This is a genomic window from Roseimarinus sediminis (assembly GCF_050433125.1).
GTDB classification, from domain to species: domain Bacteria; phylum Bacteroidota; class Bacteroidia; order Bacteroidales; family Prolixibacteraceae; genus Roseimarinus; species Roseimarinus sediminis.
The window spans coordinates 1-57,671 of the sequence record NZ_JBNPXV010000010.1; the positions used below are offsets into that span (position 1 = coordinate 1).

Consider the following 57,671-nt stretch of genomic DNA (forward strand, 5'->3'; position numbering starts at 1 on the left):
AAAGAACCTCAGGCTCATAATTGTCCGATAGTAATATGACCTGAAATGAATAAGATTAATAACAAAAAAGGTCAACTCTATTTAGGGAAGTACATCCATCTTCCATCTTTTGTCTTTTATCTTTTGTCTTTTATCTTTTGTCTTTTTGTCTTATCTATAGTCTATTGTCTAACATCTTTTTTCAGTTTTTTGTCACAAACAGCTACTTTCACACGACTAAGAAATAAAACCAGTTTTTTGGACCCATTCAACGACCTATACCATCAGCACTATCGCCTGCTGTTTAATGTAGCATTTAAAATGTGCGGCAATCGGGATGAAGCTGCCGATGCAGTACAGGAAGTATTTGTGGCGCTGTTTCAAAAGCAGCAGCAGGGTCAAGCGATCAGTTATCCAAAAAGCTGGCTGTACCGCGTAACGCTCAACAAATGCTCTGACAACAGCCGTTACCAAAGTCGCTTCGTAGAAATGGATCGGCTTGCCGAAACGGGTGAAGAAGTGCTTGAAACGGATGATGATAAGAAGGTTCCACTGCGTCTGCAACGCTTCAAACTTGAATAAACTAAAAGCAGCACTATAAATGTTGTCCTTTTATTGTTATAAAAAACTTCCTGTTTCAACTAACAGGAAGTTTTTTTTTGAATAGAATTATTTGATCCGCTGCATTATTACCGCGGTACGAAAATTAGTGTAGTGAATGTAGCGGTCGACCGAATTCCACAAAACAATGGTTTCCTTTGCATAGTTTTTCACTGCATAAGGTCTTATCTGATCGTTGCTGCTGTTTTGGGTCAGTGGTTCAATGTTCCATTCGCTGGCCCCTTTGTTCAGGCTAAACTTTTCGATTTCGAATACCCCGTTCACTTCGCGCGATACATACAGGGTATGTGCCTTGTTGGGATCGATGGTGAGTCCGCCCGAATAATGAGGCTCCCGTTCGCGTCTTCCTTCATGAGTTTCGGGGAACCATTTTCCCGAATTGATCACTGCTCGGTCGTTCCATTTTTCACCATCAAACCAGGCATAGTGGTACAGATGTTCTTCTTCGGTGGGATATCGGGCATAGGCAACAGCAGGCTGACCTTTCTCATCGGCAAACAAATCATACACCCAGGCGCGGTGCCCCGTTTCGCGTGCATCATAAATCAGCGTTGCTTCTTTGGGCTCAAAGGGAAGCTGCTCCATGGTGGCAATGATGCTTCCATCGGCCCGGTGAAAAGCGCCCTCGTAATAACAGGCGTAATACACCGAATTGAAAGGCTCATCGCGCGGGTGCCCATCGGTAAAAACCAGGTGGATTTTACCCAGTCCGTCGCTGTAATATTTCACATAAGGACGTTGACCCCAGCTAAAAGGTTTCGGTGAAACCACCACGCGGCCATCGGCCCAGGTTTTACCGCCGTCGTCGCTCCAGGTCATGTTGGGCTTAAAGCCAATCCAGCGGCCAAACATGTAGATGCGATTGTTTTCATTCTTTAGCACAAAGGGGTTGGCATACGTGTACTTGTCGTCACCAAAACGCTCAAGATCGACAGCCCCATTGGGATTGATGCTAATTGCCTCACTCCAGCCTGCTGTTTCGCTTTCGGCTGAGAGGCGGTTCATGTATAAATCGCGGTTGTGGTGTCTGGTATAGAAAGCCAGTAAGCTTCCATCGCTCAGCTCGGCAAAAGCCGGATTGTTATGGTCATCCACTTCCAGTTTTTCATTCAGCATTGCTTGCTGAAAATTACCGCTTTTCAAATCATATTGAAGTGCTTTCACACTTCCGTCTTCAGTAACAAAACCGGTCACCAGTTCATCGCCTGCCACAATGGCTCTTGGGTCGGAAAACCAGCACCAGGTGCCATCGTTGCTAAGCACAAGCGGTTCGGATGTGTGCTTGCATGCATTGCTTGTAGCTGCAATAACGAGGGTTGAAATTGCCAGCGTTAATTTGAATTTGCTTTTGAGCCTGTGAAACTTCATTGCTTACGTTTTTTATTGATTCAATTCAGAACATAAAGATGTCACACTTTGAAAGTATTCTCTGTCATTTATTGAAAAAATGGTAGCAGAAAACATGCAGTATTTTACCTTCACCCAAAATAAAAACTAAAAGAACACATTGACTATTAACAAGATATTAATATCTTTCGGAACCAACATTAAAATAAATTTTATGGAAAAAAATGTACAGGCACAAGGTCCGTCAGGCGCAATCTATGGTCTCGGACTCATTGGTGCAGCCATTTATTACATTGGAGCAGCCACCAGTTTCTGGCTGGGTGTACTCGGTTTTCTGAAGGCGCTGGTATGGCCCGTATTTATGGTGTATGAACTATTGAAATATGTAGGCGCTTAGCGTTTCATATTCACTTCGAGCACTGCTACTGTTTGTGGCGGAAGCTGAACAGCTGTTTCGCCCTGTCCCTGACCAACATTTTGGTGATAGAGGTGCAGTTGTTGTGCTTCTTCCCACAAACGGCCATCGATCGATGGTTCCCAGCGCCCCAGTGACTCCTGACTAAGTACCTTCATCGACCACTCCATACTGCCAGTTTCGGCGCTTGAGATGCAGGCACGATTGTTTTGTTCTTCATCACGGTAAATTACGTGAATGTAAGTACTTTTTCCGCCCTTTGAAATCACCAGTTGCGGACGACTGATGGGAATGCTGCGCGAGCCCATGCCACCCAAAGGAAAATCCTGTGTGCGTTGCGTCACGGTTGAATGCAACCATTCTCCTTTGTTTTGATAGATCAGGTGAAACTGGGTGCAATTTTCACCCGGGGCTTTGTAATAAGTAGCAATGTAGGCATTGCCCTGCTCGTCGGACGACATGGAAGTTTGATTGATGAGGTTACTGTTTTGGGGGATCTCCCACACCACCTCGGCATTGGCTTGCTTAATTGGAAGCGCATACTGCTGTTCTTTCGAATTCATCCAGGTAAACCCGCCATCGTTCGAAACAGCATAACACATGTCGTGGTTCGAAGCCACATCGGGCGATTCGCGCCACACCCAGCTGACCATGATCCGGTCGCTTTCATCGATGTGCAGCTGCCAGTAAGCGTTGCGTTTGCCTTCTCCATCAATCAGGTTCGTCTGCAATCGTTTCCAATGCCCCGTTACCAGGTCATAACGGTTCAGCACCAGGTTGCCGTTGCCCGAACCTCCGTCACGGTAAGCAAATAATAAGTCGCCATTAGCAAAGCGATAAAATTCGGGATACGAAACTACGTTTTCTTCTGTGCCGATCATGGCTTCCTTTTCACCCATTTCGGTGCCATAGGGTTGCAGCGATTTGCAATAATTAAGCCGGTTGTTGTGATGATCCCAGCTCATGTGCACATAACCATCGCCGTCAATCATGATGCTGATGATGTTGTGAGCGTCGTATACATTGCCTTTGTACTGCGTTGGATGCAGCGTCCAATTGCTACTGTCCAGCTCGCGTTTTGCCAATACCACCCTTCCGGTTGAATCGTAGTAAGCAACCAACTGCTTACCATGGTCCGAAACGATGGAATTCTTTCTGAAGATGGTTGCATTTACACTGGTTTTCGACCATCCCGGCCCTATTTCCGATAGCTGGCTATTAATGGTCAACTGCGAATCGGCACACGAAGCTACTGAGAACAAAACAGCCAGGAGACTGCTCAGTATGATTGATTTTTTCAACAACATGTCAGCATTATTTTTTATTGCGAATTTTTTGATAACGAAGCAGGGCTTCCACAAAATAATAATCGGCATAAGTTAACGGAACATCCACCTCGGAGCCATGGGGCTTGTGCCCTACGCCGTGTTTTAAAATGAAATGATGATTTTCGCCTGCTGCTGCCAGGTAAGCTGGCGAGCAAAGTGTAGTCAATTGTTGTTGGGCCACTTTGAAATAGGTATCCGATTTTTCTGCTTCAACATACTGATACAATTCCAGCAGGGCTGAACAGATAATGGCGCCGGCTGAGGCATCGCGTAAAGCTTCGGGAATATCGGGAGCATCAAAATCCCAGTAAGGAATCTTGTCTTCGGGCAGGCGGGGATGATTCACAATGAAATCAGCAATGACTTCGGCCTGTTTCAGATAGCTTGAATCGCCTGTTTCACGAAACATCATGGTGTAGCCATACAAGCCCCAGGCCTGTCCGCGCGCCCATGCCGACGAATGACTGTAGCCCTGGGCGGTATGCAAGGCATGTGGCTTACCACTGATGGTGTCGTACGAAACGACATGGTACGAGCTTCCATCGGGCCTGAAATGGTATTTCATGGTGGTATTGGCGTGCTGGCGGGCAATTGAACTAAAAAGTGTTTCGTCAAACTTTTTAGCCGACCATTCCAGCAACTCAAGATTCATCATGTTATCGATGATTACAGCATATTGCCATTGTTGGTTCCACCGAGAGGTATCCCATGAACGAATGGCGCCTGTAGTTTGGCTAAAACGGGTTGAAAGTGAGCGGGCTGCATTTTCGATAATGGGAAGATATTCTTCGTTTCCGGTAATCCGGTAGGCATTACCGTAACTGCAAAAGATCATAAAGCCAACATCGTGGTTGTCGGTAGTGTATTGTTGATCGGCTACTCTGCTGCTGTATGCAATGGCTTCATTCATCAATTGTTCGTCGCCAAAATATTCGTACAAATACCATAGCTGTCCGGGAAAAAAACCGCTCACCCACCAGTCAGAACTGCAGGTTTCGAGGGTTCCGTCGGGAGCAATGGTTTTAGGCAGTTGCCCCGGCTGATCGTGCAGGTTTTCAGCCATTGCCATACTTTGTTGACGTGCAAGATCCAGTGCAATATCTACCCGGGCATCTAATGGTTCTTTTCGATGGGTACAAGAAAAGACAATTACGCTAAGTGAAAAAAGCAGCAAGAAACCTTTCATGATGTAATTAATATCAATTTCTTGCCGAAAATAACGATTTCAAATCATTATTCCTTTTTTTTCATCTTTTCAATATCTTCTTTCATTTTATAAACCATCGACGAGAGCTTGTCGATGGTCAAAGGTTCAGGTTCGGGCAGTTCAAAACTCAGGAAGCCAATGGCCTGCCATAGCTCCAGAACGGTGTTGGCCCGAATTGAATAAGGATCGTACACTTCGTTATCTGACTTGAGCAGAAGGGTGCCATCGTTATCGAGCTGATTGAAAACCCTTTTGTATACAATCCCTTCATCGGCGGTAATCACGATGTAGGGTTTCCCATCGCGAATTCCTGAGAAGGATTCAACAAAGCTGCAAAACACATAAGCTCCCGGCGGAACCGGCAACATGCTGTCGCCCTTGATCTGAAATACCCGGTAAGTACTGCCCTGCGAGAGTTCGGCCACAGGAAGTGCAAAATGCGGTAGTTCGGCTACATATTCCGGATCGGCCAGTCCGTTAAGGTAACCTGCCGAAGCTTTTACGGGAACAATCGAAATGCGCTCCTCGTTCTGCGCATTCACCACTGTTGTTAAAATGCGCAAAGGCTTTTGCAATTCATCCGCTTGAGCTTCACTCAGGTTTTTTCCAATCAAATCATCAGCTGTAAGGTTAAAGAGCATCGACAATTGTTGAATGACCAGCAAACGAGGTACGGCCCTGCCCTCTTCATACGCACCAAGCAGTGAACGCTTGATTCCCAGCTTTTCGGACATTTCCTTTTGAGTCAGTCCCAGCTGCCTGCGTAAATAGCGAATATTTTCAGTCAGATAAATCATTTGTTACATATTTTCCCATTGCTTATGCTCGGCACTCTTAAAAATAGCGTCAATTACTTTCATGTTATTCAGCGCATCGCTCAGCGGTGTAGGTACCGGAGTATCGTTAAGCACCGCGGCTGCAAAGGCTTCAGCCTGTAAAGCATACTGGTCAACGGCCTCAAAACTCATGCGCTCTGAACGTTGCGGAGTATTCAGGTAAATCTTGACCGAACGATCGGGCGGTGCATTTACCGGGATTTCAATTTCAATGCGGCCATTGATACCAACAATCTGAATGCGCTGATAAGGCATCAGCTGGGTTGAACAGGTAAAGGTTGAAACCCTTCCTTCGCCAAAATCGAGCATGGCCGAAGTAATCCGGTCGATTTTCATTTCTGGGTCACGATCAATTAGTCCCACTGCGCGAAGCGGCTCGGCCCCGAGAATAAAGCGTGGAAATGAAATGCAGTAACAGCCGATGTCCATCAGCGCACCACCGCCAATGTCGGCCTGATTACGGATATTTTTTGGATCGGGGTTATTATAAGAGAAAAACGACTGTATGGCTTTCACTTCACCCACTGCTCCCTCCTTAATGAGTTCGATGGTTTTTATCCAGTGCGGGTGAAAGCGATACATGAAAGCTTCCATCACCTTTAGTTTTGGAAAATCGGCTGCCCGCTCAAGCAGTTCTTCAGCTTCAGCTGTATTGAGCCCGATGGGCTTTTCGCACAACACATGCTTACCGGCTTCGAGGGCTTTAATGGTATAAGCCACATGCAGGTGATTGGGCAACGGATTGTAGATGATGTCGATATCGGGATCATCCAATAACGCCTCGTAGGTGCCGTAGGCCTTTTCGATGCCTAATGTTGAAGCATGCTCCTGTGCCTTGTCTGCATCACGCGACGCAATGGCAGTTACTTCGCAGTTGTAAGCTTTCTGAATGGCGGGGATCACCTTCTGCGTACCAATTTTGGCAGTACTTAATATTCCCCATCTGCTTTTGTTCATAAGTCCAAACTTAACCATCGTTTTGCTGAGTTGCAACTTTTCTGCTCAAAATTTTAGCAAGCACCTGTTTGCAGCGATACAGGCATAAAAAATCCCGGTCAAACTTTCGCTTGCCGGGATGCTGGTGATCGTCCACCAACTCGTTTGCTTGATTTCATGGGCCAGGTTTTTCAATTAATACCTCCAGTATCGATCATCAACCATCCAGCGCTCGATACGTAACGGAGCTTCTTTTTCAGCCTTCGAGAAACTGATCATCAGGTACACGTTGCCGGCATCGTCGGTGAAAGTGGTCATCCGGTCTTTTCCTTCTACTTCTTTTCCTTCCTTTTCCCACAACTGTTCGTCGGTCATCCATTCTTCGATTTCCAGTTCGGCTTCATCGCTTACTTCTTCTGCTGAAAAATGAACTGCTGCTTCAACTTCCCAAAGATTTTCATTGGTCATCCAGTTTTCAATTTCCAGAGTTTCTTCATTATCGATTCCATTTTCGAAGGTGTATAGCACTTCGGCAGGAACAGCCATATTCATATTTGAAGTGGCAACCGGGTTGATGGCAAAACTTTTTACAGTTACTAAAAAGAACATTGCAAATGCGAGAGTAAAGATTTGAGTTTTCATGACTTTATTTTTTAATGTTTTCTGTTTGAATAAATTGATGACTCAAAGATACGTCACGAACAAGGTACCGGGCAATGCATAATAGTGTGTATGACCTAAGATTGTCGGCGAATGGCAGATATCAGTCTGTCTGTAAAAGGCCCCGAGATCTTTCCGCTTTTACCGGTAAAAACCGCGCTTTGATCAAGGGTTAAAACCGATGTATTTCTACTTTTGTCTCTAAAAGGAAATAAGAAAATGAACACGGACAAGAACAGGCATAAAAAATCCCGGTCAAACTTTCGCTTGCCGGGATGCTGGTGATCGTCCACCAACTCGTTTGCTTGATTTAATGGGCCAGGTTTTTCAATTAATACCTCCAGTAACGATCATCAACCATCCAGCGCTCGATACGTAACGGAGCTTCTTTTTCAGCCTTCGAGAAACCGATCATCAGGTACACGTTGCCGGCATCGTCGGTGAAAGTGGTCATCCGGTCTTTTCCTTCTACTTCTTTTCCTTCCTTTTCCCACAACTGTTCGTCGGTCATCCATTCTTCGATTTCCAGTTCGGCTTCATCGCTTACTTCTTCTGCTGAAAATTCAACTGCTGCTTCAACTTCCCAAAGATTTTCATTGGTCATCCAGTTTTCAATTTCCAGAGTTTCTTCATTATCGATTCCATTTTCGAAGGTGTATAGCACTTCGGCCAGAACAGCCATATTCATATTTGAAGTAGCAACCGGGTTGCTGGCAAAACTTTTTACTGTTACTAAAAAGAACATTGCAAATGCGAGAGTAAAGATTTGAGTTTTCATGACTTTATTTTTTAATGTTTTCTGTTTGAATAAATTGATGACTCAAAGATACGTCACGAACAAGGTACCGGGCAATGCATAATAGTGTGTATGACCTAAGATTGTCGGCGAATGGCAGATATCTGTCTGTCTGTAAAAGGCCCCGTAATCCTTCCGCTTTTACCGGTAAAAACCGCGCTTTGATCAAGGGTTAAAACCGATGTATTTAGCCTGTTGCCTGAGATATAAAACGGAAATGAGGAAAAGTGCAAAAGAAATCCCGGTCAACTTTCGCTGCCGGGACCCTGATGTATGACCATCAGTTGTTGTATTTGTGTTCATGTGCTATGTCGTGTCCTAAAATTGCCAGTAATGGTCATTGTACATCCAGGCCTCAACGCTCAATGGCGTTTCCTTTTCGGCCTTTTCCCATAACTGATTATTTATCATCCATTCTTCGATTTCCAGTTCGGCTTCATCGCTTACTTCTTCTGTTGAAAAATCAACTGCTGCTTCAACTTCCCAAAGATTTTCATTGGTCATCCAGTTTTCAATTTCCAGATTTTCTTCGTTCTCGATTCCATTTTCAACGGTGTATAACACTTCGGCCGGAAGAGTCAAATTCATATTTGAAGTGGCAAGCGGGTTGTTGGCAAAACTTTTTACAGTTACTAAAGAGAATATTGCAAGAGCGAAGGTGAAGATTTGAGTTTTCATGATTTTTATTTTTAAATGTTTTCCGTTTTAACAATTTGATGGCTCAAAGATAGGTCACGAACAAGGTACCGGGCAATGCACAATAGTGCGTATGGCCTGAGATTATCGGTGAACGACCGATTTTCATCTGTTGAAATATTCAATTGATGAGGTGATTATTTTTCGAAGGACGAGATAAAAAAACATCTCCTTCGACAAATAAATTCATATTAATAATTACTTATAAAGAATTAATTCCTAATTTAGCATTCGCTAACTATCTGAACAATTGGAAGAATGACTTAGAAACTCCCTATAACCCGCATACAACAACACATTTAACTAAATCACCACATTATGGCAAACAACAAACTAAAGGAAGCCCTTGAAGGCATGGTCGACAAGCTGAAAAATGCAGCAGTTGATCTCACTACACTCGACGTTGTCACATTAAGCGGCGATGTAAAAAAATTGCTCATTGCTGACAACAATAAAGCAATGAAGGTAATGAAGCCGCTCGACATTGTGAATGGTGCCGAAGGCACACTCGTTATTGAAGCCTTCACCCACATCGATTTTGATCAGGACAAGGTACAGTATTTCAAAACCGACCTGAAGGAAACCGATTTGTCGTACCTGTTGCACCAGGAAGCGGTTGATGCCTCGGTTGAAGCCCGGCAGGCTTTTCTCGATTTTATCGGAGCGCTACTGGACTAAGTAATGACAATTCCCTTCGATACCGATCAGCTTCTTGACACGGAACTGGGAGTATATAATCATGGCCGCTTTGTCGAAACAGCTCAAATGCTGGCCGACCTTGCTTATATTTCCATTTCTGATGAAGAAGGAAAAATTGCAGATCAGCAGGAGCTGACACTGGGTCTTCAGCAATTCAGAACGGAAGCACTCAGGGCCGGATTACTGGAAGCAAAGGACCTGATACGCTCCCCTGCCTATCCAGGCGGATCGGCACACGATGCTGCTGCAAAAGAACTAAGTCTTCTGCAGCAATTAACCGGACTTGACGGTGACTTTATTCTGAAAAAACTGCCCGAAAGCGGGTTCACCGGCATACATTCGCGGGTTTTTCATTACCGGATGAATTTACTGGGCCTTTATTCCCTGCCGGTACAACTCCCGTTTTCTAATGCGGGCCATGCTGCCTGGACCAGCTTAAAAAGCTGGTTTTGTGAACTCGATGACAAACGCCTGCTTTACCTCCTTGGCGATTTCAACGACTTTGTATGGCATATTAAGCAATGCAAAGATTTCAAGGGACAGCTCGTTTATTTTCAGCACGAGTCGAAAGTAATCAATGCCATGCACTACTCAATCAATTCGCTTCCTGCATTTAACCAGCAACTGGCTGCCAATCTCAATGCAGAAGGCTACAGAAACTACAAAAGGAAAGTAAGGGGCAACAAGGTCGACTACCTGTATATTAAGGACCAATGTTTAAGTGAATTAAATCAGTTCATGATCCGGCTACTTCAATTAAACCAATGGATCGCCGGCTATTATCTGGGGAGCATCGACAACGATCTGGGTGACCTGACCTTCGAAAGTTTATTAAACATCGTACAATCGGAAGTTGAAAATGGCAATACCTCATTCAGAAGCCAGGAGCTCATTGGCTATATTGGTGACAATTACTGGGTGGTCAATATTCATTACCTGCTCGACCAGATGGAGCGCCCGGTAAATGACAAAAACAATTATCTGCAATTGTTTGATCAGTATTATTCGCTAACCAGTAAATTTAGCCCATCGGAGAAAGAACAAGTTACCCTGAACATGAATGCCTCGTGGAAAGCCATTAATCAAAGCATGAACGAGAACATGAAAAAAAAGAATGGACCGGTAAGGCGTGTTTATATGGGTGCCAAAAACATGATCCGGTCCATGCTTCGTAATTTTGGGCATTTCTTAAGAAGATTGGCCAGGCAAAATATCGACAAATTGAACGACCTTAAAAACAAGGCAATGAACCTGACCAAGCTCTTGTATAAGGAAATTCGCGAAGGCTACCTGTTATTTAAACAAGGGCTCAGTTTTCTTTTTCATCGTAACATCAGTACCAGTTCTGACAGGGCACTTATCAATACCCATTTCGATTTCGACGGCGATGCCGTGGTCAGCATTCAGGGTAGCCTAAAACAGGAAATCATTGAGGAACACCAAGCGAAGTGTTTTCTTAAAGTACGCGGTTTGAGGCTTGCCATGCGACTTTCAGGCAAGATTATTGCCATCATAATGTCGGCAGCCACCCTTAACTGGCCCTTATTAATTATCAGAATCGGAAGTATATACCGCGATGAGATACTTCGTTCGTTGTTACAAACACAGCATACAGCCGCACTAAACACACTACACTCAACTTCACATCGGTTGTGAATACTTTAATTACTAATGTTCAAATAAATAGGAAATATTTTCATTGAATATCACTATTTCTGAATTCATGACTCGTTTCATATGCATATAAGGCCAAATTAATCTATCTTTGGCTCCCTTTTTTAATGGCTTTATTGGCTGCAAAATGTGTTGTTTACGATGATCAAACCCTACATAGTTTATTACCAACGCCTGTTAAAACTGGCATTCCCACTGGTACTTACCCAGGCCGGGCAAATGATTGTTCATTTGGTCGACAATGCCATGGTGGGCCGTGTTGGAACAACAGAATTGGCGGCAGCATCGTTTGCCAACAGCATTTTCATTATGGTAATGATTTTCGGTATTGGCATTTTTATCGGAATTACCCCGCTGATTGGTCATGCCTCGGGGAGCAAAAACGACACCAGGGTAGCCGGTATTATGAAAAATGCCATGGTACTTTCGATGCTGGTAGTATCGGTATTGGCACTGCTTTCATGGCTGGCAACCTATCTGATGCCCTTGCTCAACCAGCCCGACGAAGTATGGCAAATGGCTGTACCCTATTACCGTGTACTGACCCTTTCACTTATTCCCTTTCTCTTCTTCATGCTCTTTAAACAAATCGGCGAAGGGCTTGGGAACACCATGCTGGCCATGATCGCCACCATCACTTCAAACATTTTAAACATTGTGTTGAATTATGTGCTGATATTCGGAAAATTTGGCTTTCCCGAAATGGGTTTGCTTGGAGCAGGCTATGCAACGCTTATCAGCCGTATTTCGATGCCCCTGCTTATTTTCTTCGGATTTAAATTCAGTAAAGACATCAATCACTTCTTCAAACTACTGCCTTCGGTGAAGACTTCATTGAAAGAGGTGCGTGAATTAATTGTGATTGGCTTACCCATTGCCGGACAAATGATGGTTGAAGTGTCGATTTTTGCCATTGGCGCCATTATGATGGGATGGATGGGCGATGTTCCGCTGGCAGCACACCAAGTGGCCATGGGGCTGGCATCGTTTACCTTTATGATTGCCAACGGTGTAGCCATGGCCAGCACCATTCGCGTTAGCCATCAGTTGGGTAGAAAAGATTTCAAAAGTATGGAAAAAGTAGCCCTTTCGGCAGTACACCTGGTACTGGCCTACATGCTGCTTTGTGGAATTGCCTTCATGGCCCTGCGCTTTCAACTGCCCCGTCTTTTCACACCCGACCCGGCAGTAATTACCCAAGCGGCGGTGTTGTTGGTAATGGCTGCCATTTTTCAGCTCTTCGACGGACTACAGGTTATCTCGTTGGGCATTCTTCGCGGTTTTGCCGATGTGAAAGCTCCCATGTACATTGCTACCTTTTCGTACATTATTATTGGTATTCCGGTGAGTTATCTCAGTGCTTTCACTTTCAATATGGGACCAACAGGCATTTGGCTGGGTTTTGTGGCCGGACTCGCAACAACAGCCATCTTACTGGCACTTCGCATCAGAAAAAAAATCAGAGAAGTTGAAAATCAGCCGCTCAGTTAATTAACGGCCGGCCTGACGGTACAACTCCTGAATAATCCGGAGATGCTTGCGTGCCAGTTCGAGCGACATTTGCAGCGATTCATTTCCACTCAATGCATCGACAAAGTGTTGCGAAAGGGCATCGTTATCGTCGTGCCCTTCCATGTCGATGGTAAATACAGTGCTTTGCGCCTTGCCGGTACCATTTTCGCTGACATCGAAAAATTCGATATCGGCCGATTCCCAGCTGCAGAACGATAGTTTAATTCCTCCGCGGGTACCATAAATACGTGTTTCGTTTTTGGCTTCCATGTTGGCATTGGTGGCCCGTTCCCAGTAATACTTTACGCCATTGCTTAATTCGAGCTGGGCAGCAAAATGCTCTTCAACATCAAATACATCGGTTTCAGGATCTTTTTTATCGAGCCCGTTTTTCATGAACAACAATTTAGAAGAGGTCACTTCGGGTTCATCGTTGAGTAAACCCAGGTGAAACGACAGGTCGTAAACACCCCAGTCGAAGAGCACACCGCCACCAGCAATGCTTCGATTGAGGAACCACTTGGCCGAAGGGTGGTATTCGATTCCCGGCCGCGACTGGCGGGCCACTGCATTGTGATGGATGAAATAAATGTCGCCTAAAGCGCCCGAATTAATTAGCTCTTTTACTTTTGGAAATTTAGGCTGTAAACGGGCATGTCTGGCCGAACAGTCACTGATTAGCAGTTCGGGATGCGACAACGAAAGCTCAATCATGTCGTCGAGTTCGTGTGCATGAATGGCTGCCGGTTTTTCGAGCAGCACATGCTTTCCGGCCTTAACGGCAGCCTTAAACATTTCGTAATGCATGGCCGGAGGAGTGCATAGCACTACTGCTTCAACTGCCTTGTCGTCGAGTACTTCCTGGTAATTGACCGTCCCGTTGGGTATGCCATACTTTTCCTGAATGGCTTTCAGTCCTGCTTCATTTTTGCGCGCCACCCAGCTGACATTCACTTTTCCTGTTTTCTGTAAACCGGCAATGTGTTTTTCGGCAATCATGCCCGCTCCGATTATTCCAAAATTAATCATGATTCTTCTTTTACTTCCTCAGTTTAAATAAAACACTACAAGCTACTAACAGCTACATCATTCTTCTGCCGACAAGTTATATACTCCTTTTAGCAGTACATCACGAAGGTTTGGGGTCAGTATTTCGGTCAGGTCAATGTTTTCATATCCGGTTTCCACTTTTACCTTTCTGAAGAAAAGTTGTTCTCCTTCTTCATGATCACTAAGCAACAGAAATTTTCCTTCGTCGCCCGAAATCACAGCACCCGAAGGTACAACCATGGCATCGTGTTCGCCTGTATGGATGATGGCTTCGACATAACTGCCGCTAAATGGCCTAAAACCGGGTTGATCGACAAGTGAAGCAACACAAGTGATCGACTTTGAATCACTGTCGATCGACTGCCCTATAAAGCTTAAGCTTGCTTCGAATTGCTGTTCTTCCTGTCCCGGAGTATAAAAAGTTACGCGCTGACCAGGTTTTAGCTGCTGAACTCCTGCCTCAAACACATTCAGTTTTAACTGAAGCTGCTTCGGATCGACCAGCACAAGTGCAGTTTGCGTTGATTCAAGAAACTGGCCAACAACGACATGAATGCTGCTAACAGTACCCCCGATTGGTGCACGAACAGGCACAGCTGAAACAATTTTCCCGTCGACTACATTCTCAGGATCGATGTGAATCAGCTGAAGCTTTTTCTCCAGTGCCTTATATTCTGCTTCTGTGAGGCGATAAGTACTTTGAGCTCTTTGCAATTCTTTTTCTGAAATGATGTTCTCATTGGCCAGTTTTTGAAGTCGTTCGAATTCTTTTTTTGCCAGTTCAAATTCCGCTATACTCTTTACATATTGCATTTGCAGGTCAATCAACTCAGTTCCTTCAAGTTCGAAGAGCAAACTTCCCTTTGGAACAAATTCTCCCTGTACCACTTTCAGGTTCTTCACCCTTCCGGGGTACACCACATTGATTTGTACTTCGCCCCCGGGTGCCGGTTGTAAATAGCCATTGGCCTGAATATTTTTCGAAAAGCGATAGGGCTGCGGAACCCCGATTTCCATCCCGGCTTCCTGAAACTGCGCCCGGCTTACAACAATCAGTTCTTCGTCGGCTACACTATTGTCTGATTCGGGTTGTGAACTTTGACATGACAACATGGTCACGAAAAGTATCATCAGTAGGCTACTATTTATTTTCATCCTTTATAATTTTGAAAATTTCTAATCAATGTTTTTCAAAGCGTTAAGTAATTGTATTCCAATACCACCCGATTGTAATTGTCGAGATGATCGAGATAGTCGATTTCAATTTCCACGGCCTTGTTAATGCTTTGTATGAAATTGAAATAATCGATGGCCCCTGCACTAAAGCTTTTCTCAGCTGCTTCAATTAACAAAGCGGCAAGTTTCAATCCTTCATTTTCATAGTACATTAGGGCTTCGTTGTGCTTTTCCATTTCAAGTTGTAAGGCATTGGCCTTTGAACGATAACGAAGCTGGTAATCGAGTTTCAACTGATTGGCTGCGTCGCTTGCATAACGGGCCGCTTCAATTTTTGCTTTCTGTGCTCCAAAGAAAAGCGGAACACCCAGTCCTACCTGGAACCCTTCGTAACGAAGCGCGTTTTCATAACGATTGCTTCCGTTGAAATATCCGATATTCAAATCGGGAAGCAAACTGTGCTTTTCTACTTTTACCTGATCATTCATTCTTTGAACCGTTCGCTCATACATCAGGTATCCCGGTTCATGTTCAAGATCGGTCATATTGGGAAGAAGTTTAATCAACTCCTTCTTTTTAATCTGATATTCCACCGAATCCTGGATAAGTGCATTCAGGCTGCGGTAAGCAATGGCAATATCGGCATCGAGCTGTTTTATTTTTATCCCGAAGGTGCTCAGTTGCGTTTTCATATTCAGCATTTCAAGTTGACTGATATTTCCCAGATCGAAACTTTTTTCAGCGGCTGAATTGAAATGCCGGTAAAGGCTGTCAATGTGTTCCCAACTTTGTTTCTTATTCAGTAAATACTGAAGATGGTAGTAATGCTTTGACAGCTCCAGGCTTACTTTTCGTTGCTGCCGGTAATAGTCTTGCTGAGCCACTGCCATATTTTTACCCAGCACTTTTTTGCGGGCTCCATACACTGTGGGAAATTCAAACGACTGTTCAAGCCCAATTACTCCCAACGGATAGCCATTTTCTGCAACATTGTTCTCATCGTATTCATAATAAACCGCTGTTTTCGCCGGGTCGAAGGCCGTTCCACGCATGGCTTCCTGTTCATTCAGCGCCAGTTGAGCAGCTTTGAGCTGTGCATTGTTCTCGCAGGCTATTTTTATCGCCTCAGCAAGATCGATTGTTGGCTGTTGCGCTGTACTAAAAACGGGCAAAACAAACAGCAGCAGAATAAGTGGTAAGGTCTTCTTTCGAACCAGTCGGAGCGGGCGAAAACGAATTCCGGATACGTCGTCAAAAATGGAATAAAGCAAGGGCAATGCGATCATGGTTAACATGGTTGAAGTGATTAATCCGCCAATGACCACGGTTGCCAATGGCCGCTGAACTTCGGCTCCGGCTGAGGTGGAAATGGCCATCGGTAAAAAGCCCATGGCAGCTGCCGAAGCAGTTAGCAATACCGGTCTGAGGCGCTCACGGGTTCCTCTCATAATGCGTTCCCGCATGTCGTAAATTCCTTCGGACTTCAATTCCTTCAGGTGTTCAATCAGCACAATTCCATTGAGTACTGCAATCCCGAACAAGGCAATAAACCCCACTCCGGCCGAGATACTGAATGGCATTCCCCTGATCCACAAAAGGAAAACTCCACCCACCATCGAAAGCGGAACTGCCGTGAATACCATGGCTGCCTCGCGTATCGACTGAAAGGCAAAATGCAGAAATATAAAAATCAACAACATGGCAATGGGTACGGCCAGTTGAAGCCGCTTGCTTGCATTGCGCAAATTCTCGAATTGCCCGCCATATTCGATATGGTAACCGGGAGGCAATTCAAGATCTTTGTTAAGTATTGCTTCAATATCACTCACAACCGACTCAAGGTCACGGTTTCGCACATTCACGCTCACCACCACCCGGCGGTAGGTATCATCGCGCGAAATTTTAGCCGGTCCGGTGGTATAGTCGATATCGGCCAGTTCGCTCAGCGGAACACTTGCTCCTCCGGCCACCGGCACATACAAATTCCGGATATGACTAATGTCGTTGCGAAATTCCTGTTGAAAACGAAGCACCATGTCGAAACGTTTTTCGCCCTCGAAAATACTTCCGGCCATTTCGCCTCCAAAGGCCATTGAAACATAGCGGTTCAGTGTTTCGATATCTACCCCGTAATAAGCCAGCTTTTGCCGCTTGTAGCGCACGCTCATCTGAGGCAACCCGGCTGTTTTCTCCATTACCACATCGGCTGCCCCCGGAACATCATCGATCAGTCTTTTGATTTCGATGGCCTTCTCATTCAAGAGTTCCAGATCTTCACCAAACACCTTGATGGCCAGATCGGCGCGCACCCCGGTAATCAGTTCGTTAAATCGCATTTCAATGGGCTGGGTGAATTCATATTCAATGCCCGGAATTACCGAAAGTTTTTCCTTAAACCGATTGGCCAGTTCCTCCTTGGTTTTGGCCGAAGTCCATTCTTTTTTGGGATTCAACTTGATGATCATATCAATTTCTTCCATCGACATGGGATCGGTAGGCACTTCGGCAGCCCCGATACGACTCACAATCTGTTCCACTTCGGGAAATTCCTCAATAAGAATTTGTTCCATACGGGTAGTAGTTTCGATGGTAGCCGAAAGCGAAGTGCCGGTTTTCAATACCGGTTGAATTACAAAGTCACCTTCGTCGAGGGTAGGTACAAACTCTCCTCCCATCCTGGCAAATACAATTCCGGTAACAATCAGCGATGCCAGAGCCAGCGAAAGAACAAAGCGCTTATGACGGTACGACCATTCAATTACCGGCTGATACGAACGATAAATCCATTTCATGATCCACCTGGTAATCCTGAACGTCTTTTCTTCGGGAACCGGTCTTAAAAATAAGCTTGAAGCCACCGGCAACCAGGTGAGTCCGAAAAACATGGCTCCCAGCAAAGCAAAGCTGAACGAAAGGGCCATGGGGCGGAACATCTTTCCTTCAACATCGGTAAGCGATAAAATGGGAATGAAAACTATGAGGATGATGAGCTGACCAAAAATGGCTGAGTTCATCATGCGGGATGCACCATTGAAAGTGATTTTATCCATCAGCTTACGCTTTCCCGACCCGCTGGCCTGCCCCAGTTCGGTCTGGTTCACGGTAAGTCGCACTGCAATGAATTCGACAATGATCACCGCTCCGTCGATGATGATACCAAAGTCGAGTGCACCCAGGCTCATCAGGTTGGCATCGATACCAAAGATGTACATCATCGAAATAGTAAACAATAGTGAAAGCGGAATGAGCGACGCAATGACCAGCCCCGACCTGAAATTGCCAAGCAGGAGTACAACGATAAAGAAAACGATCAAACAGCCAAAGAGGAGGTTCTCAAAAACGGTAAATGAGGTTTTGCCAATCAACTCACTGCGTTCAACTATCGGATTGATAAAAACGCCTTCGGGCAGGTTTTTTTGGATTTCTGCGACCCGTTGCTTTACTTCTTTGATCACCTTGTTCGAGTTGGCATCCTTCAGCATCATGATCTGCCCCATCACCTTTTCACCTTCGCCATTGGCAGTAATTGCGCCAAAACGGTTGGCACTGCCGAACTGCACAGTGGCCACATCCTTAATCAGCAAGGGAACCCCTCCATCATTCTTTATTACCATGGAACGAAGGTCGTCGAGATCGACTGCCAGCCCGTCGCCACGAATGAAATAACTTTGGTTTTCCTTTTCGATATAGGCGCCACCTGCCACGCTGTTGTTTCGCGACAGCGCTTCAAATACCTCGTCGAGCGTGAGATTATAGGCTTTCAACTTACCCGGATTCACAGCCACCTCGTATTGTTTCAGGTGCCCGCCCCAGGTGTTGACCTCAACCACACCAGGTATGCCCGACAACTGACGCTTTACAAGCCAGTCCTGCATGGTACGAAGCTCCATGTTCGAATAGTGGTTTTCGTAACCTGGTTTTACATCGAGAATGTACTGGTAGATTTCACCGAGTCCGGTGGTAATCGGCCCCATTTCGGGAGTTCCAAAACCTTCGGGAATGTTTTGTGCTGCACTTTTTATTTTTTCAGCAATGAGCTGGCGGGGCAGGTAGGTTCCCATGTTGTCGTCGAACACAATGGTTACTACCGAAAGGCCAAATTTTGATATCGACCTGATTTCCTTTACACCCGGCAGGTTCGACATTTCGAGCTCAACCGGATAGGTAATAAACTGTTCCACATCCTGCGTTGCCAGGCTCGTACTCGTGGTGATCACCTGAACCTGATTGTTGGTAATATCGGGTACAGCACCCAAGGGAATCTGGGTAAGCGCATAAATTCCAAATCCGGCAATCGAAAGGGTTAATAATAGAACGATCAGTTTATTGCGGATACTAAAATCAATGATTTTATTCAGCATGACAAGGTTGATTTGAGTTTTTGTTCAATTTAAGAAAACATGCTCAGAATTCAATGTTATTTTTCATTGAATCTACACAATGCATATTATGCTAAGCAACAACAAAACAAATCCGCGAATTGATCAAACCGATTTTGGGAAAAATGAATATTTAACAAAAAAGAAATATGCTAAACTTTCTTTTAACTCTATGTACAGCTGTAAAATAATCCTACCACTTTCTCATGTAACGGAAACCCAGATAAGGATTGCCCTCGTATTCCCTGAGAAAATTGCGATTGTTCACGCGACAGAAAGTGGCATCGCTGCTCCAGCTGCCTCCCCGGTTTACTCTTACCGGTGGCCCGGTCATACAAATGGGATCGCTGCTATCGTTGTTTTGTTTGTAGAATTCCTTGTTGTATCGGTCATAGCACCACTCCCACACATTTCCGGTCATGTCATAAATTCCCAGTTCGTTAGGGATTTTACGACCACCCACCCACACCTGACCGCGCGAGTTATCGACCAACCAGCCAACATCACCAGCATGACTACTTCCGGCATAGCGGTATACATATTCAAAGTCTTTTTTGTTTCCGCCGGAATAATATTTTCGGGCATAAACGCCTCCGCGCGCAGCATACTCCCATTCGGCTTCGGATGGTAAACGACTTCCGGTAATATGGCAAAACATCTGGGCTCCGTTCCAGGTTACATTCACAACAGGATGCTCTTCATATCCTCCGTATGAAAAAAACTTACCACTTTGTTCATTCCTCCTGATGCGGGTTAATGGATGATCAAGATTGATCACCTTTGTGCCATCAATATAGCCCAGGCTATCGCATTCCATATCATTTAAAAAGAAACAGAAAAGACTGTTGGTCACTTCGTACTTGCTCATTAAAAATGAAGAAATTCGAAGTTGTGTTTCCGGGCGTTCATCTTCATCGAAGATGTTACTGCCCATTTTAAAAGTACCTCCCTGAACCCTCACCATCTCAATGAAAACATCCACGTCTTCGGGGTAGAAAATCTTAAAACGCACTTCTTCATCGATGTACATTGTGTCCTTGAAATTAACGATTTCAGTATACTCTTTTGATAACGAATCGAGCGGTAGCTGAGGTACTATTTTCGTCGAATCGAATATTTCAACATAAACCGTATCGAACAGCAACAACAAAGTTGAATCGAGGTAAAGAGCCGGCATTTCGTAAATAAATGGAATCGAATCGCCTGTTCTCCAGGGTGCTTCGTTATTCATTGCATACAAAATGGAATCGGCATCGAGCAGGTCGCGCGTCGTATCGGCCAGCACTTCTTCGAAGGTAAGAAAAGCTTTATCAGCAGCTTGCAACGGCGCCTTAATGTCTGTTAAACTGTCCATTCGTCCCGAATCGGAAAACTGATCGGTCTGCAAAAGCCGGTGCTGTGGTTCCTGCTCATCCGATACATCAACAAGCGTATCAACAGGGGCCTGAATATTGTTTGTCGAACTGTCGGGTGCTTCACCCCACAATGCTTTCAGCGAATCGGGAATTACCGGAAACAACAGGTCAATCAGCTTAATATTATACAGATATTCCCGGGCCACCAAAAAGGTATCGTAGCTTGGAGGCTTTTCATTGATCAAGTCCAGGGGGACATTGAGTTCTCCAAATTCCAGTTCAAAATCCTCATCAAAAAACAAGGTATCTACAAAAGGAACCACTGTTTCACGCAAATTCGACCGGATCAAGACGGTTGTATCGAGCCTGGCAACCTTCGAAGAAGGCGTTTTTACATATTCATTCCTGGTGTGATCGAACACAGGTTGATAATAATTGGCCTGACGCTGTTCAGTGCTTTTGCATCCGGCAAATACAAACAGAAGCAGCATCATTATTACAAACTTTGGCTTACTCATCGTTATGATGTTTGGTATGGCGCATTTTTCAAATTTAAATGAATGTGCATCGAAACAAAAACCTGCTGCCATCTTTTTACCAACATTATTTTACAAGATCTGCACCTGCCCTGGTTTTTAAGCACTGAAAACGCTTATTTCAAACTATTTATCATCCTATAAGCAAACGCGTCGAGGCTGAAAATGGTATTTATCCGATCTTTTTTATCTTTGACGCTTCAATGTTTAGAGGAAAGAATATGAACACACTCCCATCGATTGAAGGAAAAACAATAGTTGAAGCGATAGCCTTTTTATGCCGTGAATATCCCGGTAAAGTAGTTTTTACCACCAGCTTTGGCTATGAAGACCAGGTAATAACCGACATTATCTGCAGCAATCAGCTTCCCGTTGAAATTGTGACACTCGACACCGGCCGTTTATTTGAAGAAACCTACAAGGTATTTAATCGCACCATCGAAAAATATGGTGTTTCGATAAAAACCTACCATCCCGATGGCGAAGAGGTGGGTCAGTTGCTTGAGCAAAAAGGACCTTTCAGCTTTTATGAGTCGGTTGAAAACCGCAAGGAATGCTGTTTCATACGCAAAGTGAAGCCGCTTCAGAAGGCCCTCAGCGATCAAAAAGTATGGATTACCGGCCTCAGGGCAGAACAAAGTGCCAACCGGGAAACCCTCGATGCCCTTCAGTGGGACAAAGGTTTCGAACTCATTAAATACAATCCGCTGCACAACTGGACCTTGGAAGAGGTAAAACAACACATTAAAAGCAACAATGTACCTTACAACGTGTTGCACGATCGTGGCTTTGTAAGCATTGGTTGCGCTCCCTGTACACGCGCCATTCAGCCCGGAGATGATTTCCGTGCCGGCCGCTGGTGGTGGGAAAACAATTCAAAGAAAGAATGTGGCCTGCACACCCAGGGAGGTGAAGAGTAAGGCACAATGCATAAACATCATCGTTCAAAAAAGAAAATCGTTAGCACCACCCCGCGTTAACGATTTTTTTTTGTTTTTACTGAAGGTATACATTGAACCCCTGGTTCACCTTTGTTTCAACCAGCATCGCTACAATCGTCATTAGCCCGCTTCTGATCATTTCATGGTACAAGCAACCATTTTCATCAAATATCATCTGTAATATTATATTCGTATAGAATCAAACACTATTTTTACCTTCAACAGCAAAATAAAAAACATGAATACCATCCGCTACCTTCTGATCCTGATGTTATTATTGATTTTTCAGCAGGTTTTTCCCCAACGTTACACCATCAGCGGCTACATAAGCGATGAGCAAAGCAGCGAGCGCCTGATCAATGCCAACATTTATGAAAAGACCAGTCTGGCCGGAACTACAGCCAATAACTATGGTTTCTACAGCATAACCCTGCCCAAAGGAGAAGTGACCCTGGTTGCCTCATTCATTGGCTATGGGGCAAAGGAATTCAAACTTACACTTGAAAGCAATATTCAGCTTGACATTCAGCTTAAGAGCACTGCCGGCGAAATTGAAGAAGTGACGGTAGTTGGCCGTCAAATCAACAAGGTAGAAGACACCCAGATGAGCATGGTAGAGCTGTCGACACAAAAATTGCAAAAAATACCTGTTATGTTTGGTGAGGCCGATGTACTCAAAGTAATTCAGCTATTACCCGGAGTACAATCGGGCACCGAAGGAACCAGTGGCATTTATGTCAGAGGCGGAGGTCCCGACCAAAACCTCTTTTTGCTCGACGGCGTTCCGGTGTACAATGCCAGTCACCTGCTGGGCTTTTTTTCTGTTTTCAACCCCGATGCCATCAAAACGGTGAAGCTTTACAAAGGAGGCTTTCCTGCACGCTTTGGCGGACGCCTTTCATCGGTCGTCGATATTACGATGAAAGATGGTAACATGAAAAAACTAAGCGGTAACTTCTCAATCGGGATCATTTCTTCCAAACTGTCACTCGAAGGCCCCCTAATCAAGGACAAAACTTCGTTCATGGTTTCGGCACGCCGTACCTACCTCGATTTGCTTTCGAAACCCCTCTTTCTATATTTCAACACGGTTTACGATGAGAAAGCCCGGGGAGGAGCCTTTTTTCACGATTATAACCTGAAAGTGAATCACATTTTTAACGACCGAAGCCGCCTTTATCTGAGCGGCTACTTTGGAAAAGACAAGGGCTTTGCCGGATCGACCTACGAAAGCAACTACCTTAACAGCGAAAACCAGCCCCGCCACATGGAGTACAAGGATGAGTTTGCGCTTGGCTGGGGCAACACCATTGCATCGGCCCGTTGGAATTACCTGCTTACGCCTCAACTTTTCAGCAATACCACCGTGACCTACAGCCGCTACATTTTTGATGTTGGCTCGGAATTCATCTCCCGCGATCTGATTGAAAAAACCAAAGCCCAGGATGTTTTCAGGTATTATTCGGGCATTGAAGATATTGCTGCAAAAATCGACTTCGACTACTTCCCTGCTCCGGCCCATGCCATTAAATTCGGAAGCAGTTACATTCATCATCATTTCACACCCGGTGCAACCCGCCTGAAATTTGAATCGACTGACATCGATGACGAAATGTATGCTTTGGATACCCTGCTGGGCAACCGGGACATTTATGCCCACGAACTTGCCAGCTATATTGAAGACGACATCACCGTCAACAGTCGGCTGAAAATCAATGCCGGTTTATATCTTTCACTTTTCATGGTGGACGATGCCACTTATCTGCGACCACAACCGCGCTTGTCGGTGAGGTACAAGGGAGGCGATAACTGGGCTCTGAAAACATCCTATTCGCGCATGGCCCAGCATGTACACCTCCTCACCACTGCCGGAATCAGCATGCCAACTGATCTCTGGCTGCCAGTAACCGAAAAGTTTGAACCTCCTATCTCCGATCAGGTGGCACTCGGAACAGCCATTAATTTTCCTAAAGGCATTAACCTTACCCTCGAAGGCTTTTACAAAACCATGAATAATTTAATTGAATACAAGGAAGGTGCGTCCTTTATGGGTTCGGCAACCAACTGGGAAAGTAAGGTGGAAAAAGGACGAGGCTGGGCTTATGGCGCCGAAGTGATGCTAGAGAAAACCATTGGCAAAACGACCGGCTGGATTGGCTATACCTGGTCGAAAACCGAAAGGCTTTTCGAAGAGCTCAATTTTGGCGAACCCTTTCCGGCCAAATACGACCGACGTCACGACATCAGCATTGCCTTTACCCACCAGTTCTCCGATCGTTTCGACATTGGCGGCACATGGGTTTACGGAACCGGTAATGCAGTAACCCTGGCCGTTATGGAATATCCTTCAGCACCCATTCCACATTCAGGATATAACTACTGGTACAGCAACAGCATCAAAGAATACGACGGGCGGAATAATTACCGCATGCCTGCCTATCACCGAATGGATTTGGGCATGAACTTTCACAAGGAAAAGAAAAACGGAATCCGCACCTGGAGCATCTCGGTTTACAATGCCTACAACCATCAGAATCCTTTCATGCTGTTGTGGCAGACCAACGGTGGAGACTATATTTACAACCCGACCACCGGTGAATACATCCAGGAAAGCGAACCCGAAACAGTGTTGACGCAGTTCAGCCTTTTTCCGCTAATTCCTTCATTATCCTATTCCTTTAAATTTTAAACCTGCAGAGATGAAACAAAATATTATTTTACTGCTCATCTTACTAAGTATATTGAGTGCCTGTCGAAAAGAAATCGATTTCGACAAGAAACTGATTGAGCCCAAAATGGTCGTTAACGGGTTCATTACCAACGACAGTCTGATAACACTTACGGTTGCAGCAAGTAAGCCCATCCCCGGTATCGAACGTCCTTTTACCTGGATCAACGACGCAAAGGTTGAACTGTATGTCGATGGTATCCTGAGTGAAACACTAAAAGCCAGAACCATTGAAATGACCGATCCCAACGAAAATCAATGGTACGACGATATGGGTTTACCAACTGTTGAATACCAAAGTGAAACTACCCGGGGTGAGATTGGTAAAACATACAAGGTGCTGGTATCACACCCCGATTATGAAACCGTTTGGGGAGAAACGAGCATTCCAACACCCGTAACACCTGAGCATATTGAATATGAACTTTCGAACGAGACACAGGATGAGTATTACATTGAAAGCAGGGTCGTATTTCAACTTACCCTCAACGACCCGGCAAACATCGATAATTACTACCGGCTTGCAATGAGACATAAAACAGGACAGCGAATGGTTGAATACAATTACGAAACAGATGATTCCACCGAATACATTTATGTTGAATATTCAAGCTCATCATACATCCAAAGCGAAGACCCCATTCTCAGTCCCGATGAAGATGCCAACGATTTTCTTTTTGGCAGTCCGTCGAACCGATACAACCTGTTTACTGACGAACTGATTGATGGTAAAAAGTACCAGCTCGATTTTTACCTTCCGTTTTATTGGACCTACATCTATGAAGAAGATGAAAGCAATGACGAAGGCGAATTTTATCAGGTCAGTTTATACTTCCAGACACTGACCCGTGAAGCCTATCTGTACATGAAATCGAGCTATGAACATTACTGGTACGATGAGGATTTCTTTGCCGAGCCGGTTCAGACTTATTCAAACATTGTTAACGGAGCCGGAATTTTTGCCGGCTATACCAGCCAGCTTACAACTGTTCAGGAAGGTGAATACCCGATCGAGGGCATGGAATACCGGGAATATGGTTATTAGAGAAATAGCGAATAATTCTTTAACTGCAAAAGAAAACACCTGGTCAGATAAAACGTTTATCAGGAAGCAACAACTAAGTATAAAGCGGGCAACACATTGTGCTGCCCGCTTTCATATTCTCATTCTACACTTTCTTTCAGGTGTTCATCAAGAAAAATGATCATGGCACGATAAAAATCGAAGCGGTTTTCTTCGTTTCTGAAACCATGTCCTTCATTGTCTTTCACAATGTATTCCACATCGATTCCCCTCGATTCGAGTGCTTCAACAATCTGGTTCGATTCGTTGATATTCACCCGGGGATCGTTGGCTCCCTGAGCCACCAGCAGAGGTGCTTTAATTTGGTCGGCATGGAATACGGGCGACACCTGCGCCAGTAAGAGACTGTCCTTCACCGGATGCCCCATCATTTCCTGAAACATTTCGCGCATGGGCTCCCAGTAAGGTGGAATGGTTTGCAACAGGGTAAACAAATTCGAAACGCCCACATAATCGACGCCACAGGCATAAAGGTCGGGCGTAAAGGCCAGGCCGGCCAGGGTGGCATAACCACCATAACTACCACCGTAAATGGCAACACGCGCAGGATCGGCAATGCCTTGTTCAATCAGCCAGTTCACACCGTCGGTGATATCGTCCTGCATGCTAAGTCCCCATTGTTTGAACGATGCTTCCCAGAATGCACGTCCAAAGCCGGTTGAGCCTCTGAAGTTCATCTGCAGTACAGCATAACCATTATTGGCCAGGAACTGAACTTCAGGATTAAAACCCCAGTAATCGCGGGCCCATGGTCCGCCATGCGGATTAATAACCACAGGCAGGTTTTCGCGTTCGTAACCTTTGGGTACAGTCAGATAACCATGGATGGTAAGGCCATCACGCGACTGGTAGCTGACGGGTTCCATGTTGCACATATTATCAGCATCGAGCCAGGGACTGAGTTCTGCCAGCAAGGAAAGTTCTCTGCCTTCCTTGTTGTAAAGATAATAGGCACCCCGCGTTTTGTCGCTATAAGTGCGGATCATAATTTTATCTTCAGCCTTGTTTCGTCCCGAGAAACTTACTTCTACACCCGGAAGTTCGGCACTAATTTCTTCATAAAGCGCCTTCGTTTCCTCATCGAGAAAATGAATGGTCCGTTTGGCCGTGTAATAACTCACAGCCAGCAGTTTTTTATCCTTTTTTGAATAATCAATACCTGAAATGTCGGCTTCGTCGGTTTCAAAAATTACTTCTAGCTCGTTGGCATTGGCCAGGTCATATACCACCAATGCTTCCTTGTCACGACCGATGTTCGATTTTGCATACACGTATTTGTTGTCGAAGGTAAACATCATGGGCTCCAGCGTCTGTTTAAAATCAAGGGTCAAAACCGGCTCAAAAGCTTCATCCTCGCTTTCACGATACAGGTAAGTCTGATTCACCCCGTCGGAAGCAATGGAAACACGAAGTTTGCCTTCATGATCAGGAATCCAGGCAATAACATTTCCGGGATTTTCGGCCAGCATCACCAGCTCTCCGGTTTCAATATTCAGACGATAAGGGTCAAAAGCTCTGGGATCGCGTTGGTTTAATCCAACAATGACCTCAACAGGATTGTCTTCCAATTCGTCGATGATTTGTGTGCGCACCCCGTCAAAAGCAGTAAGTGCACGGTAATCACTACCGTCGATATTGACGCCATACAGTTGATAATTTTCATCTCCACCTGTATCCTTCAGATAGAGTATGCGTTCGTTGCTGGCCCACATGTAGCCCGCAATGTCGCGATCGGTTTCATCGGTAATTCTTATCGAATCGACACTGCCACCTTTTTGAACAAAAACGTTCAGGCGGTTTTCATATGGTGCCAGATAAGAAAAATATTCACCATTGGGTGAGAGTTGAAAAGCTGTTTTTTCAGGATTTCTGAAGAAATCTTCAAGGGGTACTGGCACCGCTTTTTCAAGCTTCTGATTGCATGCACTCATTACAAAAATCAGAGGAAAAAGAAGGAAAATAAGGTTTTTCATAAGTTCATTTTTTTTTAATGGGTTGAAGTAATAATTCAAGGATTGGTATAAACCAGAAGCCCAATTTACAACAATTTTAAATTAATCACACTAAATATCAACCAATTAATCAGATAAAATGCAATGAAACAAAAGGACAGTATCTGCCGCAGGATTACTCAGCATCGTGTTATTATTCAAATCAATGATGACCATGAACTGTTGGCCGCACTATAGGGAAAATGACAGCATTTCGTAAACTATAATGTCGACTCTGTGTATGTACATTCCCTTCGTATTGAATAAATTCTCAGGTTTTAAATTTAAGACGGAAGAAAACTGAAAAGATAATTGTGCTTTTACTCAAATTCCTTATTTACACGTAACAATTGACCCTTTTTGAGCTGAGGCAATAATTCATCTTTAACAAACTGAAAACCGGGTGCCCTAACAAGTAGCTCCTCGTACAGCAGCAGGGCTTTTTCCGGATCATCCATGCGGGCATGCACCTGCCCCAGCCATGCTCCCAAATGGAAAAATACCCAATTACAGCCGTCTTGCTGTTCTAAAATTGCATACGCTTTTTGGTAATAATCCCGCGCCTTTTCTTTGTCTCCACCAACAAACGAAGGACGCCAAAAAAGTGAATTTCCCATTTCAATCAAAGGCATGTAATCGTTGTCCGATAAATCCATTGCCAGGGTCAGTTTTTCATGATGACCGCTGCTCAGAAAGGGAGCACGCCATGGCGAAAGGGCAATCTGAAAACCAACAGTTGCCGCATCAAGCGCCCTGTAAGTGGCGTGTTTAGGGTATTTCTCGAGCATAAGGTCCAGGTGTCGGCGATGCTTTTTGTAAAGTACCTCAGCTGCATCGTCCCTGTCCTGAGCAAGGTAGTACCCTATCAAACCATACTCAGCAAGCGCCAGGCTGAAGTGTTCGCGGTCGCTTAGTACTTGCCTTTGCAGACTGTCGACCACCCGGGCCCAGGTTTGCATATCGCCCTTCAGAAACAACGCTTCAAAACGGCAATCGAGCCGCTCATCTGCATAACTGCCCAGTGCAAAAGCGAATACCAACAAAAATAGATTCAAGCTTCTCATCTTCTGAAATTTTGCAACAGATCGTTTAGTCCATTCAAATTAATTATCAACACGATAAACCCGTCCTTTCCAGCGAAGCTGCTTCTTCATACGATTGCTAAAATTAAAACGCACCATGCGCGTAAGTGCAAGCATTTGCTGAAAATGGAAACGAATGCTCTTCGCAAGCGGAAAACGACTCAGGCGTGAATACATGATCTTCATTAAAAACAACATGATTAATGATGAAAAGAACAAAAAGAACTTTGCCAGGATAAGAAAGAACAAAAGTCGTCCCCAAACCATCAGCAAAAAGAAGAAAAGCCACCAACGGCTTCCGCCAAAAAACTGATGCACATTGCGCGAAAAGCCCTCAAGCGCCTCATCGTATGATCGATACATCCTGCACAACATGTCATCGTTCCCCAGCAAAACGGCGATGGGTAATTTCTGCTTCTTCATATTACGGGCAATCAGAATATCTTCAACTGCCTGCGATTTCAACTTTTGATGCCACTGATGCTCGCGATAGGAGGCAGCTTCGAAAAACATCATTTGCCCATTGGCGGCCGAAAGTGACGAAAACCAGCGAAGACGCACCAAAGGCAAGGGTAAGAAGCTCAACAAAATCCAGTTCATGACGGGCACTGTTTTCCATTCACCGGCCGTTTCAATGATTTGTTGCGGAAACATTGACAACAGATTCAGCTTTCTTCTTTGAGTGTAAGCCACCGCCCTTTTTAATAAAGAAGGGCGAATGCGTACATCGGCATCGATAAACAGCAGATAGGCTCCACGGGCACGCCGGGCCAACTGATAACAGGCGAAGTTTTTACCCATCCATCCTTCGGGTAGCGGCTCATTGTTAAAGTATTGCAGCAATGGAAAATCAGCACAAAAAGACTGAATAAGGGCTTCACTCCCATCGGTCGACTGATCATTGCACACAATGACTTCAAAGTTGGGATAATCGATCGCCTTTAAATCGACCAGCAGACTTTGCAGATTCTTCTCTTCGTTTCGGGCAGGCACCAGCACCGAAATCATTGGCTGTTCGCCTTCTTCAGTCTTCTCAGGAAGAAATGGCCGCGAAAAATAGTTCACCACCAGCACCAGAAAGCGCAGGAAGAACAGACCAAATAAGAGGTATCCCACAATAATCAGCATACTTTTGCTTTTTGTTTTTCAATACTGCTGGTATAGAACTGCTGGTAAGCCTGCTCCAGTTCAAGCAGTGAATATTCCATGCGGGGCAGTTCAGTCAGATAGAAATTCAGTGCAGGCTTGCGCGTCGAAGCATAATCGATCAGGGCAACATAAAGCAACAATTGTGCTTCGTTGCTTTCTCGAATAATTCGCTCAATACCCTTCTCAAATTTAATCTCCTGCTTGTAAATGCTATTCAGTTTTCCCTGCGGAAACATCACCACGGCATGATTTGCATCTGACAACACATCGCGGGTATAATTCAAACTTGTCAGTACACTTCTGCTTCCGGGCCGAATGGAGTATGCCCCTGCTTTATTCAGAAACATGCGCGACTGTAACTGCTCTTCGAGCATCATCACATGCAGCTTTTTTCCAAGAAACAGCTTGTTCAGGTAAAGTGCCCAAAAACCATCCCACCAGCTTATGTGATTTCCGATAATCAGCGAGGCCGATGCCTCAGCCTTCCACACCCCATCAATTTCGACCGAACTGAAATCGCTCTTTAGCATGTGCCTCACATACCAATCGAAAAAACGGGTATAAAACCAGTGGTGACGTGCTTTGATCATGGAAGGAAGAGATTTAGTACCGCAAAAAAGACCAGCTGAAGCACAAAAATAACTCCTGCCACCCGATTGCGTGTTTCAATCCGGAAGAGCTCAAAACCCGAAGCGATCACCGTCGAAACGATGAACCACATTATATAATTCTGAATTGGTACCTCATTGAACATCCAGTGCCACATGCCGGTTTTCATTGCCACTGGTTCCATAACAAAGTCGAAGCCGGTCATCAGCAGCGCTGCAGCCAAAGGCACAAAGTTTTTCAGCCAGCGCTTCGAGCGTACCAGGGTCACCGCTCCATAACTAAGCACCAGCCAGTTAATTCCTATAAACACCGGTGTGTCGAATACTTTAACAGGAATGGAATCACCATAAAAGTATTCTCCAAAAAGCCAGCCGGTGTGCACTCCCAGGGCTTCGATGGCAATGGTAAAAACAGCCACAGCCAGGAAAAACAGAACATGAAGCCAGTTGAAGTTCGAATGAAACAACAAGAGCATAAAAATATTGATGGTGAGCGAAACCGGTATTAAATGCTCAAACAAATCGCGGGATGCAGGAATCAGGAAACCGGCGATGCCAACGATGTAGAAAATAATCAGAAACTTGGTGGCCTCACGGGCTTCAAGCTGAATAAAGTATTTCTTAATTCGGTTTATCATGCTTTTTTGATTAGTTGATCGACAATTTTTGCTGATGCAATACAGAGCGGTATTCCCCCGCCGGGATGAACGCTTCCGCCTACAAAATAGAGATTTTTATAACGGCGGCTAAAATTCGGATGCCTCAAAAAAGCAGCCATTGCGCTATTTGAACTGTGTCCGTATAACGATCCGTTCACCGACGAGGTTCGTGTTTCAATATCGACGGGCGTCATGATTTTTTCATTGACAATGGCCTTTTCAAGGTCGATATTCAAGGTACTTTCTATTTTATGAATAATCCGCTGACGTGCTTTGGCAGTCAGCGACTCCCAGTTTTGACCAACATTTTCGGGTGCATTCACCATGACAAACCAGTTTTCCGCCCCATTCGGTGCATCGGTGGCGACTACTTTCTTACTGATAAAAATATACACTGTCAGATCATCGGCAAATTCCTTTGTTTTGAAAATACCTTTAAACTCGGCTTCATAATCATTGCTAAACAAGATATTGTGCACATCCAGTTTGCTTTCGAGCTGCATCCCCCAGTAAAAGATCAATGCACTTGAGGAACGTTCTCTCTTGTTCAATTTCCTGTACATGGCCTTTTCGGGCAAAAGTTTACGGTAAAAGTAAGTTACATCCACATCGTTTACAACAATATCGGCTTCATATTGGCGCTTGTCTGTTTCAATACCATAAACAGCCTTGCCATTGTGAAGTACCGATCTGACAGCTTCGTTCAGATGAATCCGTATGCCCATTTCTTCGGCAAGACTCACCAGGCCGTCGACAATCCCGCGCATGCCGTTCTTGGGAAAATACGCTCCGGTGTTATGCTCCAGGTGAGCAATCATGTTCAGGGTGGCCGGTGCACGATAGGGATCACTTCCGTTGTAGGTGGCATACCGGTCGAAAAGCTGAGTTAACCGCTTATCGCCAAACGATTGTTGATTGCGCCGGTGCATGCTCACTGCCGCATCGAGGCGATGGAGGGCCTTAAGGCTTTTCTGACCCGATGGTCCAACATAAGTCGAAATTTTGTGAATCGAATTGAAAAGAAAAAAATCACTGGTATATTCATACAAAAACGATTGCCGCTCAAGATAATTCTCTACAAGTGAACGGTCAATTCCCAGCTGTGCTACTTCATCGACAAACTTTTGGTGCTCGCTCCAGGCAGTCAGTTGGGTCCCGTCGGGAAAGAAGTATTTGCAGCTTACCGGAAGTGCTGTGATATCAATGTAAGCACTCATTTTTCTCCCCGCCAGTTGAAAGAGCTCTTCCAGCAAATTCGGAAGCGTCAACAGCGAAGGTCCCGTATCGAAACGAAAGCCATCCTGTTCAAACATCCCGATTTTTCCTCCGGTCTTGTCACTCTGCTCAAACAAATCGACTTCGTAACCTTTAGCCTTCAATCGTATCGAAGCAGCCAAACCACCTATTCCTGAACCAATTATCAATGCTTTCATTAATAGTGTTTAAATATTTTTAAAATATATCTACACAAAATCAAACAATTTTCTCTAGTTTTGGTTGATATTGATATCAATTAATCACTAAATTGAATAACGAATTTTGAATAAGTTATAAAAACAAAACGGAAAAACCTTTAATGAGGAAAAAACAGGTAATAATAGTGGGCACCGGTCTGGGAGGACTTGCAACAGCGCTTCGATTGTCGACTCAGGGATTTAAGGTGAAGATGATTGAAAAATATCATCAGGCAGGGGGACGATTGAACCTTCTTGAGAAAGACGGTTTCAAGTATGACCTGGGGCCCACTTTTTTTAGTATGAGCTATGAATTTGATGAACTGGTCAAGAGTACAGGCATCAAATATCCATTCGAGTTCATTGAACTGGATCCGCTATTTACAGTCAATATTGATGGAATCCCAAATACCTTTACTATATATAAAGACCTTGAAAGGCTTTCGAAGGAGTTTGAACGTTTTGAGCCCGATTTCAGGACCAAAATGGAAAAACACCTTCGGAAGACGGGTCAACTTTATCACGACACCGAAGGCAAAATCATTCGTCGAAATTTCGATTCGCTGTTCGACTACCTCATACAACTTACCCGTGTACCATTAAAACACAGCCCCTTGCTTGTAAAATCGATGTGGAAGGAATTATGCGATAGTTTTGAATCGAAAGAGGCACGCATGATTTTTTCGCTGGTTGGTTTTTTTCTTGGAGCGACTCCTTTCGACACCCCTGCCATTTTTTCGCTGTTAAATTACATCGAGTTAAAGCACGATGGTTATCACAATGTAAAAGGCGGCATGTACAAAATTGTGGAAGGCCTGTTCAGGGTATTGCGTGAAAGAGAAGTCGACTTTTATTTCAATACCGAAATTACCGATGCAAAAATTGAAAATGAAGAAGTACAGTACCTGATCGACGCTGACGGACGTGAATGGAAAGCCGACTATTATGTGATCAATTCGGATGCAGCCTGGTTCAGGGGGAAGGTATTTAAGAACCCGAAATACAGCGAAAAAAAGCTCGATAAGATGAAATGGACCATGGCTCCATTAACCATTTATCTGGGTATCAATCAAAAACTTGACCGGCTGGAACACCACAACTACTTCCTGGGAAACAATTTCGATCAATATGCCAAAGGGGTTTTCAAAAACAAGGTCTCATTCGAAAAACCCTATTATTATGTAAACGTACCTTCAAAAAATAATCCCGAATATGCTCCCGAAGGAAAAGAAAGTCTTTTCATTCTCTGCCCTTCACCCGATTTACGTTTTAAGCCCGACTACAGCGACCGTGAGCAAATAGCGCAAAACATCATCGACGATCTGTCGCAACGCACGGGCTACGATTTAAACAACATGATCGAAAGTCGTACGGTATTATCGCCCGAACACTGGGGATCGATGTTTAACCTCTACAAGGGAAGCGGCCTCGGACTTGCACACGACCTGAATCAGATTGCCTGGTTCAGACCTGCAAACCACGACGAGCACTTGAAAAATACTTATTATGTAGGTGCTTCAACCGTGCCGGGAACGGGACTTCCCATGGCCATAATCAGTTCTAAATTAACCGTTGAAAAACTAATGAAAGATGATAGAGCTTTTTCGAAAAAATAACCTCAGGTGCAGCATCAATACCACACGTGCCTACAGTACCTCTTTCTCGCTGGGGGTACGCATGCTCTCGAAGGAATACCGCAATCACATTTACAGCATATACGGCTTTGTAAGATATGCCGACGAAATTGTGGATACCTTTTTTGACTTCAATCAGGAAGACCTGTTTCGTGAATTCAGGGAAGACACCTACAAGGCCATCCACCGTGGAATCAGCCTTAACCCGATACTCGACAGTTTTCAGCAAACAGTCAACAGCTGCAAAATTGATCAGGAATTGATCGATGCCTTTCTCGACAGCATGGAAATGGATTTGATGCATACTGCCTACAACCCTGAAATGCTTAAAAAATACATTTACGGATCGGCCGAAGTAGTGGGACTGATGTGTCTGAAAGTTTTTTATGCAAACGACGACAAGATGTATGACGAACTCGTTTATCCTGCCCGTAAATTGGGTGAAGCCTTTCAAAAGGTCAACTTTCTGCGTGATGCTCAGGACGATTTTGAGAATAAAGGAAGAATTTACTTCAAAAACATCGACTTTAGCAACTTTACCGAAGAAGCCAAAAAACAAATAGAAACAGACATTCAGTTCGACTTTGACGAAGCCTTTAAAGGAATCATCCGGCTCAAACCCGATGTACGGCTTGGTGTTTACCTGTCTTACCGTTATTACCTGAACCTGTTTGAGAAAATCAAATCGGCCTCTCCAGATCACATTCTAAAAGAACGCTTTAGTGTTCCCAACCACAAAAAAGGAGTACTGATGTTCAAGGCATCGCTGCGAAACGCTGTTGGTATTTTTTAGGCCTTGAACAAAGCAGCTAATTTTCTATCTTCGCCCTTTCAATGCAAGAAAGAAATGAGCACCCAAAAAAATATTTTACCTGCCGAATGGCATACTCAGCTGGCTGTGCAGCTTACCTGGCCACATGCGGGCTCCGACTGGGCCGATCGACTTAACGAGGCCGAGAGCTGCTTTGTTGAAATTGCCGAAGCCATTGCTGCACGTCAACAACTTATCATTGTATGCGATGATGCGATAAGGGTTAAGAAACAACTAAAGGAAAGCCTGCACAACAACATTCTTTTTTTCGAATGCCCGGCCAACGATACCTGGGCGCGCGATCATGGCGGCATTACCGTACTTGAAAACGGAAAACCGGTGATTTACGATTTCTGCTTCAATGGCTGGGGTATGAAGTTTGCAGCCAACCACGACAATCTCATCACCCGGCAACTAAGCAAACACAGTTTCTTCGAAGCCTATGGTTATCAGAACATGAATTTCTTCGTGTTCGAAGGAGGCAGTATCGAGTCGGATGGTCGTGGTACCCTGCTCACCACTTCGGCCTGCCTGTTATCAGCTAACCGGAACGACTCACTCTCGCAGCACGAAATTGAAGCCTGCATGCAGCAGTTTTTTGGCGCCGACCGCATTTTGTGGTTAAACCACGGTTATTTGGCCGGCGACGATACCGACAGCCACATCGATACGCTGGCCCGCTTTTGCGACGAAAGCACCATTGCCTATGTACAATGTACCGATCGCAACGACGAACACTACGAAGCACTGAAACGAATGGAAGAAGAACTAAAGCAGTTTCGCCAGCCAAACGGCGAAGCATATCGGCTGGTTCCACTGCCCATGGCAAAGCCTGTTTACGATAAAGTCGACGGTCACCGCCTGCCGGCCACCTACGCCAACTTCCTCATTATCAACGAAGCCGTTTTGCTTCCGGTATACAACTGCCCCACCGATGAAGCCGCCATACACATTATGCAACAAACCTTCCCCGACAGGGAAATTGTACCCGTCGATTGTTCCATATTAATTACCCAACACGGATCATTACACTGCGTTAGCATGCAGTATCCGAAATTTGATTAATTGGAACTGATTTCATTATTATTTAGTTTTGTAACATTATGAAAACAGCCATCATACAACAAACCAATACGGCAGACCTGAATGCCAATAAAGAGAAACTGAAGCACAACATTGAAGAATGTGCCCGAATGGGGGCCGAACTCATTGTACTCCAGGAGCTGCACAACAGCCTCTATTTCTGCCAGCAGGAAGATACCGGCCTATTCGATCTGGCCGAAACAATTCCGGGACCATCGACCGATTTTTACGGTCAACTGGCCGCTGCCAATAAGGTGGTGATTGTTAGTTCGCTCTTTGAAAAAAGGGCAGCTGGACTTTACCATAACACAGCCGTGGTATTTGAGAAAGACGGATCGATTGCAGGAACTTACCGCAAAATGCACATCCCCGACGATCCGGGCTTTTACGAAAAATTTTATTTTACCCCCGGCGATACGGGCTTTCATCCCATCGACACTTCGGTGGGAAAACTGGGTGTACTGGTTTGCTGGGATCAGTGGTACCCCGAAGCCGCACGCATGATGGCGCTTGCAGGAGCCGAAGTGCTCATTTATCCTACCGCAATTGGCTGGGACATGAACGACGATGAAGCCGAACGCGAGCGGCAGCGTGCTGCATGGATCACCGTGCAGCGAGGACACGCCGTAGCCAATGGGTTACCGGTGGTAGCCGTTAATCGCGTTGGCCACGAAGCCGACCCGCTGGGAAGCAGCAGCGGCATCAATTTCTGGGGAAGCAGTTTTGTTGCCGGTCCTCAGGGCGAATTGCTGTACGAAGCACCCACCAATGCCGAAGTCAACCAACTGGTCGACATCGACCTGAAACGGTCCGAAGCAGTAAGACGCATCTGGCCCTTCCTGCGCGACCGCCGCATCGATGCTTACAAAGATCTGAAGAAACGCTTCAGAGACTAAACATAACTTATTGTATCAAACAAAAAGGCAGTTGAAAACCAACTGCCTTTTTGTTTGATAACTGCCTCCCACTATTTGGTCAGGCCGCTGTTCTTTAAATATTCCAGACTTTTTTCCACACTTTCGAGAGGAGAATAATTGTATTTTTCCACCTCAACAATGTAGTGCTGCACACCGGCTTTATCAGCCAGGCTCATGAGCTGTTCAAAATCCATTTTTCCGCTGCCCCCCAGTTCTGCTTCATCTTTCAGATGCCAGAGCTCGAAGCGGCCGGGATAAGCTTCAACATAGTCGGCTGCCTTTTTCCCGCCTTCCTGAATCCAGTACAGGTCGAGTTGAAACATCACTTTTTCAGGATCGGTATGCTGAAGCATGTAGTCGTAACGTACTATGCCATCAACTGTTTCGAATTCACGGGTATGATTATGATAGCCAAAACGGATGCCTTTGGCATTGCACATGGCACCTACCTCGTTGAAATAATCGCAGTAACGCTGAAGATCGGCCAGGGAACCATAGCCCCGTTCATCCATCGCTGCCTGTACAAGGTATTTTACTCCTGCCCTGGCATGTGCGTCGATACATTGTTCCCACCAGGCCATTACCTCCTCGTAGTTGGCTGAATCGGGCAGCGGGTGCCCGGCATGCGACGAAAGAAACCTGAGCCCATGCCCATTCAACATCTGCTTGAATTCAACAGGCTCCATTCCGTAGAATTTTCCATCGTTGTACGATGCAGCCTCGACAAACTGGTAGCCCATGGCTCCCAACTGCGTAATTGTTGCTTCGGCATCGCTTTGCATGGCCTTACGTACCGACCAAAGTTGTATACCCACTTCGCGTTTTTCATCGCACGAAGAAGAGGCGATAAACAAAACTGCGATCAGCAAAAAAGGAAGTATTTTTCGTATCATAATTCCCTGATCTTAATATTCCGGAACCACACATCATCTCCGTGGTCCTGGAGCCCGATGTAACCTTTGGAGGCTGTATTGACAAAATCGTCCCAATCGGCAAATTTACTGTCGGCACACATGGCTTTCCAGTCGTCGGTCCATAAATGGTATTCCAGCACATTTTCACCATTCATGTTGTGAATTACGGTACCCTTGTAAACGGTGATCAGCACCTTGTTCCATTCTCCGGCTGGTTTTGCATTTTGAGGAACAGCAGGAATCAGGTCGTACAGTGATCCTGCCTGTCGGTTGCCGTCTTTCCCCAGCTTGGCATCGGGATGGCGATCGTTATCGAGCACCTGCATTTCGGGCGACGACTTGTAAATGGGTTCCATTGGAATAGAATCGTTTCCGCATCGTTCACGGGCCAGGTAGAAAATTCCACTGTTTCCGCCTTCCGAAACCTTCCATTCAAGAGCCAGCTCGAAATTTTGGTATTCTTTTCGGGTGATGATGTCGCCACCATCGCTTGCACCGGCTTCTCCCCTTCCCGATCCGTTAATGTGGATGGTTCCTTCTTCCACTTCCCAGGCACCCGGCACATCGCTCATGCAGTAACCTCTCCAAAGATCCATGGTACTACCATCGAACAGGAGTTCCCAGCCATCGGCTTTTTCTTTCTTCGTTAACTGGTTAGGACCAGCTTTTTCGGCACAGGCACTTGCCAATATTGCAAGCACCAGTGAGCTTATAAAAAGTATTCTGTTTTTCATCGTTTTTATTTTTTCAGTTTAAACTAAAGAGGCATATCGGGCAAAGACCAGCCATCGCGGTACTCATGTTTGATGAGTTCCTGTGCAAATGCTCGTGCATTCATCGGCTCGGTCCAGTCCTTATTAAATGTCGGATGTCCGTCATGTATTTTGAATCCGTCCTTAATCACGGTACGAATGGTCTCGTCGTCAGCGATGTTGGTAAACTGCATATTGGCTCCGTCCCATTCGAGTTCTTTATTCAGGCTTTGAAGACGTACGGCAAGCACTCCCATGACGACCATCTCGTTAAACGGACCAGCCTCGCTGAAAGGAGAAAGGGTTTCAACGCGGTTTTCGGGTGTTTCCTTGCAGGCACGTACCCAGTCCATTTCATGGCTCAGGGATATGCGGGGCATCCATTGCTTAACATTCGGAGTTCGGCCTGAAAGCAGCCACGGATCAACACCATAACAACCTGTTATTAGTTTGTCCTTTGTTCCATGAAAGATAACACCCCCGCCTTGATTATTCATGTCGCGGCCGGCCGGCCAGCCTTCTGGCTTCAAGGGTTGCAGTCCGCCATCGTACCAATGCACCTCCACTTCGGGCATTTTCACTTTTCCTGCTTTCTTTCTTTCAGGGAAAAGCATTTTTACCCTCTGTGCTACGGGAGCAGCATCGGTTAGCAGCAGGGTGGAACTTCCCTGTGCTTTTACCGGGTAAGCCAGATTCAATCCTTTAAATACAGGATGTAAGATGTGACAGGCCATGTCGCCGAGGGCTCCGGTTCCAAAATCCCACCAGCCCCTGAAATTCCAGGGAGTGTAAATCTCGTTGTAAGGCCGCATTTTGGCAGGACCAATAAAAAGATCCCAGTTCATGGTATCGGGGATGGCCTGAACTTCTTCAGGACGATTCAAGCCCTGCGGCCAGATGGGGCGATCGGTGAAAGCTTCAACACGGGTAATTTCACCTATTTCACCGTTTTGTATCCATTCGGTGGATAAGGCAACCCCTTCGCCCGAAGCACCCTGATTTCCCATTTGGGTGGCTACACGGTATTTCTCCGCCAGGCGTGTGAGCAGGCGTGATTCGTAAACGGTGTGCGTAAGTGGTTTTTCAACATATACATGCATCCCCAGGGTAATGGCATGGGCAGCAACAATGGCATGGGTATGGTCGGCCGTGGCAATCACAACGGCATCGATCGAGTCTTTCATCTCGTCGAGCATCACCCGCCAGTCCCAGTAACGCTTTGCTTTCGGAAAATAGTCAAAGGTACCTTTGGCATATCTCCAGTCGACATCACACAGCGCAACGATGTTTTGGCTTTCCATGGCCTTGAGTACTCCTGCTCCGCGTCCGCCAATTCCCACCCCGGCAATGTTCAGTTTGTCGCTTGGAGCAGGATGCCCCAATCCGCCAATTACCGACGAGGGCAAAATGCTAAAGCCGGCAGCTGCCAGTGCGGTAGCACCCAAAAACTTTCTCCGGCTAATGCCTGAATTCTCATGATTTTCCATTTTTCAGTATTTAGATTTATTTAGGTAATAAAGTTAGTCATGCTAAAATTACTATATAATTTTCTCATTTTCAGCATCCCAGAAGACTTTTCTGTTTTCGCGGTAAGCAATGGTGGCCATGTGGGCTGTAATGGCTTCCTGAAAGCCCTGGTTAATGTCACAACTGGGTTGCTTACCCTGGCGAATACATTCCAGCCATTCTTTGATATGCAGATGGGTGGTATCGAAACGTTTTCCCTGCATATAGGTATAGAGCAAACCTCGTTTGGCAAAATATTGTTCGGTTGCCGAAGTAACGGCATCGACCTGTGCCTGACCGGGTATGTACGAAATCATTGGCTTTTCAGGATCGAGAATACCTGTTTCCAGTTGTTCCTTGTACCGGCTTGATCGCCGGTCGGGATAAACGGTCAGCACATTTTCCATTTCCATGGCAGCATCGTGCCCCATGATGACTTTCCCCCGGAAATACTCGCTCGAAAGTGATGCGCTGTACATAAAAGTCAGGTCTCGTTCGGGATATTCAAATACGGCCTGAAACACATCGGGAACTTCGCGTCCGTCCTTGTAGAAGTAAACACCGCCTGAAGCGATGGCCGAATGGGGAATTCCCAGCTTCAATACCTGGTTCACGGCATCATACTCGTGGGTAAGCAAATCACCCGCCAGTCCGGTGCCATAGTCCCACCAGCAGCGCCAGCGGAAAAAACGCTCCAGACTAAAAGGATGTGGACGGGTTGGCTCGATAAACTGGGCCCAATCGATGTTTGAGGGATTTCCATCGGGATGAATGTCGTATACCCAGGCTCCGTTGGGATCGTTCCGGTTGGTGCAAACTTCAATGAGTGAAATTTTCCCCAAAATATCTTTCTCAATAATTTCGCGGGCTTTGTTGTAACTGGCTGTCTGGCGGCCCTGGTGCCCAAGTTGCATGATGACTCCTGTTTCATTGATGGCTTTGCGGAGTGCAAACACTTCATCAACAGTCCTTGTTAATCCTTTTTCAACATAAATATGTTTACCGGCATGGGCAGCATCGATGGCCATTTGTGCATGCCAGTGATCAGGTGTTGCAATAATCACTGCATCAATATCATCGGCCTTTAATAAATCGGTATAGCGGGTATAACGCCTGGCAGTTGGATTCATTTTTCCATCGGTGCCTGCGCGATTGATATTGGCTGCAGCTCGCATGGCATCCTCAGCATACACATCGAAGAGATCACAAACCCCGTTAATGGTAATGTTCAGGTCTTCCTGTTCCTGATAATCGCTGTACCTCCGATCATGCTTATTCAACTGTGCTCCTTTTTTCCATTCGTCGATCTGCTCGGGCAGGGCAAAGCCGGCAGCACGCATGAGTTGTTTTCCTCTGATTCCATAACCAATAATCCCCAGGCGAAGCGTCTTTCCATCGACAGCAACCGGTTTAAAAGAACTTTCTTCACTAAAATCGAGTCCCCATTCGCTTGTGATGGAATGCTTTTTTAAGCGTTCAGCATTCCATTTTTTGTACATACCGTATCCAAAAGCACCTAAAACAGGTAAGGTAGCAAAGCCTTTCAGTGCATCGCGCCGGTTAATTTTATTGCTTTGAGTTTTATCTTCAGCCATTTCGATTAATTCTTCTTTTTAAATAAAAGTCGATCGATTCCAATGATGTGACCTGTAGGAAATAGGTATAGGATCAACAACAAAAACACAAAAATCAGGTTTTTCCCCACCCACATGGCCGTTTCGCCGGTTGGCAACATATAATTTGCATCGATGAGAGACGGATGTGACAAACAATACAAAGCAATGAGCACGATACCACCAACAGTGGCTATGCGTGTAAGTAGCCCAAGGATTAAACCCAAACCAATGGCTACCAAACCCCACACATTCAGAAAATCGATAAGCGAAATCAGCTCAGGATTCGAGGCCATATCTCTGAAAAACCCTGCAAACCATCCCTGGGAATCATTCAAATAGGCAAACGACGACCAGCTGGGGTTCATCACCTTCACCATGCCTTCGTATAAACAATACCAGCCCATTAACACACGGGCAAGCACCAATACCAGCACTTGCATCTTCGATAAACTATTCTCTTTCATAAGCATCCGCTTACTATAAGTGTTCAACTTTCATGTTTAATTTTACCAGGTGATGGTTCAGTTAAAGTCTAACCATTGCTTTTTATCACTGCTACGGTAGGCAGTTTCGATCACTTTCATTGTTTCCAGTGCATGGTCAGCTTTCACCAGCAGTGACCGGTTGCCTGTGATTGCCTTGTAAACATTGTCGAAATACTGCATGTAATCGCCCGGAACAGTAGGATAGTGCCGACGAACAGCCTGATCGTTTTCTTCGGTATGAAGCACACCATAAAGCTCAGGTTCATCAGTCCCCAGAGGCTGGATGGGTTGTTTCCCTTCCCTGAGCCGTCCTTCCTGTGGATCAAGTCCGTACTTAACATACGAACCTTTTCGTCCATGGAGCATAAAGCGGGGACCCGGCTCTTTTACAAAAACACCGGCTTTGAGTATGGCTTTTGTATTAGCAAAATTCAAATGCACTTCAAAGTAATCGAGCACTTTACCCCCTTCACGTTGAATTCTTAAATCGGCATAAACACGGTCGGGTTTGCCAAACAGGTTCAAAGCCTGATCAATCAAATGAGGGCCTAAATCGAATAATACCCCATTGCCAGGCAGATCTTCGTTTTTCCACTCAACACGGTCGTACATGGGCCGGTAGCGATCAAAATGCGACTCGAATTCAAGTATTTCGCCCAATAGCCCCTCTTCAACAATTTTCTTCACGGTCATGAAATCGCCGTCCCAACGCCGGTTCTGAAAAGGTACCAGCTTCCCTTGCATACTTTGGGCTGTCTCAATTAGTTTTCGCGTCTCTTCCGAAGTACTTGTAAAAGGTTTTTCAACAATCACATGTTTACCTGCACGAAGTGCTTTCATGGCATAGTCAAAATGCGTGTGATTGGGCGAAGCAACTACAATAAGGTCAATGGACTCATCCTCTATCATTGCTTCAAGCTGGCCGAACACTTTTACCCCCGGATATTCATTTTGAATTAATTCTTTCTGCGACGATACAAAACCCTGAAGTTGGAATCCCTCGTGATGTTTGAAATAAGGTGCAAAAAAATATCTTCCCGAAAGGCCAAAGCCAATAATACCTGTGTTAACTATCTTCATAATCAGTTTAGAAATTGCAGAGAAAGGTAATAAAACCTTACAGCATTATCAAACCGATTCAATAGCTTATGTTTAACAACATCAAAAGCGTAAGGCCGAAGTAAACTTACTGATATTTGATAATATCAGGCAGAAATTTCGTAGTTTGGTCCTGCAATGTTCAGATTCAAATAGATGAATACACCTTCAAAAGCTTACACGATGAACACAAAAGCAATACTGATCATTTTTTTCATAATAAGCATCATGCAAATAAATGCCTGCAAACAAGCACCTCAAACTACTGGCATTTTTGATCAACAAAACAACATTGGTTCACCCAGTCTTAATGGTTTTGCGCATTATGATGCAGGCACCGACCGCTATCATCTGAGTGGTGCGGGGAAAAATATCTGGGATCAGGAAGATGAATTCTTCTTTCTTTCCAAAGAAATTGATGGAGATTTCATACTGAGAGCCAGCCTGAAATTCGAGGGAGATGGCGTGAATCCGCATCGGAAAATTGGAATCATGTTACGCGAAAGCTTAACAGCCGGTTCGGCCCACATCAACGGAGTGCTTCATGGCGACGGGCTCACCTCGCTTCAATACCGAAGCACTGACGGTGCAACAACTGAAGAACTTAAGGCTCCAGTCATGCATCCCGATTTAATCCAGCTTCAACGCAGGGGGAATACCATCATTTTGTCGGCAGCAGCCAGGGGTGAAACCTTTACCAGCATACAAATCGACGATCTTGAGCTGAACAACACAGCACAACTGGGCATTTTCATTTGCTCGCACGAGGCAGACGTTGTTGAAGAAGCAGTATTTTCAGAGCTTCGCCTCATTTTTCCAGCCGACGAAGATTTTGTTCCCTACCGCGATTACATCGGGAGCCAAATTGAAATCATGGATGTGGAAAGCGGTCAACGAAGTATTGTTCACCAGTCCCCGCTTTCGCTGCAGGCTCCCAACTGGTCGCCCGATGGAAAGCAACTGCTTTTTAACAGCGAAGGAAAAATATATGCATTCGACCTTGCAAACAAAGCAGTGAACGAAATCAACACAGGCTTTGCAATTAACAACAACAACGACCACGTACTGTCGTTCGATGGGAAGACACTGGGCATCAGCGATCATACCAAACACCCCGATGGACAGTCGCTCATTTATATCTTACCCGCTGAAGGCGGAGAACCACAATTAATGACAAGCGAAGGCCCGTCGTACCTGCACGGGTTTTCTCCCGATGGTAAATTCATCGCTTACACCGCCGGACGGGACAATGCAAGTCATCTCGACATTTACGTCCGACCTGTCGATGGCAGCGAAGAAATCAGAATTACCAACGCGCCCGGCCTCGACGATGGTTCGGAATATTCACCCGACGGAAAATACATCTACTTTAACTCGAGCCGTACCGGTACGATGCAAATCTGGCGCATGCTTCCCGATGGTTCGGAGCAAACTCAGTTAAGCTTCGACCCATACAACGACTGGTTTCCGCATGTTTCACCCGATGGCCGGTGGCTGGTTTTCATTTCCTATGAGCCCGAAATTGCTGCCGACGATCATCCCTTCTATAAAAATGTGTACCTGCGTCTCATGCCTGCACAAGGCGGCGAGCCCAGGGTTATTGCCTATGTTTACGGAGGACAGGGATCGATGAACGTATTCAACTGGTCGCCCGATGGTAAACAAATTGCCTTTGTGAGCAACACCAAAATGAAAAACAAACAAAAAAATACAGACCATGATTAAAAACCCGATAGACTACTCTTTTGGCCCCGCAGGGAGAAATGCCGGAATACTCATCTTTGTTGCCGGTTTGGCTGTGATTTACTTCAGTTATCTGGGGATCGCACTGACCCTGGTGGGGGCAACGATGGCCTTCACAAGAACCACAACCATCATTGACACCCGGGAAAAAAGAATCAGGTTCGATGAGAAACTGATGGGAATTTTTGGCTTTGGAAAATGGATTGATCTTTTGCCCGCCATGTATCTGAAAATTGAAGCTGAGACCCGGGGTTTCAGTATTAACAGTCAGAGCAATAAAACTTTCAACCTGAAAGAGAAAAGCTATAAAATTATCCTTTTAAATCAAGAAGGAGAAAAAGTTATGCCAGTAAAAAAATGTCGGAACAAACAGGATGCAGAAAATGATCTTACTGTTTTAGCCACACAGATGGGGCTGGATGAAAAGAAAGCTTAACAAACAACAGAATAAAAAGCTTGTCAACGAAAAAGGGATTGCACTAAACAACTTGCAATCCCTTTTTTGTAAACAGGCAGATTTCGGCCCTGTAAATGCCAGGCCCCATTGCTTGTATCATTTAATTAATCATCAGTATCTTCCAGTTTTTCTTCATGGTATTTTAAAGCCCATCTGATTAAAAAATAACTGGCTGCAATTACCAGTGGCCATAATAAGAGCCACATTATTCCTGATAGTATCATTTTTCGCTGCTTTTAGAATTAATAATGCGCCTCGGTATCGAGGTCTTTCTCGTTCATTTTCTTATTATTCAACGACTTCCACACATACCAGATGTAAGCGATCACAAAGGGGACCATCAGCGAAACCAATGACATCACCCGGAGAGTAAATTCACTCGATGAACTGTTACGGATATTAATTGACGACTGAAGATCGTAAGCCGAAGGATAATAACAGGTGTTATTGTAACCCGCAATAAGGAAGAGCGCCAGAACAGTAAGAACAGTGCCTGCACCACTCCACCAGATTCCCTTTCCTGCCTTACGGAAGAGGTCGGTATAAATCCCGAACAAAACCAACACCACTCCCACCAGAAATCCAATCAAAACCAGCGGCATTTGTAAGAGGTTGTGCAGGTATTTGAACTTTTCCATGCTTACAAGCATCGTTTCAGGATGGTAGGCAAAGCCCTTCTTCAGCAGAAGCACTACGACGAAAGTCAAAAAGAAAACCAAAAAAGGAAGCAGATTGATCCATAGCTGCCTTTTCATCCTTTTCTCCATCACCTCGTGGTCGATACTGTTGAAAAAATATTGTAAAGCCAGTACTCTTGCAAGGAAGAAGACAGTCAGTCCCAGTGCCACATTGTGAAAATTAAGCACTGCTTCCAATCCGCGGGTACTTGTTTGCCAGCTTACCTGGTTGTAATCGTTGAGCGAGAATTGAGCTCCATTGAAAAAAGTTCCGACAGCAGTCCCAATCAGTATGGTTCCAAGCAATCCGTTGACAAACAAAAACACTTCGTAAGTTTTGGCTCCCAGAAAGTTAGCCGGCTTTTTTCTAAACTCGTACGAAACGGCCTGTATGATAAAGGAAAACAAAATGGCCATCCATACCCAGTAGGCACCGCCAAAGCTGGTCGCATAAAAAAGTGGGAAGGAGGCAAAAAATGCTCCTCCAAAAGTGACCAGGGTGGTAAAAGTCAGTTCCCATTTGCTTCCGAGTGTATTCACAATGATGCTTCGTTCATTCTCGGTTTTTCCCAGCGTATACAACAAGGTTTGTCCTCCCTGCACAAACATTAAAAAAACCAGCAGGGCACCCAGTAATGAAATAACTAACCACCAGTATTCCTGCAAAAAAGTATAGCTTATTGCACCAATCATTGATGACCTCCTTTCTCGTCTTTAGGTCCAATTTTTATTTGTTTCACCATGATGCCAATTTCAGCGATCAGCAGACTGGTAAAAATAGCGGCAAACAACCAGAAGGTAATTTGTACCGAGCTGGTTGAGATGTTTGAAACGGCAGTAGTGGTGGGCATTAAGTCCTGAATTACCCAGGGCTGACGCCCGAATTCAGCAACCATCCACCCCAGCTGACTTGCCAGATACGCCAGCGGTATGGTCAGCAGCGCCAGTTTCAGGAACCAGCGGCGTTTCTCCAGCGTGCCCCTCAGCAGCCACCATAGTGAAAGCACAAAGAGCCCAAGGAACCAAAACCCGAGAATCACCATAATGTGAAAACTATAGAAAGCCAGTGGGACATGAGGAATCAGGAAATCGGGATCATCGATGTAACCATAGCCCAGGTATTTAAAATAGTTTTCCTGAAAGCGTTCACTTACCAGCATTTCGCGAAGCTCGTTACTTTCGGCAAGGTTCCCGCTTTTCTTAGCTTCCTTAAAAGCAGTCAGCTTTTCAACGGCGTACCGCCCCCTTTCCATCTTTTCGTGAGCCGACATGATTCCCTGTTCTTCGTTCCCTTTAATCAGGTCGTTGATTCCAGGAACAAAGGCATTCCAGTCGAGAAAGGCCATGTAGGACAAAAAGTTGGGGATTTCAATTTTGAAAGAAAAATCCATCAGGTTTTCATTTTCAGGGTCGCTGTCGGAAGATGACATCAGACCAATGGCAACCAGCGGTGCACCATTCTGACCATTGTAAAGTCCTTCGATGGCTGCAAATTTCATGGGTTGCACCAGCGCCACCTGCCGTGCCGAACCATCACCGGTCATAATCAGTGCCAACGACGATACAATGCCGAATATGGCTGCCACCATGATGCTTTTTCGGGCTTCAATCACATGTCGCTTGCGCATTAAAAACCAGGCCGAAACACCAATTACAAAAACAGCCGACAACACAAAACCCGAAGTGATGGTGTGTAAAAACTTGTTGATGGCTACCGGTGAAAACAATACTTCCCAGAAGCTGGTCATTTCGTTACGTGCTGTGTCGGGATTAAAATGAGTTCCCACAGGACTTTGCATCCAGGCATTGGCCACCAGAATCCACAGCGCCGAAAGGTTGGCACCAATGGCCACCAGCCAGGTCGAAATCAGATGGAAACGCTTGCTCACCTTATTCCATCCAAAAAACATGACCGCAATGAAGGTCGATTCGAGGAAGAAAGCCATGATCCCCTCGATGGCCAGCGGAGCGCCAAAAATATCGCCCACAAACCACGAATAATTCGACCAGTTGGTTCCAAATTCAAATTCGAGAATAATGCCCGTTGAAACACCAATGGCAAAGTTGATACCGAAGAGCGTCATCCAAAAACGGGTCATCCGCTTCCACTCGGGACGACCGGTTTTTACATAAATGGTCTCCATGAAGGCAATGATAAAGGTGGTGCCAAGCGTTAGCGGCACAAATAACCAGTGATACATTGCCGTTAAAGCAAACTGGGCCCTCGACCAGTTTACCAGAGACAGGTCAATTGATTCAAACATAGTATTGGTTTTATTTTGTCAAATTTTCCAGAACATGCATTCCCCGTTCCTCATCAGTTTTGTACTTATGTTCAAAATTATCTGAAAAAAAGAACAACTTCATCAGAAAAAAGATCAAAAAAAGTTTCAAAAGAATCAGCAACCAAAGTGATTTTCCCCAGGTCATCTGTCTGAAACCATCGGCATAAAAATTAAATATATTCTTTAACACCTTCATTGATTATTCTTTAGAAAATAAAACTGCACATAAAAGAAAGATTTTATGAACATTCTATTTCACTTTTGGTTAAAGATAACAAACCTATAGAAACCATAAAACAGAAGACTAATTTAATTGAATAGATCATGCGCAAATTAATGCTAACCACCTCTATTCTTTTTATCACATTAATCCTGGCTTTCGGACAAAATTTTAGCGACAACGACAATGATCCTGAAATTGGTGTGGTAGAACATTTGGGGGATTATTTTCCCGAAGGGGTACAACTCATTACCGAAAATCTCGACACGGTCGATTTGCTTTCTCTGGTCGATAAACCTACCATCATTAATTTTGTGTACTACCGTTGTCCGGGAATATGCAGCCCGCTGATGGGCGGGATTGCTGAGGTAGCCGACAAGTCGGATTTGGTATTGGGTGAAGACTATCAGATTTTAACCATCAGTTTCGATCCTTCGGAAACCATCGACCTGGGTACGCGTAAAAAGGCAAGTTATTTTTCCCTGATGAACAAAAAAGATCAGGCCGAAAAAGGCTGGCTTTTTTTCACTTCCGACAGTGCCAGCATTGCAAAAGGAACCAATGCCACCGGTTTTAAATACAAAAAAACAGGCAACGACTTTCTGCATGCTGCATCGGTTGTCATACTCGCTCCCGATGGAAAAATTGTGAGATACCTCAACGGCATTTATTTCTTACCCTTCGAATGGAAAATGGCACTCATTGAAGCAGCCAGGGGCCAGATTGGACCCAGTATCAATAAGGTACTGCAGTTTTGTTATTCGTACGACCCGGTAGGGCAAACCTACATGCTAAACATTACCAGGGTATTTGGCGTGATGATGATCTTTCTTGCAGTTATTTTTCTGATCATTCTGATCGTAAAATCGAAAAAAAAGAAGCAACCATTAAACACTTAATAAATAATGTCAGCAAGCGTTAACCTAACCGCAGAACCCGATTACCTGCACATTCCCGGAAAGAAAGGCCTTTTGAGCTGGATTTTTTCTACCGATCATAAACGAATCGGTCTGCTCTACCTCTATTCAATTATGGCCTTTTTTCTGGTTGGTCTTAGTTTAGGACTGGCCATGAAGTTTGAATTGCTGGCTCCCGGAAAAACCATCATGGGAGCTCAGGCCTACAACAGTACCTTTACCCTTCATGGTATCATCATGATCTTTTTGATTGTGATACCCGGCCTGCCCGCAGTGTTCGGTAATTTCTTCCTGCCCATCATGATTGGTGCGAAGGATGTTGCCTTCCCCAGGCTTAACCTTTTGAGCTGGTGGGTTTACATTATTGGTGCAGCCATTGCCATTTCTTCGCAGTTTTTGGGTAGTGGTGCGCCCGATACCGGATGGACATTTTATGCTCCCTACAGCTTTAAAACGGGCACCAACATGTTGCCGGCTGTACTCGGAGCATTTGTACTTGGTTTCTCATCCATTCTCACCGGGCTTAATTTCATTGTTACCATTCACCGCATGCGCTGTCCCGGAATGACCTGGTTCAAAATGCCGCTTTTCCCCTGGACCTTGTATGGTACAGCATGGATTCAGCTATTGGCCACTCCGGTAGTAGGCATCACCCTGCTCATGGTGATTCTTGAGCGCACCCTCAGCATTGGATTTTTCGATCCTGCACTGGGAGGCGATCCGGTACTCTATCAGCACCTTTTCTGGATCTATTCCCACCCGGCTGTTTACATTATGATACTGCCGGCCATGGGTGTCATCAGCGAAATCATCCCGACTTTTTCACAAAAACACATTTTTGGCTACAAAGCCGTGATCGTATCCACCATGGCCATTGCCTTTGTGGGTTATTTTGTTTGGGGACATCACATGTTCACCTCGGGCATGAGTGGAAAATCGCTCTATGCTTTCTCCCTTTTGACTTTTTTGGTAGCCATCCCAAGCGCCATCAAGGTTTTCAACTGGGTATCAACCATGCACAAAGCATCGATTAACCTGAAAACACCGTTTTACTGGGCTGTAGCCTTTATCTTTGTTTTCATGGTGGGTGGCTTATCGGGCATTGTGCTTGGATCGCTGGCAACCGATGTTTACCTGCATGATACAGCCTTTGTGGTAGGCCACTTCCACTACATTGTGTTTGGAGGAACCGGCTTTGCTTTTCTGGGTGCCATACATTATTGGTTCCCCAAAATATACGGACGCATGTACGATGCCAAATGGGCCAACACGGGCCTGATGATCATGTTCATCGGCTTCAACGCGCTTTATGCCCCGATGTTTTATTTAGGAATGATGGGGATGCCCCGCCGCTATTTCGACTATTTACCCGAATTTCATGCAGCCAACATCCTTTCAACCATGGGATCGTGGGTAATGGCCATGGGTATTATCATTATCATCATCAACCTGATTCGCTCGGCCCGCCATGGCGAAAAGGGAGCAATGAACCCTTGGAACGGTAAAACCCTCGAATGGACTGTTCCATCGCCCCCTCCGGTGTTAAACTTTGACAAAATTCCGGAACTTGGAGAAAATGACGGACCTTACGAATACTAAAACTTAACGAAACAAGATGACCGATTTACATTTACATCGCGACGACGAGGCGTCGAAAATTGGCATGTGGCTTTTCATTTTTACCGAATTGCTGCTTTTTGGCGGCCTGTTTATTGCCTATTCGGTATTCCGGCTGAACAACCCCGATGCCTTTCACCTTGCAGCCGAAGAACTCGACAGAACAGTTGGACTGGTTAACACCATCGTGCTGCTCATCAGTAGTGCTACCATTGCCATGGCTTTTTCGGCCATTCAGATGGGCAAAACCAGACAAAGCAAACTATTGCTGACCCTGACCATTATTTTCGCTTTTATTTTCCTTATTAATAAGTACTTTGAATGGGGTGCCAAATTCGAACACCAACTCTACCCCGGATCGAGCTACCTGATGGAGCTTAGTCAGGGTGAAATCCTGTTTTTTGGACTTTACTTTGCCATGACAGGCCTGCATGCCCTTCACATTGTAATCGGCCTTGTGTTGATGTTTGTAGTACTGGCCCGGCTTCAAAATGGAAAAATAAGCCGCGACAACAATGTTCTTTTGGAAAATTCAGGGCTGTACTGGCACCTGGTTGACATTATATGGATTTTCCTTTTTCCCTTGTTTTACCTGATAACCTGATTTTTATGAGCAACAACGAAACCCATCATATTGTATCGTATCGAAGCTATTTACTGATACTGGCAGGCTTAATAATACTGACCCTGCTTTCGGTTGCCATTACAGGCATCGAACTGAGAGAGTATACCGTGGCGGCGGCCCTGGTATTTGCCTTTGTAAAGTCGTTTCTGGTACTGAGTTATTTCATGCACCTGAAATTCGACAAACCCCTGTATCGCCGCATGGTGATGTTTGTGTTTGTATTGTACTTTGCGGTATTGTTCATCACTTTTGTTGATTATGTTACTCTATAATGTTATGTACGAAAATCCTGACCTAGCAGCATCCAACTTTGTAAAAGGGGTAGATACCGCCTTCGTTATCACCTTTGCAATTTCATTCTTTTTCCTGATTGCCATTACGGCAACCATGATTTACTTTCTGTTTCGTTACAATAAGAAGAAAAATCCAAAGGCAACCCAGATTAAAGGCAGTACCAAATTGGAGATTATCTGGACCGTAATTCCGCTTATTCTTGTTTTGCTCATGTTTTACTATGGCTGGGCCGGCTGGAATCCCATGCGTACGGCTCCCAAAGATGCCTTCGTGATTACTGCCGAAGCCCGGATGTGGAATTTCAATTTCATCTATCCCAATGGTAAACGGGAGAAAGACCTGATCATCCCCATAAATCAGCCCATCAAACTCGACCTGGTTGCACTCGACGTAATCCACAGTCTTTACATCCCTGCTTTCAGGGTAAAAGAAGACATGGTTCCCGGGCGGGAAAAAATGATGTGGTTTACGGCTCAACAGATTGGTGAATACGATTTGTTCTGTGCCGAATACTGCGGTCTGAATCACTCCTACATGCTATCGACCGTAAAAGTACTAAGCGACAGCGCCTTTCAAAGCTGGTACGTCGATACCACCCAGGTGGCAGCTTCGGCTTCAGGCGCCGATCCGGCCCAGGCCGGCTACGACCTGATGCAGCAAACCGGTTGTTTTGCCTGTCACTCGGTCGACGGCAGTAAACTGGTCGGCCCCAGTTACAAAGGTCTTTTTGGATCAACCCGAACCGTACTCACTCCCAGTGGCGAGAAAGAAGTGACTGCCGATGAGGAATACATCCACCGTTCAATTTATTATCCCAATGCCGAAATTGTTGACGGCTTTAACCGGGGCTTAATGCTTCCATACAAAGACCAGCTTTCGAACGACGACATTGACCTGATGATAGAATACCTGAAAACCTTAAGCAACTGATTTTGAAAAACGATCATAACATAACATTCAGGCAGAAGTGGAAAGCCCTGCTCATTCTGACCAAATTTAAGGTTTCGATTGCTGTTATGCTTTCGGCCTTTGCCGGTTATGTACTTTATAGTACACACATCGAATGGGAATTGTTTGCCTTCTCACTGGGTCTGCTTTTGATCATTGCTGCCTCGTCGGCCATCAATCATATTCAGGAACGCAAATACGACCGGCTGATGCCGCGCACGGCCAACAGACCATTGCCTTCGGGTACGCTGAGTCTCAACGAGGCGCTGCTGGCTACCCTGCTGCTTACCCTGACAGGATCGGTCCTGTTGCTTTTCCTCTTCCCGGTTGAGGTGTGGCTGGCCAGCCTGCTGGCTGCTTTTTGGTACAACGGAATTTATACCCCGCTGAAACGGAAAACTTCGTATGCCATTATTCCCGGTTCTATGGTTGGTGCCATTCCTCCATTTATAGGGTACATGGCTGCCGGAGGCTTTCCCTTCGATCGGCAGGTGGTGGTCCTGGCCGTCTTCTTTTTTATCGGACAGATACCTCACTTTTGGTTATTAATGAAGAAATACCACGTCGACTACCAAAAAGCCGGCTATCCGGTAATCAACGAAAAAATGAATGAACAGCAAATCAACCGGATGATTACCACCTGGATGACTGCCGGAATCGCTTCAGCCCTGCTGGTATCGCTGGCCGTACCCTTTTCACGTGCTGCCAGTTTCATCATCATGGCTTATTGTCTTTATTTCATTTTTATTATTGGAAAAGATCTCATCCGAAAAACAGAGTTGCAATTTGGAAAAAACTTTCTGATGCTCAACATGATGTACCTACTGGTCATGCTGATTATCATAGTCGATTTCACCATATAAACCAAAGATCATGAAAAACATTTCTTTAATCATTATTGGCATTTTACTCGGAGCCATTGCCGTTCTGCTCATTAAACCCAAGGCGCCGGGTAGTGAATATTTTACCGAAAAGGAATCGAAATATTCATTTGAGGAAACAGTGGCCCAGCTTGAAGCCACAGTAGCTGAAACCAGCGGATGGAAAATTCTGCACACCTACGACCTGCAAAAATCGATGGAAAAAAATGGTTACAAGGTTTTACAGGCAAAAGTTTTTTCACTTTGTAATCCTGAATACGCTTCAAAAATTCTGTTCAGTAATCAGGAACGGGTTGTAAGCAGTATGATGCCCTGTCGTGTTTCGGTATATGTAAAGCAAAACGGTAAAACCTATATCTCCACCATGAACTCGGCCGACATGGCAGCGCGGATGGGTGGACTGGTTGAGGAAGTAATGAGCAAAGCCGATGCCGATATGGCACGCATCATCAATGATCTTTTAAAAGAATAATCATGAAACAATTAGCTATGGTATTGTTTGCACTGTTCGTATTGGCGGCTTGCAACAACAAATCAAAAAGCAATACAGAAGTACTTTCTGCTGCACCCGACACACTGCAGACCATATTGCATGTCGAAGGCATGACCTGCGATCACTGTGAAATGACAGTACAAGGCAGTGTTGCCGGTTTGGCAGGTCTTGTAAGCATCGAAGCCAACCATGTCGATTCATCAACCGTGGTGAAGTACGATGCCTCACAGCTTAGTCTGAAACAAATTACCGAAGCCATCGAGAAAAAAGGATACAAGGTAGTCGGCGAAAAGTAAACATACGTTGAATTGCGCGGCAAAAAAGCTGGCTGTTGTATTTCCAGCCACGCGCTATACAAAAAAATTAAATCATTCATTGCATGGCCGTTGGGGTGTACCTGTTTTTATATATATGGCATCCCTGACGGCTCTTGTTTTATGTATACCGGTGAAAGTAGAAATAACACTGAATGACAAGTGACTACTAACAGAAAGGGGCACGAAGTTTCCCCCGTACCCCCACATGTTTGGCGTGATCCCGGCGGGGCTCGAACCCACAACCTGCGGCTTAGAAGGCCGCTGCTCTATCCAGTTGAGCTACAGGACCGCTGTACAATACTTTCTGGTATTGCTTTTCAATGCGGCTGCAAATATAAAAAATCAAAGCTTAAAAAAAGAGCTTTGGTTCAAGAAAGTCCCATTTTTATACCGAACGCTTTCGTTTTCTCCGGGTATTATGATAAACAATTTCCATGGCTTTTAGTATGGCCAGATTGATAGGAAACAACATAGCGCCATATTGATTGTCAATGGCCCTTAATTTCATGTAGTAATCGGAATAAACCGGTGCCAGCTTCTGCAAATTCAAATCAAATTGTTCCTGATCGGCAATCTGGCTTTTCAAAATAGTGCAAGCACTGTACGATTTGCGCCCGGTTTTTAAAACGGATGCTCCATTTCCAAATAAACGGCATACAACACCACGATGAGCATATTCACTGCATCTGCCATTGCTTTCAAGTGTTTCGCCCTCAACCAAAAAACACCGTTGTTGCTGAAGCCCTTTCAAATCCCAATACCGGTCGTCGAGCGTCCCGTTGAGATACAACTTATAGGCAAATGGTAAAAACTCAAGAGGCGATGCACTCACATTTTTACCATGGCAACAACGTGCACATCCTGAAGGGCATTGCACTTTTGTTGCATCCAGAAACCTTTTACCGGCCTTATCAATCTGTGCATAAATACGCTCCACTGCACGAACGTTCTTTTCTATCTGCATAAACTCTTTTATAATATCTTTTGAATGCTCAAAAAATCCGGGCAAATATACGTGATAAAGCCATAAATGATTCCATTTAAATACTATTTAATTTAAAACACAAACAACTACTAAGCAGACGATTGACAATACAAATCATTTTCCTCCTCCCCAATGGCCCGTCGAACCGTTTTTTAAACGCCTGACAAGGCCGGCAAGTAAGGCTAAATGCTATATTCGGAAGGTGGAAAAGAAAAAAATCCGGACTACAGGCCCGGATTTATCATTGAGATGATCAAGAAATCACATCAGAAAAATACTATTCTTCTTACACTGATCAACCATTTCGTCGGGCCAGATGGAAGCCTGAACTTCTCCTATGTGCGCCTTGCGCAGGAAATACATACACAAGCGCGACTGACCAATTCCTCCTCCAAACGACAGGGGCAGTTCATCGTTGAGCAGCATGCTGTGGAAAAGCAGCGATTTGCGGTCCATGGCATCTTCCTTTTCAAGCTGCTTTAGCAAGGCTGTTTTGTCGACCCTGATTCCCATTGAAGAAATTTCGAAAGAACGCTCTAAAATCGGATTCCAGATCACGATATCACCATTCAATCCTTTTAAACCATTACCGGTTTCTGTAATCCAGTCATCATAATCAGGAGCCCGTCCGTCGTGTTTCATTCCATTCGAAAGTTCTGCTCCAATTCCAATTATGAAAATGGCCCCAAAGCGTTTTGATGCTTCATTCTCCCGTTCAAAAGGTGTTTTATCGGGATACATTTGAAGCAATTCTTCGGTGTGAATGAAAGTAATTTCGTCGGGCAACTGTGGCAGCAGTAAAGGGTACTCCTCATAAATCTGGAATTCGGTACGTTTAAGCACCCCGTAAAGCCTGCGAACTACCTGCTTCAAGAACTCCAGATTGCGCTGCCCGGCTGTCATAACCACTTCCCAGTCCCATTGATCAACATAAAGTGAATGTATGTTGGTCAGCTCTTCATCGGCTCTGATGGCATTCATGTCGGTATACAATCCATAGCCTGCCGGGACCTCCAGCTTCCCGAGGGTCATGCGCTTCCATTTTGCCAGCGAATGAACCACCTCAGCCACCTGACCATCCATTTCCTTGATAGGAAAGTTAACAGCCCTTTCGGTACCGTTCAAATCATCGTTAATACCTGTTCCCCGCAGTACAAATAAGGGGGCAGTTACCCGTCGTAACTTCATTTCGGCCGACAAGTTGGCCTGAAAATAATCTTTTACCAGCTTAATCGCCTTCTCGGTTTGAACCGGATCGAGTAGTGGCTGGTAATTGTCAGGAATTTGTAATTTCATATAATATCTCTAAATTGTTGCTGTAAAAAATGTTGAATCATTTTAGTTAGTGCAACATTGAACAAAAAACTTCCTCATTCGCAATCTTGCATTATTTTTAAATTAATTACAACACAAAGTTAAAGATTATGGGCAAAAAGCTTTCATTTTATCAGTAAAATTGCCTAATAAATATCAAAAAACCACAACAACTCAACCTTAT

General features: G+C 45.0%; 52 protein-coding genes and 1 tRNA gene (1 of these 53 running past the window's edge). 23 read left to right on the forward strand and 30 right to left on the reverse strand.

Annotated features, from left to right (window positions below):
• The first annotated feature begins 45 nt into the window (after positions 1–45).
• A complete protein-coding gene (locus FHS86_RS13250; RefSeq protein ID WP_429414438.1) occupies positions 46–561 on the forward strand; it encodes an RNA polymerase sigma factor in 516 nt (171 codons plus the stop codon).
• Positions 562–648: 87 nt separating this feature from the next.
• Here FHS86_RS13250 and FHS86_RS13255 read toward each other — a convergent pair whose 3' ends face one another.
• Positions 649–1,968, reverse strand: a complete 1,320-nt coding sequence (locus FHS86_RS13255; protein WP_429414441.1) for a BNR-4 repeat-containing protein — start codon at positions 1,966–1,968, stop codon at positions 649–651.
• A 193-nt stretch (positions 1,969–2,161) separates the two neighbouring features.
• Between FHS86_RS13255 and FHS86_RS13260 the strand changes: the two genes are divergently transcribed.
• Entirely contained in the window at positions 2,162–2,344 is a 183-nt protein-coding gene (locus FHS86_RS13260; RefSeq protein ID WP_429414443.1) for a hypothetical protein, read from the forward strand.
• Here FHS86_RS13260 and FHS86_RS13265 read toward each other — a convergent pair.
• The 7 genes from FHS86_RS13265 to FHS86_RS13295 form a co-directional block, all read right to left on the reverse strand.
• Positions 2,341–3,669, reverse strand: a complete 1,329-nt coding sequence (locus tag FHS86_RS13265) for a BNR repeat-containing protein (RefSeq protein ID WP_429414445.1) — start codon at positions 3,667–3,669, stop codon at positions 2,341–2,343. The genes FHS86_RS13260 and FHS86_RS13265 overlap by 4 nt on opposite strands.
• Before the next feature lie 7 nt (positions 3,670–3,676).
• A complete protein-coding gene (locus tag FHS86_RS13270) occupies positions 3,677–4,876 on the reverse strand; it encodes a glycoside hydrolase family 88 protein (RefSeq protein WP_429414448.1) in 1,200 nt (399 codons plus the stop codon).
• Positions 4,877–4,923: 47 nt separating this feature from the next.
• Positions 4,924–5,694 (reverse strand): XRE family transcriptional regulator, encoded by a 771-nt coding sequence (locus FHS86_RS13275; protein WP_429414451.1) that lies wholly within the window; start codon positions 5,692–5,694, stop codon positions 4,924–4,926.
• Between the two features lie 3 nt (positions 5,695–5,697).
• A complete protein-coding gene (locus FHS86_RS13280) occupies positions 5,698–6,690 on the reverse strand; it encodes a Gfo/Idh/MocA family protein (protein ID WP_429414453.1) in 993 nt (330 codons plus the stop codon).
• A gap of 174 nt (positions 6,691–6,864) precedes the next feature.
• Positions 6,865–7,311, reverse strand: a complete 447-nt coding sequence (locus FHS86_RS13285) for a hypothetical protein (protein WP_429414456.1) — start codon at positions 7,309–7,311, stop codon at positions 6,865–6,867.
• 349 nt (positions 7,312–7,660) lie between these two features.
• Positions 7,661–8,107 carry a hypothetical protein gene (locus FHS86_RS13290; protein WP_429414458.1) on the reverse strand — a complete coding sequence of 149 codons (447 nt, stop codon included), beginning with the start codon at positions 8,105–8,107 and terminating at the stop codon, positions 7,661–7,663.
• A 336-nt stretch (positions 8,108–8,443) separates the two neighbouring features.
• On the reverse strand, positions 8,444–8,803 hold the full coding sequence (locus FHS86_RS13295) for a hypothetical protein (RefSeq protein WP_429414460.1): 360 nt from the start codon (positions 8,801–8,803) through the stop codon (positions 8,444–8,446).
• 336 nt (positions 8,804–9,139) lie between these two features.
• Here FHS86_RS13295 and FHS86_RS13300 point away from each other — a divergent pair, with 336 nt between their 5' ends.
• The 3 genes from FHS86_RS13300 to FHS86_RS13310 all read left to right on the forward strand — a co-directional run bounded on the left by FHS86_RS13300 (position 9,140) and on the right by FHS86_RS13310 (position 12,685).
• A complete protein-coding gene (locus FHS86_RS13300) occupies positions 9,140–9,499 on the forward strand; it encodes a hypothetical protein (RefSeq protein WP_429414463.1) in 360 nt (119 codons plus the stop codon).
• 3 nt (positions 9,500–9,502) lie between these two features.
• Positions 9,503–11,176 (forward strand): hypothetical protein, encoded by a 1,674-nt coding sequence (locus FHS86_RS13305; RefSeq protein WP_429414466.1) that lies wholly within the window; start codon positions 9,503–9,505, stop codon positions 11,174–11,176.
• Between the two features lie 159 nt (positions 11,177–11,335).
• Entirely contained in the window at positions 11,336–12,685 is a 1,350-nt protein-coding gene (locus FHS86_RS13310; protein WP_429414469.1) for an MATE family efflux transporter, read from the forward strand.
• On the opposite strand, the gene FHS86_RS13315 is transcribed toward FHS86_RS13310, so the two are convergent.
• From FHS86_RS13315 to FHS86_RS13330, 4 genes are all read right to left on the reverse strand, one after another.
• Entirely contained in the window at positions 12,686–13,735 is a 1,050-nt protein-coding gene (locus FHS86_RS13315) for a Gfo/Idh/MocA family protein (RefSeq protein WP_429414472.1), read from the reverse strand.
• Positions 13,736–13,792: 57 nt separating this feature from the next.
• Positions 13,793–14,911, reverse strand: a complete 1,119-nt coding sequence (locus FHS86_RS13320; RefSeq protein ID WP_429414475.1) for an efflux RND transporter periplasmic adaptor subunit — start codon at positions 14,909–14,911, stop codon at positions 13,793–13,795.
• A 35-nt stretch (positions 14,912–14,946) separates the two neighbouring features.
• Positions 14,947–19,293, reverse strand: a complete 4,347-nt coding sequence (locus FHS86_RS13325; RefSeq protein WP_429414478.1) for a CusA/CzcA family heavy metal efflux RND transporter — start codon at positions 19,291–19,293, stop codon at positions 14,947–14,949.
• Between the two features lie 211 nt (positions 19,294–19,504).
• Positions 19,505–21,184 (reverse strand): formylglycine-generating enzyme family protein, encoded by a 1,680-nt coding sequence (locus FHS86_RS13330; protein WP_429414480.1) that lies wholly within the window; start codon positions 21,182–21,184, stop codon positions 19,505–19,507.
• Between the two features lie 239 nt (positions 21,185–21,423).
• On the opposite strand from FHS86_RS13330, the gene FHS86_RS13335 reads away from it, so the two are divergent.
• From FHS86_RS13335 to FHS86_RS13345, 3 genes are all read left to right on the forward strand, one after another.
• Positions 21,424–22,122 carry a phosphoadenylyl-sulfate reductase gene (locus tag FHS86_RS13335; protein ID WP_429414482.1) on the forward strand — a complete coding sequence of 233 codons (699 nt, stop codon included), beginning with the start codon at positions 21,424–21,426 and terminating at the stop codon, positions 22,120–22,122.
• Between the two features lie 259 nt (positions 22,123–22,381).
• On the forward strand, positions 22,382–24,832 hold the full coding sequence (locus FHS86_RS13340; protein ID WP_429414485.1) for a TonB-dependent receptor: 2,451 nt from the start codon (positions 22,382–22,384) through the stop codon (positions 24,830–24,832).
• 10 nt (positions 24,833–24,842) lie between these two features.
• Positions 24,843–25,916, forward strand: coding sequence for a DUF4249 domain-containing protein (locus FHS86_RS13345; RefSeq protein ID WP_429414488.1), 1,074 nt, complete (start codon positions 24,843–24,845; stop codon positions 25,914–25,916).
• Positions 25,917–26,035: 119 nt separating this feature from the next.
• On the opposite strand, the gene FHS86_RS13350 is transcribed toward FHS86_RS13345, so the two are convergent.
• The 6 genes from FHS86_RS13350 to crtD form a co-directional block, all read right to left on the reverse strand.
• Positions 26,036–27,928, reverse strand: a complete 1,893-nt coding sequence (locus FHS86_RS13350; protein ID WP_429414491.1) for a S9 family peptidase — start codon at positions 27,926–27,928, stop codon at positions 26,036–26,038.
• A gap of 338 nt (positions 27,929–28,266) precedes the next feature.
• Positions 28,267–29,010 carry a tetratricopeptide repeat protein gene (locus FHS86_RS13355; protein WP_429414494.1) on the reverse strand — a complete coding sequence of 248 codons (744 nt, stop codon included), beginning with the start codon at positions 29,008–29,010 and terminating at the stop codon, positions 28,267–28,269.
• A 39-nt stretch (positions 29,011–29,049) separates the two neighbouring features.
• Positions 29,050–30,156 carry a glycosyltransferase family 2 protein gene (locus FHS86_RS13360; protein ID WP_429414497.1) on the reverse strand — a complete coding sequence of 369 codons (1,107 nt, stop codon included), beginning with the start codon at positions 30,154–30,156 and terminating at the stop codon, positions 29,050–29,052.
• Positions 30,150–30,767, reverse strand: coding sequence for a 1-acyl-sn-glycerol-3-phosphate acyltransferase (locus FHS86_RS13365; protein ID WP_429414499.1), 618 nt, complete (start codon positions 30,765–30,767; stop codon positions 30,150–30,152). Before FHS86_RS13365 ends, FHS86_RS13360 begins: the two co-directional genes overlap by 7 nt.
• Entirely contained in the window at positions 30,764–31,423 is a 660-nt protein-coding gene (locus FHS86_RS13370) for a carotenoid biosynthesis protein (protein WP_429414502.1), read from the reverse strand. The genes FHS86_RS13365 and FHS86_RS13370 overlap by 4 nt, the downstream gene beginning before the upstream one ends.
• Entirely contained in the window at positions 31,420–32,877 is a 1,458-nt protein-coding gene (gene crtD, locus FHS86_RS13375; protein ID WP_429414504.1) for a 1-hydroxycarotenoid 3,4-desaturase CrtD, read from the reverse strand. Before crtD ends, FHS86_RS13370 begins: the two co-directional genes overlap by 4 nt.
• A 143-nt stretch (positions 32,878–33,020) precedes the next feature.
• Here crtD and FHS86_RS13380 point away from each other — a divergent pair, with 143 nt between their 5' ends.
• Genes FHS86_RS13380 through FHS86_RS13395 form a run of 4 tightly spaced genes read left to right on the forward strand, consistent with a single transcriptional unit; the run spans position 33,021 to position 37,322 of the window.
• Entirely contained in the window at positions 33,021–34,514 is a 1,494-nt protein-coding gene (locus tag FHS86_RS13380) for a phytoene desaturase family protein (protein ID WP_429414507.1), read from the forward strand.
• Positions 34,489–35,325, forward strand: coding sequence for a phytoene/squalene synthase family protein (locus FHS86_RS13385; protein WP_429414510.1), 837 nt, complete (start codon positions 34,489–34,491; stop codon positions 35,323–35,325). Before FHS86_RS13380 ends, FHS86_RS13385 begins: the two co-directional genes overlap by 26 nt.
• Before the next feature lie 54 nt (positions 35,326–35,379).
• A complete protein-coding gene (locus FHS86_RS13390; protein WP_429414513.1) occupies positions 35,380–36,408 on the forward strand; it encodes an agmatine deiminase family protein in 1,029 nt (342 codons plus the stop codon).
• Between the two features lie 38 nt (positions 36,409–36,446).
• Positions 36,447–37,322, forward strand: coding sequence for a carbon-nitrogen hydrolase (locus tag FHS86_RS13395; RefSeq protein ID WP_429414516.1), 876 nt, complete (start codon positions 36,447–36,449; stop codon positions 37,320–37,322).
• A 71-nt stretch (positions 37,323–37,393) separates the two neighbouring features.
• On the opposite strand, the gene FHS86_RS13400 is transcribed toward FHS86_RS13395, so the two are convergent.
• Genes FHS86_RS13400 through FHS86_RS13425 form a run of 6 tightly spaced genes read right to left on the reverse strand, consistent with a single transcriptional unit; the run spans position 37,394 to position 43,696 of the window.
• Positions 37,394–38,236, reverse strand: coding sequence for a sugar phosphate isomerase/epimerase family protein (locus FHS86_RS13400; protein ID WP_429414519.1), 843 nt, complete (start codon positions 38,234–38,236; stop codon positions 37,394–37,396).
• Entirely contained in the window at positions 38,233–38,991 is a 759-nt protein-coding gene (locus tag FHS86_RS13405; RefSeq protein WP_429414522.1) for a 3-keto-disaccharide hydrolase, read from the reverse strand. The genes FHS86_RS13400 and FHS86_RS13405 overlap by 4 nt, the downstream gene beginning before the upstream one ends.
• 23 nt (positions 38,992–39,014) lie before the next feature.
• Positions 39,015–40,496 (reverse strand): Gfo/Idh/MocA family protein, encoded by a 1,482-nt coding sequence (locus tag FHS86_RS13410; protein WP_429414524.1) that lies wholly within the window; start codon positions 40,494–40,496, stop codon positions 39,015–39,017.
• A gap of 51 nt (positions 40,497–40,547) precedes the next feature.
• Positions 40,548–42,110, reverse strand: coding sequence for a Gfo/Idh/MocA family protein (locus FHS86_RS13415; RefSeq protein WP_429414527.1), 1,563 nt, complete (start codon positions 42,108–42,110; stop codon positions 40,548–40,550).
• A 5-nt stretch (positions 42,111–42,115) separates the two neighbouring features.
• A complete protein-coding gene (locus FHS86_RS13420; RefSeq protein ID WP_429414530.1) occupies positions 42,116–42,595 on the reverse strand; it encodes a DoxX family membrane protein in 480 nt (159 codons plus the stop codon).
• 57 nt (positions 42,596–42,652) lie between these two features.
• Positions 42,653–43,696 (reverse strand): Gfo/Idh/MocA family oxidoreductase, encoded by a 1,044-nt coding sequence (locus tag FHS86_RS13425; RefSeq protein ID WP_429414532.1) that lies wholly within the window; start codon positions 43,694–43,696, stop codon positions 42,653–42,655.
• A gap of 201 nt (positions 43,697–43,897) precedes the next feature.
• Between FHS86_RS13425 and FHS86_RS13430 the strand changes: the two genes are divergently transcribed.
• Together FHS86_RS13430 and FHS86_RS13435 are read left to right on the forward strand one after the other, a co-directional pair.
• Positions 43,898–45,439, forward strand: a complete 1,542-nt coding sequence (locus FHS86_RS13430; RefSeq protein WP_429414535.1) for a TolB family protein — start codon at positions 43,898–43,900, stop codon at positions 45,437–45,439.
• Positions 45,432–45,893 carry a hypothetical protein gene (locus tag FHS86_RS13435; RefSeq protein ID WP_429414538.1) on the forward strand — a complete coding sequence of 154 codons (462 nt, stop codon included), beginning with the start codon at positions 45,432–45,434 and terminating at the stop codon, positions 45,891–45,893. The genes FHS86_RS13430 and FHS86_RS13435 overlap by 8 nt, the downstream gene beginning before the upstream one ends.
• A 263-nt stretch (positions 45,894–46,156) precedes the next feature.
• On the opposite strand, the gene cydB is transcribed toward FHS86_RS13435, so the two are convergent.
• Genes cydB through FHS86_RS13450 form a run of 3 tightly spaced genes read right to left on the reverse strand, consistent with a single transcriptional unit; the run spans position 46,157 to position 49,072 of the window.
• Positions 46,157–47,284: a cytochrome d ubiquinol oxidase subunit II gene (gene cydB / locus FHS86_RS13440; protein WP_429414541.1), complete on the reverse strand. Its 1,128-nt coding sequence runs from the start codon at positions 47,282–47,284 to the stop codon at positions 46,157–46,159.
• The gene (locus tag FHS86_RS13445; RefSeq protein ID WP_429414544.1) at positions 47,281–48,855 is read right to left on the reverse strand and encodes a cytochrome ubiquinol oxidase subunit I; all 1,575 of its coding nucleotides are present in this window, start codon (positions 48,853–48,855) and stop codon (positions 47,281–47,283) included. The genes cydB and FHS86_RS13445 overlap by 4 nt, the downstream gene beginning before the upstream one ends.
• A gap of 10 nt (positions 48,856–48,865) precedes the next feature.
• The gene (locus FHS86_RS13450) at positions 48,866–49,072 is read right to left on the reverse strand and encodes a DUF4492 domain-containing protein (RefSeq protein WP_429414547.1); all 207 of its coding nucleotides are present in this window, start codon (positions 49,070–49,072) and stop codon (positions 48,866–48,868) included.
• Between the two features lie 128 nt (positions 49,073–49,200).
• On the opposite strand from FHS86_RS13450, the gene FHS86_RS13455 reads away from it, so the two are divergent.
• The 8 genes from FHS86_RS13455 to FHS86_RS13490 are packed head-to-tail and all read left to right on the forward strand — an operon-like array spanning position 49,201 to position 55,167.
• Positions 49,201–49,995, forward strand: coding sequence for an SCO family protein (locus FHS86_RS13455; protein WP_429414550.1), 795 nt, complete (start codon positions 49,201–49,203; stop codon positions 49,993–49,995).
• 6 nt (positions 49,996–50,001) lie between these two features.
• The gene (locus FHS86_RS13460) at positions 50,002–51,612 is read left to right on the forward strand and encodes a cytochrome c oxidase subunit I (protein WP_429414553.1); all 1,611 of its coding nucleotides are present in this window, start codon (positions 50,002–50,004) and stop codon (positions 51,610–51,612) included.
• A gap of 16 nt (positions 51,613–51,628) precedes the next feature.
• The gene (locus tag FHS86_RS13465; RefSeq protein WP_429414556.1) at positions 51,629–52,234 is read left to right on the forward strand and encodes a cytochrome c oxidase subunit 3 family protein; all 606 of its coding nucleotides are present in this window, start codon (positions 51,629–51,631) and stop codon (positions 52,232–52,234) included.
• 5 nt (positions 52,235–52,239) lie between these two features.
• Positions 52,240–52,527, forward strand: coding sequence for a cytochrome C oxidase subunit IV family protein (locus FHS86_RS13470; protein WP_429414559.1), 288 nt, complete (start codon positions 52,240–52,242; stop codon positions 52,525–52,527).
• Between the two features lie 4 nt (positions 52,528–52,531).
• Positions 52,532–53,479: a cytochrome c oxidase subunit II gene (coxB, locus tag FHS86_RS13475; RefSeq protein WP_429414561.1), complete on the forward strand. Its 948-nt coding sequence runs from the start codon at positions 52,532–52,534 to the stop codon at positions 53,477–53,479.
• 2 nt (positions 53,480–53,481) lie between these two features.
• Complete coding sequence (locus tag FHS86_RS13480) at positions 53,482–54,360, forward strand: protoheme IX farnesyltransferase (protein ID WP_429414564.1); 879 nt, start codon at positions 53,482–53,484, stop codon at positions 54,358–54,360.
• A gap of 10 nt (positions 54,361–54,370) precedes the next feature.
• Positions 54,371–54,850 carry a DUF302 domain-containing protein gene (locus tag FHS86_RS13485; protein WP_429414567.1) on the forward strand — a complete coding sequence of 160 codons (480 nt, stop codon included), beginning with the start codon at positions 54,371–54,373 and terminating at the stop codon, positions 54,848–54,850.
• A gap of 2 nt (positions 54,851–54,852) precedes the next feature.
• Positions 54,853–55,167 carry a cation transporter gene (locus tag FHS86_RS13490; protein WP_429414570.1) on the forward strand — a complete coding sequence of 105 codons (315 nt, stop codon included), beginning with the start codon at positions 54,853–54,855 and terminating at the stop codon, positions 55,165–55,167.
• A 236-nt stretch (positions 55,168–55,403) separates the two neighbouring features.
• On the opposite strand, the gene FHS86_RS13495 is transcribed toward FHS86_RS13490, so the two are convergent.
• The 3 genes from FHS86_RS13495 to asnA all read right to left on the reverse strand — a co-directional run bounded on the left by FHS86_RS13495 (position 55,404) and on the right by asnA (position 57,469).
• Positions 55,404–55,477, reverse strand: a tRNA-Arg gene (locus FHS86_RS13495).
• Between the two features lie 96 nt (positions 55,478–55,573).
• A complete protein-coding gene (locus FHS86_RS13500) occupies positions 55,574–56,152 on the reverse strand; it encodes a YkgJ family cysteine cluster protein (protein ID WP_429414573.1) in 579 nt (192 codons plus the stop codon).
• 282 nt (positions 56,153–56,434) lie between these two features.
• Positions 56,435–57,469: an aspartate--ammonia ligase gene (gene asnA, locus FHS86_RS13505; protein WP_429414575.1), complete on the reverse strand. Its 1,035-nt coding sequence runs from the start codon at positions 57,467–57,469 to the stop codon at positions 56,435–56,437.
• A 200-nt stretch (positions 57,470–57,669) separates the two neighbouring features.
• Between asnA and FHS86_RS13510 the strand changes: the two genes are divergently transcribed.
• Positions 57,670–57,671 carry a 2-nt sliver of a methyl-accepting chemotaxis protein gene (locus FHS86_RS13510; protein WP_429414578.1) on the forward strand. Its footprint extends 1,891 nt past the window's final position, so just 2 of its 1,893 coding nucleotides fall inside the window; the start codon is cut by the window's right edge — 2 of its three bases fall inside, at positions 57,670–57,671; its stop codon lies beyond the right edge, outside the window.

What these genes read in the sequence shown, in the direction of transcription:
- FHS86_RS13330 (WP_429414480.1), bottom strand. Translation starts at nt 21,184, where the DNA reads ATGAGTAAGCCAAAGTTTGTAATAATGATGCTGCTTCTGTTTGTATTT.
- FHS86_RS13290 (WP_429414458.1), bottom strand. Translation starts at nt 8,107, where the DNA reads ATGAAAACTCAAATCTTTACTCTCGCATTTGCAATGTTCTTTTTAGTA.
- FHS86_RS13260 (WP_429414443.1), top strand. Translation starts at nt 2,162, where the DNA reads ATGGAAAAAAATGTACAGGCACAAGGTCCGTCAGGCGCAATCTATGGT.
- FHS86_RS13355 (WP_429414494.1), bottom strand. Translation starts at nt 29,010, where the DNA reads ATGAGAAGCTTGAATCTATTTTTGTTGGTATTCGCTTTTGCACTGGGC.
- FHS86_RS13455 (WP_429414550.1), top strand. Translation starts at nt 49,201, where the DNA reads ATGCGCAAATTAATGCTAACCACCTCTATTCTTTTTATCACATTAATC.
- FHS86_RS13420 (WP_429414530.1), bottom strand. Translation starts at nt 42,595, where the DNA reads ATGAAAGAGAATAGTTTATCGAAGATGCAAGTGCTGGTATTGGTGCTT.
- FHS86_RS13500 (WP_429414573.1), bottom strand. Translation starts at nt 56,152, where the DNA reads ATGCAGATAGAAAAGAACGTTCGTGCAGTGGAGCGTATTTATGCACAG.
- FHS86_RS13310 (WP_429414469.1), top strand. Translation starts at nt 11,336, where the DNA reads ATGATCAAACCCTACATAGTTTATTACCAACGCCTGTTAAAACTGGCA.
- FHS86_RS13325 (WP_429414478.1), bottom strand. Translation starts at nt 19,293, where the DNA reads ATGCTGAATAAAATCATTGATTTTAGTATCCGCAATAAACTGATCGTT.
- FHS86_RS13300 (WP_429414463.1), top strand. Translation starts at nt 9,140, where the DNA reads ATGGCAAACAACAAACTAAAGGAAGCCCTTGAAGGCATGGTCGACAAG.
- FHS86_RS13345 (WP_429414488.1), top strand. Translation starts at nt 24,843, where the DNA reads ATGAAACAAAATATTATTTTACTGCTCATCTTACTAAGTATATTGAGT.
- FHS86_RS13360 (WP_429414497.1), bottom strand. Translation starts at nt 30,156, where the DNA reads ATGCTGATTATTGTGGGATACCTCTTATTTGGTCTGTTCTTCCTGCGC.
- FHS86_RS13460 (WP_429414553.1), top strand. Translation starts at nt 50,002, where the DNA reads ATGTCAGCAAGCGTTAACCTAACCGCAGAACCCGATTACCTGCACATT.
- FHS86_RS13275 (WP_429414451.1), bottom strand. Translation starts at nt 5,694, where the DNA reads ATGATTTATCTGACTGAAAATATTCGCTATTTACGCAGGCAGCTGGGA.
- FHS86_RS13470 (WP_429414559.1), top strand. Translation starts at nt 52,240, where the DNA reads ATGAGCAACAACGAAACCCATCATATTGTATCGTATCGAAGCTATTTA.
- FHS86_RS13385 (WP_429414510.1), top strand. Translation starts at nt 34,489, where the DNA reads ATGATAGAGCTTTTTCGAAAAAATAACCTCAGGTGCAGCATCAATACC.
- FHS86_RS13280 (WP_429414453.1), bottom strand. Translation starts at nt 6,690, where the DNA reads ATGAACAAAAGCAGATGGGGAATATTAAGTACTGCCAAAATTGGTACG.
- FHS86_RS13270 (WP_429414448.1), bottom strand. Translation starts at nt 4,876, where the DNA reads ATGAAAGGTTTCTTGCTGCTTTTTTCACTTAGCGTAATTGTCTTTTCT.
- coxB (WP_429414561.1), top strand. Translation starts at nt 52,532, where the DNA reads ATGTACGAAAATCCTGACCTAGCAGCATCCAACTTTGTAAAAGGGGTA.
- crtD (WP_429414504.1), bottom strand. Translation starts at nt 32,877, where the DNA reads ATGAAAGCATTGATAATTGGTTCAGGAATAGGTGGTTTGGCTGCTTCG.
- FHS86_RS13400 (WP_429414519.1), bottom strand. Translation starts at nt 38,236, where the DNA reads ATGATACGAAAAATACTTCCTTTTTTGCTGATCGCAGTTTTGTTTATC.
- FHS86_RS13485 (WP_429414567.1), top strand. Translation starts at nt 54,371, where the DNA reads ATGAAAAACATTTCTTTAATCATTATTGGCATTTTACTCGGAGCCATT.
- FHS86_RS13335 (WP_429414482.1), top strand. Translation starts at nt 21,424, where the DNA reads ATGAACACACTCCCATCGATTGAAGGAAAAACAATAGTTGAAGCGATA.
- FHS86_RS13370 (WP_429414502.1), bottom strand. Translation starts at nt 31,423, where the DNA reads ATGATAAACCGAATTAAGAAATACTTTATTCAGCTTGAAGCCCGTGAG.
- FHS86_RS13445 (WP_429414544.1), bottom strand. Translation starts at nt 48,855, where the DNA reads ATGTTTGAATCAATTGACCTGTCTCTGGTAAACTGGTCGAGGGCCCAG.
- FHS86_RS13450 (WP_429414547.1), bottom strand. Translation starts at nt 49,072, where the DNA reads ATGAAGGTGTTAAAGAATATATTTAATTTTTATGCCGATGGTTTCAGA.
- FHS86_RS13465 (WP_429414556.1), top strand. Translation starts at nt 51,629, where the DNA reads ATGACCGATTTACATTTACATCGCGACGACGAGGCGTCGAAAATTGGC.
- FHS86_RS13295 (WP_429414460.1), bottom strand. Translation starts at nt 8,803, where the DNA reads ATGAAAACTCAAATCTTCACCTTCGCTCTTGCAATATTCTCTTTAGTA.
- FHS86_RS13435 (WP_429414538.1), top strand. Translation starts at nt 45,432, where the DNA reads ATGATTAAAAACCCGATAGACTACTCTTTTGGCCCCGCAGGGAGAAAT.
- FHS86_RS13425 (WP_429414532.1), bottom strand. Translation starts at nt 43,696, where the DNA reads ATGAAGATAGTTAACACAGGTATTATTGGCTTTGGCCTTTCGGGAAGA.
- FHS86_RS13395 (WP_429414516.1), top strand. Translation starts at nt 36,447, where the DNA reads ATGAAAACAGCCATCATACAACAAACCAATACGGCAGACCTGAATGCC.
- FHS86_RS13340 (WP_429414485.1), top strand. Translation starts at nt 22,382, where the DNA reads ATGAATACCATCCGCTACCTTCTGATCCTGATGTTATTATTGATTTTT.
- FHS86_RS13350 (WP_429414491.1), bottom strand. Translation starts at nt 27,928, where the DNA reads ATGAAAAACCTTATTTTCCTTCTTTTTCCTCTGATTTTTGTAATGAGT.
- asnA (WP_429414575.1), bottom strand. Translation starts at nt 57,469, where the DNA reads ATGAAATTACAAATTCCTGACAATTACCAGCCACTACTCGATCCGGTT.
- cydB (WP_429414541.1), bottom strand. Translation starts at nt 47,284, where the DNA reads ATGATTGGTGCAATAAGCTATACTTTTTTGCAGGAATACTGGTGGTTA.
- FHS86_RS13305 (WP_429414466.1), top strand. Translation starts at nt 9,503, where the DNA reads ATGACAATTCCCTTCGATACCGATCAGCTTCTTGACACGGAACTGGGA.
- FHS86_RS13390 (WP_429414513.1), top strand. Translation starts at nt 35,380, where the DNA reads ATGAGCACCCAAAAAAATATTTTACCTGCCGAATGGCATACTCAGCTG.
- FHS86_RS13410 (WP_429414524.1), bottom strand. Translation starts at nt 40,496, where the DNA reads ATGGAAAATCATGAGAATTCAGGCATTAGCCGGAGAAAGTTTTTGGGT.
- FHS86_RS13405 (WP_429414522.1), bottom strand. Translation starts at nt 38,991, where the DNA reads ATGAAAAACAGAATACTTTTTATAAGCTCACTGGTGCTTGCAATATTG.
- FHS86_RS13380 (WP_429414507.1), top strand. Translation starts at nt 33,021, where the DNA reads ATGAGGAAAAAACAGGTAATAATAGTGGGCACCGGTCTGGGAGGACTT.
- FHS86_RS13255 (WP_429414441.1), bottom strand. Translation starts at nt 1,968, where the DNA reads ATGAAGTTTCACAGGCTCAAAAGCAAATTCAAATTAACGCTGGCAATT.
- FHS86_RS13315 (WP_429414472.1), bottom strand. Translation starts at nt 13,735, where the DNA reads ATGATTAATTTTGGAATAATCGGAGCGGGCATGATTGCCGAAAAACAC.
- FHS86_RS13415 (WP_429414527.1), bottom strand. Translation starts at nt 42,110, where the DNA reads ATGGCTGAAGATAAAACTCAAAGCAATAAAATTAACCGGCGCGATGCA.
- FHS86_RS13320 (WP_429414475.1), bottom strand. Translation starts at nt 14,911, where the DNA reads ATGAAAATAAATAGTAGCCTACTGATGATACTTTTCGTGACCATGTTG.
- FHS86_RS13430 (WP_429414535.1), top strand. Translation starts at nt 43,898, where the DNA reads ATGAACACAAAAGCAATACTGATCATTTTTTTCATAATAAGCATCATG.
- FHS86_RS13490 (WP_429414570.1), top strand. Translation starts at nt 54,853, where the DNA reads ATGAAACAATTAGCTATGGTATTGTTTGCACTGTTCGTATTGGCGGCT.
- FHS86_RS13265 (WP_429414445.1), bottom strand. Translation starts at nt 3,669, where the DNA reads ATGTTGTTGAAAAAATCAATCATACTGAGCAGTCTCCTGGCTGTTTTG.
- FHS86_RS13250 (WP_429414438.1), top strand. Translation starts at nt 46, where the DNA reads ATGAATAAGATTAATAACAAAAAAGGTCAACTCTATTTAGGGAAGTAC.
- FHS86_RS13285 (WP_429414456.1), bottom strand. Translation starts at nt 7,311, where the DNA reads ATGAAAACTCAAATCTTTACTCTCGCATTTGCAATGTTCTTTTTAGTA.
- FHS86_RS13365 (WP_429414499.1), bottom strand. Translation starts at nt 30,767, where the DNA reads ATGATCAAAGCACGTCACCACTGGTTTTATACCCGTTTTTTCGATTGG.